Consider the following 55,841-nt stretch of genomic DNA (forward strand, 5'->3'; position numbering starts at 1 on the left):
GAAATGTCGGGACATGCATTCCCTGCGATGGGCGCCATAGCGTGAGCCACCCATATCGGCTGCGCTGCTCGCCCGGCAGCGCCCGGCAGAGAAGAGAAGGCCATGAACAGCATGGGTAACTCCACTCGTCATCACGCCGCACGCCTGGCCGTCCGGACGGTGGTCCCGGGTGTCCTCGCCGCCGCCGGACTCGTCCTGGCAGCGGTCTCGGCCAGTGCGGTGGCCCCCGCCACCTACTGTCACGTGCAATCCTGCTCGCACGCGCTCAACCCACAGCCGCTTCCCCCACGGGGAGACGACTAGTGATCAGTCGGCCTGACCGGGGTTGAGCGGCGCGAAGCGCCGTTCAACCCCTCGGCGCGTGGCCGAGATACCCCAGCAGCTCGTCGTGCAGCAGGCCGTTGGACGCGACGGCGTTTCCGCTGTGCGGGCCCGGGCGGCCGTCGAGGCCGGTGAAGGTGCCGCCGGCCTCCGTGACGATGATCGCGTTGGCGGCCATGTCCCAGAGCGACAGCTCCGGCTCCGCGCAGATGTCCACGGAGCCCTCGGCGACCATCATGTAGGGCCAGAAGTCGCCGTACGCGCGCGTGCGCCACACCTGGCGGGTGAGGTCGAGGAAGCCGTCGAGGCGGCCCTGCTCCTCCCAGCCGGAGAGGGAGGAGTACGCGAAGGACGCGTCCGCGAGCTCGCCGACTCGGGAGACGTGGATGCGGCTCGCCGAGGTCAGGCTGCGGCCGGTGAAGGCGCCGTGACCCTTCGCTGCCCACCAGCGGCGGCCGAGGGCGGGGGCGGAGACGAGGCCGACGACGGGCTCGTAGCCGCCCTGGCCCGCTTCCATCAGCGAGATGAGGGTCGCCCAGACGGGGACGCCGCGTACGTAGTTCTTGGTGCCGTCGATCGGGTCGATCACCCAGCGGCGGGGGCCGGTGCCTTCGATGCCGTACTCCTCGCCGAGGACCGCGTCCCTCGGGCGGGCGCGCTGGAGCTGGCCGCGGATGAGTTCTTCCGCCGCCTTGTCCGCTTCGCTCACCGGGGTCATGTCCGGCTTCGTCTCGACCTTCAGGTCGAGGGCCTTGAAGCGGTCCATGGTGGCGGCGTCGGCGGCGTCCGCGAGGACGTGGGCGAGGCGTAGGTCGTCGAGGTAGTCCGGCATGTAGGGAACGGTATCTGCCGGGGTCGGTGCGGGGCTACAAGGGCCGTGGGCGGGTCGTCGGGGGCTGTACCGCGGGTACGACGGTGCCGGGTGCCGGTGCTGCCCGAGTATTTGGTGTCGCTGCCGACGCGCGGTTGCGACCGCCGTTGCCGGGTGGGTGCCGTCCGAGTGGTTCGGGTGTCCGAAGCTGGGGTGGCCTGGCGGCTGTTGCCGGGTGGGCGCCGCCTGAGCGGTACGACTACCCGCTGCCGCTGGGGTGGGTGCCGTCCGAGTGGTTCGGGTGCCCGAAACTAGGTTGGCCTGGCGGCCGTTGCCGGGTGGGTGCCGGCCCAGTGGCAACGCTGCCCGCAGGCTGTGGCGGGCCGGCCGGCGGTACCGCGGCTTCCGCCCGACTCGACCGGCCTGAAGCGCCCCTCCAATCCCCGCGAACCCTTGACAGTGCATACAAGCGCGTCAAATCTGGGCGCAGAGTCGCTCCGCCCCCAGGGAGGCGATGATGCCTGCTGCCCGGGAGTCCCTACTGGACGCCGCCTATACGGCCCTCGCGCGCCGGCCGTGGTCCGCGGTGCGGATGGTCGACGTGGCCGTGACGGCCGGAGTGTCCCGGCAGACCCTGTACAACGAGTTCGGCAGCAAGGACGGGCTGGCCCGTGCCCTGGTGCGGCGCGAGGCCGACGGCTATCTGGCCGGAGTCGAGCGGGCGCTCGCCGGCCCGGGCGAGCCGGGGGAGCGGCTCACCGCCATGGCCGAGTGGACGAGTTCCGCCGCACGGGAGAACGCGCTGGTACGAGCCATGCTCACCGGCTGCTGGAGCGAACGGCTGCCCGCCCCGCCGCTTGCCGCCGTGTCGTCCTCCTCCTCGGTGCCGGCACAGCGCCGCGCGGACGGGCCGCTGCCGACGCCCCGTGACTTCGTACGGATCGTGCGGGACCGCGCGGTCACCGCCCTGACGGGCCCCGCCCCCAGCGAGAGCGCCGAGCTGGCCCGGCCCTGCGAACTCGCCGTACGGCTCGCCCTGTCCTGCGTGGCGGCACCGCCGGGGGAGGGCGGCATGGCGGAACTGATCCGAGCGGTCGTCCCACGCCAGGCGGTGTGATTCCCCCGTCCCGCAGCGGCGGCAGCGGCGGCAGCGGCGTCCAGGCCCTAGTGCGCCGACCCCGACAACTGCAACCCGACCACCCCGATGATCACCAGGCTGATGGAGACGATCTTCAGGGTGGACACCAGGTCGCCGAGGAAGACCATGCCGTAGATCGCGGTGCCCGCCGCGCCGATGCCGGTCCACACCGCGTAGGCGGGGCCGACGTCGAGCTTCTTCAGGGACAGGGTCAGCAGACCGAAGCTGCCGAGGGCGAACGACGCGAAGGCGATCGTCGGCCACAGGCGGGTGAACCCGTGCGAGAGCTTCAGGCACACGGCGAAACCGGTCTCCAGCATCCCGGCCACGATGACCAGTAGCCACGCCATGTGCGGTCCTCCCGTTGATCCGGATCTCCGGCTCGGTGCGATTATGCACTTACCGGCCCCGGGCCCCGGCAAACTACGCGACGGCGGCTCAGTCCCCTTCCCTGCGCTCGCGCGTGGCCAGCAGACGGCGCAGCGAGTACAGGCGGGCCGGGTCCGCGTGGCCGTCCTCGACCCACGCGTCCAGCGCGCAGTCCGGCTCGTCGTGGCTGCACGCGCGCGGGCAGCCCTCCGTGCCGGGTTCGAGATCGGGGAAGGCGTGGATCACGCGGGACGGATCGATGTGGGCCAGGCCGAAGGAGCGGACGCCGGGGGTGTCGATGACCCAGCCGTCCGCGACCGTCAGCGGGAGCGCCAGGGCGGATGTCGTGGTGTGGCGGCCGCGGCCCGTCACCGCGTTCACCAGTCCCGTCGTACGCCTGCGCTCCTGCGGGACCAGTGCGTTCACCAGCGTCGTCTTGCCGACGCCCGAGTGGCCCACGAACGCGGTGATCTTGCCGTCCAGTTGCTCGCGGACCCGGTCCGCCGCGTCGCCGTTCTCCAGTTCCTCCCGGCTGGTGACGACGTAGGGGATGTCGAGCGCGCCGTACAGCTCCAGCAGCTTGTCCGGCGGGGCCAGGTCCGACTTGGTCATCACCAGCAGCGGTTCCAGACCGCCGTCGAAGGCGGCGACCAGACAGCGGTCGATCAGGCGGGGGCGCGGTTCGGGGTCGGCCAGGGCCGTGACGATCGCCAGCTGGTCGGCGTTGGCGACGACCACGCGCTCGAAGGGGTCGTCGTCATCGGCCGTGCGTCGCAGCACCGACGTACGTTCCTCGATCCGCACGATCCGGGCGAGCGTGTCCTTCTTGCCGGACAGGTCGCCCACGAGGGCCACCCGGTCCCCGACCACCGCCGCCTTGCGGCCCAGCTCACGGGCCTTCATCGCGATCACGGGCCGGTCCTCGACCAGACAGGTCAGCCGGCCGCGGTCGACCGTGAGGACCATGCCCTCGGCCGCGTCCTCGTGCTTGGGCCGGATGTTCGTACGCGGCCGGTTGCCCTTGCGGTTGGGACGGGTGCGGATGTCGTCCTCGTCGGTGTGCTTGCCGTAGCGGCGCATGGCGTACGTCCCCTACTGCCCGAGCATCCCGGTCCACAGGTCCGGGAAGTCCGGCAGGGTCTTCGCCGTCGTCGCCACGTTCTCGATCCGCACGCCCTCGACCGCCAGGCCGATGATCGCGCCGGCGGTCGCCATGCGGTGGTCCTCGTAGGTGTGGAAGACGCCGCCGTGCAGCGGGCGCGGTCGGATGTGCAGGCCGTCGGCGGTCTCGGTGACGTCACCGCCGAGTTCGTTGATCTCCTTGGTGAGCGCGGCCAGCCGGTCGGTCTCGTGCAGCCGCAGATGGGCCACGCCCCGCAGGGTCGAGGGGGAGTCGGCGAGGGCGGCGACCGCCGCGATACCCGGGGTCAGCTCGCCTACGTCGCCCAGGTCTACGTCGATGCCGTGGATGGCGCCGGAACCGGTGAACGCCAGCCCGTACTCGGTGAGTTCGCAGGAGCCGCCCATCTCGGTGAAGATCTCCCGCAGCCGGTCGCCCGGCTGGGCGGTCCGCTGCGGCCAGTCCGGGATCAGCACCTTGCCGCCGGTGACCAGCGCGGCCGCCAGGAACGGCTGGGCGTTGGACAGGTCGGGCTCGATCGTCAGGTCCCGGCCGAGCAGGGCGCCCGGTGTCACCCGCCACACGTTCGGCTCGCCGCCCGACTCGGGGGTGTCCACCTGGGCGCCGACCGCGCGCAGCATCTCGACCGTCATCCGGATGTGCGGCATGGAGGGCAGGGTCGCGCCCGTGTGGCGGACCTCGACGCCCTGGTTGAAGCGCGGGCCGGAGAGCAGCAGCGCGCTCACGAACTGGGAGGACGAGGAGGCGTCGACCGACACCGGGCCGCCGTCCAGGGCTCCGCCGCCGTGCACGGTCAGCGGCAGCGCGCCCCGGCCGTCGTCGTCGATCCGGGCGCCGAGCACGCGCAGCGCGTCGATCACACCGTTCAGGGGGCGCTCGTACGACCGCGGGTCGCCGTCGAAGCGGATGGGGCCGTCGGCCAGCGCGGCCACCGGCGGCAGGAAGCGCATGACCGTGCCGGCGTTGCCCACGTCGACCGTGGCCGGGCCGCGCAGGCCCGTCGGCAGCACCCGCCAGGCCTCGCCGGTGCCGTCGGGCCCGACGCCTTCCTCGATCTCCACGCCCATCGCGCGCAGCGCGCCGGCCATCAGCAGGGTGTCCCGGGACCGCAGCGGGCGGCGCAGCCAGCCGGGCTCGGAGGCGAGGGCGGCCAGCACGAGCGCGCGGTTGGTGACCGACTTGGACCCGGGCACGTGGACCGTCGCGTCGACGGCTCCGCTCGCGTGCGGGGCGGGCCAGAGGGCGGTGTGTGCGGGGTTAGCGGTCATGCGCTCCACTTTAGTGGCTGGGGGCGGCCGGAGATCTCGATCAAAAGCGGTGAAACCCCAACGAAAACGAGGCAGGAGTCATCGCGTACGGATGCACCCCGCCCCGGTGGTCACACCTCCAGCAGCCAGCGGCCCCCGCCGATCAGTGAACACAGCGACACCGCGTGGAACAGGAACAGCCACAGCCCCGCCGGGACGTGCGTGAGCCGCGACAGCTGGTCCGCGTCCGAGTCCCCGGCGCCACCCCGGGTCCGCTTCCGCTGCAGCTCGAACGGCGGCCGTACCCCGCCGAACAGCAGGAACCACACCACCGCGTACGCGAACGCCGCCTGCACCTGGGGCCCCGTCAGCCAGGACACCAGCAGGAACGCGCCGCCGGTCAGCACCACGGTCAGCACGCCGTATGCGTTGCGGATCATCACCAGCATCACCACCAGCAGCGCCGTCGCCGCCCACAGCAGCAGCGTGATGCGGCCCGCGGCCAGCAGGGCGGCGCCGCCGAGACCCAGCAGCGAGGGGGCCGTGTACCCCGCGGCGGCCGTGAGGATCATGCCCAGCCCGTACGGCTTGCCCCGGCTGACCGTGAGGCCGCTGGTGTCGGAGTGCAGCCGGATGCCGGTGAGCTGCCGGCCGGTGAGCAGGGCGAGCAGGCCGTGGCCGCCCTCGTGCGCGATGGTGATCGCGTTGCGGGATATGCGCCACAGGGTGTGCGGGACGACGACGGCGAGCGCGGCCGCCGAGGTGGCGAGGACCACCCACAGGTCGGGGTCGGGCTGGGTGCCGGTGAGCCGGTCCCACAGGTCGGGCAGCGCGAGGGCGGCGAGGCTGTCCATGTGTCCGAGTGGCTCTCTCTCGTGGTGCGGAGTCTGGCAGTGTGGCACGCATGTGCGGACGGTATGCATCGAGTCGTAGGCCCGAGGATCTCGCAGGAATCTTTGAGATCGAGAAGTGGGCGCCTGAGGAGACCCTGGAGCCGGACTACAACGTGGCTCCGACCAAGGAGGTCTACGCCGTCCTCGACCGCCCCCTGAAAGACGCGGACTCCCCGCGCCCGGTTCGTCAGCTGCGCAAGCTGAAGTGGGGACTGGTGCCGTCCTGGGCCAAGACGCCCGAGGGCGGCGCCCGGATGATCAACGCGCGCGCCGAGACCGTGCACGAGAAGCCCTCCTACCGCCGTGCCTTCGCCGCCCGGCGCTGCATCATCCCCGCCGACGGCTACTACGAGTGGGTCACCGGCCAACAGGAGCGCGAGCTCGAGGTCGAGGGCAAGAAGAAACGGCCGCGCAAACAGCCGTACTTCGTGCTGCCGGCCGACGGCTCGGTGTTCGCGATGGCCGGGCTGTACGAGTTCTGGCGCGACCGCACCCTGCCCGACGACCATCCGCAGGCCTGGTGGGTCACCTGCTCGGTGATCACCACGGAGGCGGAGCGGACCCCGCTGGCCGTCGCCCCCGCCCAGGGCCCGCACGCCCTGGCCGACATCCACCCCCGGATGCCGCTGATGCTCACCCCGGACCGCTGGGACGCCTGGCTCGACCCGGGCCGCACCGACCCCGACGACCTGCGCGACCTGCTGGCCCCGCCTCCGCCCGGCCTGATGCGCGCCTACCCGGTCTCCACCGCCGTCAGCAACGTCCGCAACAACGGCCCGGAGCTGCTGAAGGAGCTGGCGGCGCCGGAAGAGGGGACACTCTTCTAACGTGATCGAGATTGTCGAGACCGACGCCGGGACCGCCCGCATCACCTGGCACAAGGCGAAGAAGGCCCGGCTGGTGCTGGCCGTGAGCCACGGCGCGGGCGGGGGCATCGAGGCACGGGACCTGCAGGCGCTGGCCGGGGTGCTCCCGGGGTGCGGCGTGACCGTGGCCCTCGTGGAGCAGCCCTGGCGCGTCGCCGGGAAGAAGGTCGCCCCCGCGCCGAAGACCCTGGACACCGGCTGGCGTGGCATCTGGCCCGCGCTGTCCGGGATGGAGCTGCCGGTGATCTCCGGCGGCCGCAGCGCCGGGGCCCGGGTCGCCTGCCGCACGGCCACCGAGCTGGGCGCGCACGCCGTGCTCGCGCTGGGCTTCCCGCTGCACCCGCCGGGCAAGCCGGAGAAGTCCCGCGCCGAGGAGTTGCTGGGCTCAGGGGTGCCCACGCTGGTCGTACAGGGCGGCAACGACCCCTTCGGGAAGCCGGAGGAGTTCCCGAAGGGCGACTTCGAGCTGATCGAGGTGCCGTACGGCGATCACGGGTTCGCCATTCCCAAACGCGCGGAGATCAGCCAGGAGCGGGCCCTGGAGATCATCACCGAGGGTGTCGTGCAGTGGGTCGCGTCACTCGGGTGACTTCCGGGAATGTTGCGCGCGGGCCCTCTGTTGAGGCGGACAGAAGTGCTGAGGCCTCGGCACCGACGTCGTAGGAGAGGAAGTCCGCCGCATGGGTTCGACCATCTGCCCGAGCCGTACGCGTAGCGCTGACCTGGACTGGACGGTGCTGCACGCGGCCAGGACCACTCCTATTCGAGGGGCGGCGGGCACGGGTCGTGTTCTATCCTCCGAAACGAGTGGGACCGGTTTCGGTCCTGCCCGGGATCTTGAGGAGGTGGGTCCGGTCACTGGGACCGACGCAGGGACCGACAACGGCCAGGCGGAGCAGCCCGAGGGCCAGGGCGTGAGCGCGGAGGCGATCTCCGAGTCGACCGCGGAGCGCAGTGCGCGCTTCGAGCGGGACGCGCTCGAATTCCTCGACCAGATGTACTCGGCCGCGCTGCGCATGACGCGCAACCCGGCCGACGCCGAGGACCTGGTGCAGGAGACCTACGCCAAGGCGTACGCGTCCTTCCACCAGTTCCGTGAGGGCACCAACCTCAAGGCATGGCTGTACCGGATCCTCACGAACACCTTCATCAACTCCTACCGCAAGAAGCAGCGCGAGCCGCAGCGCTCCACCGCGGAGGAGATCGAGGACTGGCAGCTCGCCCGCGCCGAGTCGCACATGTCGACGGGTCTGCGCTCCGCCGAGTCGCAGGCGCTCGACCACCTGCCCGACTCGGACGTGAAGGAAGCGCTGCAGGCGATCCCCGAGGAGTTCCGCATCGCCGTCTATCTCGCGGACGTCGAGGGCTTTGCGTACAAGGAGATCGCGGACATCATGGGGACACCCATCGGTACGGTGATGTCCCGGCTGCACCGGGGCCGCCGTCAACTGCGCGGCATGCTGGAGGACTACGCCCGTGAGCGCGGGCTGGTTCCGGCGGGCGCCGGAGAGTCGAACGAAGCGAAAGGCTCGGGCTCATGAGCTGCGGAGAGCCGCACGAGACGGACTGCAGTGAGGTCCTCGACCACCTGTACGAGTTCCTCGACAGCGAGATGCCGGACGTCGATCGCGACAAGTTCCGGCACCACTTCGAGGAATGCTCGCCGTGCCTGGAGAAGTACGGCCTGGAGCAGGCCGTGAAGAAGCTGGTCAAGCGGTGCTGCGGACATGACGACGTGCCCGCCGATCTGCGCGCCAAGGTCATGGGGCGGATCGACCTGATCCGCTCCGGCCAGGCCGTGCCCGAGCACGACGTGACGGCGACACCTCAGGAGAGCTGAACGCTCCAGGAGAGCCGAGCGCCCCGTCGTATCACCCGAACGTGCTAATCCTCAGGTCATAGGCCCCGCACCCCCCGAACCCCGCCCTAGGCTCCGAGCCTGGACAGGCATGGTCGGGGAGGGGCGATGGAGGCGGTACCGGCGAGAGCACGTGCCTATGTGGCCTGTGTCGCCCTGCTGGCGCTGTCCTGCCTGCTGCCGCTGCCGGCGATACGCACCCCGTGGTGGGCGCTCGGCCTGCTCGCCGCGCTCTACGCCGCCTGTGAGCACGTCGTACGCCGGCGTTTCGGCGGCACGTTCTACCCCGTGCTGCTCGCCGGGGCGTTCCTGCTGCCGCCGCCGGCCGCTGCGCTCGTCCCGCTGCCCGCGGCCCTGCTCTCCCCGGTCGAGCACGGGCCCGCGCCGCTCAGGCGCGTCTGGCGGGCCGCGCGGCCCGCGCTCGCCGTGTGGGGCGCCGCCCGGGTGCACTGGGCGCTCGGCGGCCGGGACGCGGTCGTCGCCTCCGACTTCCCGTACGCGCTGCTGCCCGCCGGTGCGGCCGTCCTCGCCTTCTGCCTGATCCTCACCGTCCTCGACGGCGGCATCCGCGCGGCCGCCCTCGCCATCCCGCTGCGCCGGGCCTGGCGCGGGCTGCTGTCCCGCTCCCTCGCGCCGGTCGCGGTGCACGGACTCGCCGGACTGATGATGGCCGTGCTGTGGCGCAGCCCGTACGGCCCGGTCGCCGCGCTGCTCGTCCTGCTGCCGATGTGCGTGTCCTGGTGGATCTTCGCCCAGTACCACCGCGAACGCGCCGCCCACCAGGCCACCATCCGCGCCCTCGTGCAGGCCGTCGACATCAAGGACGGCTACACCCGCGGCCACAGCGAACGCGTCGGACAGGCCTCCGTGATGATCGCCCGCGAACTCGGCATGGACGACGACCGCGTCGAGGTACTGCGCTTCGCGGGCATCCTGCACGACGTCGGCAAGCTCGGCGTCCCCACCCGGCTGCTGCGCAAGGACGGCCCGCTCACCCCCGAGGAGCGCCGGATCATCGAACTGCACCCCGAGTACGGCCATGAGATGGTCCGCGGGATCTCCTTCCTCGGCGAGGCCCGCGCCGCGATCCTGCACCACCACGAACGCCTGGACGGCACCGGCTATCCCTACGGTCTCGTCGGCACCCAGATCCCCGAGTGCGCCCGGGTCGTCGCCGTCGCCGACGCCTTCGACGCGATGACCTCCACCCGCTCCTACAGCCGGGCCCGGCCCGTCGAGGCGGCCGTCGCCGAGCTGGAGCGCTGCGCGGGCGCCCAGTTCGACCCGCGCATGGTCACCGCCCTCGCCCGGGCTCTGGGCCGCTACGGCTGGCACCCCAGGGTCACCGCCGACGAGATGCCGCTGCCCTCCCAGGGCCCGGAGCCGGTCACCGGGGCACCCCGGTGACCGCCCTGCGGATCGTCCACGGCGCCGCCGCCCTCGCCGCGGCCGCCGCCCTCGCCGACACCCTGTGGACCGGCCTCGCCGACCGGGGCGTGGCGCTCGCCTTCGGGGTGCTCATAGCCGTCGGCGAGCTGACCCGGTGGAGCGGCGCCCGGATACGGCAGGCCGCCCCGCTCGCCACCGCGGGCTCGCTGTCGTACGCCCTGCTCGGCGCGGACGCCGGACGGCCCACACAGCACGACTCGGCGCAGGTCGTCACCATCGTCCTCGCCGCCGCCCTGCTCGGTGCCGTCCCGCACATCTGGTCCGGGCGCACCCCCACCCTCGACCATCTGGCCCGCCGTGTGCTCACCGTCGGCTTCGCCGCCGTCTGCTTCCAACCCCTCTACAACAAGGGTGTGTTCACGTCCTGGAGCGGTCCCGCCTACGCCCTCCTCCTGGTCACCCTGCTCGGCCTCACCGCGCTGTGCGACGCCGTCCTGGGGTCCGCCCTCGCCCACTCCCGCACCGGCTGGCCGTTCGGCCCGCAACTGCGCGCGGAGCTGCGCGGGCTGCTCGGTATCGGCTCCGCCGTCTGTGCGACCGGCGCGGTGATGGCGCTCGGGGTCGCCGTCGCCGGGCTGTGGGCACTGCCCGTGTTCTGTCTGCCCCTGCTGCTCACGCAGTTGTCCCTGCGCCGGTACGCGGCAGTCCGCGCCACCTACCGGCAGACCATCGCCTCCCTCGCCCGCGCCACCGAGATCGCCGGATGCACCCCCACCGGACACGCCCGCCGCGTCGCCGCGCTCAGTCTCGCCGTCGGCCGGGACCTCGGCCTGAGCGGCGGCGAACTGACCGTGCTGGAGTACGCGGCGCTCATGCACGACATCGGCCAGCTCAGCCTGGTCGACCCGGTCCGGGCCGGTGCCACCGCCGGCCTGCCCGCCGCGGAACAGCGGCGCATCGCGCTGCTCGGCGGGGCCGTCGTACGGCAGACGGGCGTCTCCGCGGCCGTCGCCGTGGTGGTGGAACGGCAGGCGGACCCCTACCGCGAACAGCCGGTCGCCGCGCGGATCATCCGTGCCGTGAACGCCTACGAGGAGAAGACCCGGGACGCCGGCCCCGAGGGCCCCCTGCGGGCGCTGGAGGAACTGCGTCTGGGCACCGCCGGTGACTACGCTCCGGAGGTGGTGGAGTCCCTCGCCCGGGTACTCGCCCAGCCACGGGCATGGCGGGAGAGCGCGCCGGCGGAGGGCGGCGGGAGACGCACGGCACTGTCTGACCCCGCTCGCGGCTGGGTAACCCATGGGTAATGAGCGCCTTTCCCACCGTACGTGGTTGGATGCGAGGGAGAGGGTGTCCGGGGGCACAAGCCAGCCCACTGTGCGGAACTGGAACTGGCAGGCGGGAATCGTGAGGATCTTCGGCAAGGGACGGCACCGGCCCTCCGCCTCCTGGCGGCAGGCCACCGACCGTGCGTTCACACTGATCGGCGACGGCCGGTACGAGGACGCGGGCGAGCTGTTGACACGGGCCGCCGACCTGGAGCCCTGGCTGTCGGAGTCCTGGTTCAACCTCGCCCTGCTGCACAAGTTCCGGCACGACTGGGAGCAGGCCCGCGCGGCCGGGCTCCGGGCGGTCGCCCTGCTCGACCGGGAGACCGGCGCCCCCGACTGGTGGAACGTCGGCATCGCCGCCACCGCGCTGCAGGACTGGCCGCTGGCCCGCCGCGCCTGGCAGGCGTACGGACTGAAGGTCCCCGGCGGTGCGAGCGTGGCCGGGGAACCGCTCGGCATGGAGCTGGGCAGCGCGGCCGTACGGCTCTCCCCGGAGGGCGAGGCCGAGGTCGTGTGGGGCCGCAGGCTGGACCCGGCGCGGATCGAGGTGCTGTCCATCCCGCTTCCCTCGTCCGGGCGACGCTGGGGCGAGGTCGTGCTGCACGACGGGGTCCCGCACGGCGAGCGCACGACGTCCAGCGGCCACGCCTACCCGGTCTTCGACGAGATCGAGCTGTGGGCGCCCTCACCCGTGCCGACCTGGGTGGTCCTGCTGGAGGCGGCCACGGAGGCGGACCGGGACGCGCTGGAGCAGCTGGCGGCCGATGCCGGGTTCGCCGCCGAGGACTGGTCCTCTTCGGTGCGGCTGCTGTGCCGGATGTGCTCGGAGTCGCGGATGCCGTCGGACGAGGGCGAAGGGGATCACCTGGACCCGCACGACCACAGTGAGCCCGGTCATCCCGGTCCGCTGGGGCATCGGACGGACGGGCAGCTGTGGGTGCCCGAGCGGGAGTGCGGGGTGGCCGCGCCGGCCTCGCTGGTTCGCGGGCTGCTGGACGGATGGGTCGCGGACAGCCCGGACTCGCGGGACTGGCGGGATCTCGAAGAGGTTTGCTGAGCCGTCGATGACCGGCCGCCTTTAGGCTGTACCTGAGACTTTTCCCAGGTTTGCAGGAAGGCGTACGTCGGTCATGGCGCAGCAGGACACCGATCAGCAGCACGCGGGCGTGCTCCCCGTCGACGACGAGGGCTATGTCGTCGACACGGAGGACTGCGAGGAGCGCGAGAAGGCCTGGCGGGAGCGCGGGACCTCGCGGCCGATCACGGTCGTGGGCAACCCGGTGCTGCACAAGGAGTGCAAGGACGTCACCGAGTTCGGCGAGGACCTGCGGCAGCTGGTCGCCGACATGTTCGCCAGCCAGCGCACCGCCGAGGGCGTGGGCCTGGCCGCCAACCAGATCGGTGTCGATCTGAAGGTCTTCGTCTACGACTGCCTGGACGACGAGGGCGTCCGGCACGTCGGCGTGGTGTGCAACCCGAAGCCGGTCGACCTGCCGGCCGACCGGCGCCGACTGGACGACAGCAACGAGGGCTGCCTGTCCGTGCCGGGGGCGTACGCGCCGCTGGCCCGTCCCGACTACGCCGAGGTGACCGGCCAGGACGAGCAGGGCAACCCGATCAAGGTCCGCGGCACCGGCTACTTCGCACGGTGTTTGCAGCACGAGACCGACCACCTCTACGGCTACCTGTACATCGACCGGCTGTCCAAGCGGGACCGCAAGGACGCGCTGCGGCAGATGGCCGAGAATGAGCCACGTTACCCGGTGGTCGCCAACGCCTAGGCGGCACAGGGTCGTTGGGCGCCCGATCGGGATCACTCCCGGTCGGGCGCCCTTTGTATGTCCCGCTTCGCTCGTCCGTGCGATGTACAACCGATCCCTTCTGCCGTCCTAGTGATCCTTAATCGGTCACGCAAGGGCGGATTCTCGGCACCTTGGGGTAGTGAGTGAAGCAAATCCGTTCCCATGGCGGTCAGTTGTGGTGCTGAATGGAAGTGCGGGGATACGCAACGGCGCACGCCCGGTACGACGGGAGGGGCGTGCGCTCCCGGCGGCGGAGAGGGGTTTGTACGTGCATGCTTTCCCACACGGCACCACAGCGACGCCAACGGCGGTCGTAGTACCACCCTCACTGGTACTCCCGGTGATCGAGTCCGCCTTTCCCAGGCAACTGCACCCGTATTGGCCGCGACTACAGGAGAAGACGAGGGTCTGGCTACTGGAAAAACGGCTCATGCCCGCGGACAAGGTGCAGGAATATGCCGACGGACTGTGCTACACCGACCTCATGGCGGGCTACTACCTCGGCGCCCCCGACGAGGTCCTGCAGGCCATCGCCGACTACAGCGCGTGGTTCTTCGTCTGGGACGACTGCCACGACCGGCACGTCGTCCACGGGCGGGCCGGCGACTGGCGGCGGCTGAGGTACCGCCTGCACGCGGCCCTCGACGCGCCCCGGCACCACCTGCACCACCCGGATCCGCTGGTCGCGGGGTTCGCCGACAGCGTGCTGCGGCTGTACGGCTTCCTGCCGCGCACCTGGAACCAGCGGTTCGCCCGGCACTTCCACGCGGTGATCGAGGCCTACGACCGCGAGTTCCGCAACCGGACCCGGGGATACATACCCGGTGTCGAGGAATACCTCGCCCTGCGCCGGCACACCTTCGCCCACTGGATATGGACGGACCTGCTGGAGCCGAGCGCCGGGTTTGAACTCCCGGACGCGGTAAGGAAAAAACCGGCCTATCGCCGGGCCGCACTGCTCAGTCAGGAATTCGCCGCCTGGTACAACGACCTGTGCTCGCTGCCGAAGGAAATAGCGGGCGACGAGGTCCACAATCTCGGGATCAGTCTCATCACCCATGAGCGGCTGAGTCTCGAGGAATCGGTGGACGAAGTCAGGCGGCGCGTCGAGAAATGCATCAGCGAATTCCTGGAAGCCGAGCAGGACGCCCTGCGCTTCGCCGACGACCTCGCCGACGGCACGGTCCAGGGAAAGGAATTGAGTGCCGCAGTGCGCTCCTGCGTCGGCAATATGCGCAACTGGTTCAGCTCCGTCTACTGGTTCCACCACGAGTCCGGCCGGTACACGGTCGACACCTGGGACGACCGGTCCACGCCCCCGTACGTCACGAACGAAGCGGCAGGTGACAAATGACCGTCGAGTCTGCGCAACCCCTGACCTCCGAGACCGCCGAACTGCGCGAACCGCCCCTGGCCCCAGGCGCTGTCCCGGGCCTCGGGCACGGCCTGAAGCTGGTCCGCGACCCGCTCGCCTTCATGTCCCGGCTCCGCGACCACGGCGACGTCGTACGCCTCAAGCTCGGCCCCAAGACGGTGTACGCCGTCACCACGCCGGCGCTCACCGGCGCGCTCGCCCTCAGCCCCGACTTCAAGATCGACGGGCCCCTGTGGGAGTCCCTCGAAGGCCTGCTCGGCAAGGAGGGCGTGGCCACCGCCAACGGCCCCCGGCACCGGCGCCAGCGGCGCACCATCCAGCCCGCGTTCCGCCTGGACGCGATCCCGGACTACGGGCCGATCATGGAGGAGGAGGCGCACCAGCTCACCGAGCGCTGGCAACCCGGCGAGACCATCGACTGCACCTCCGAGTCCTTCCGGGTGGCCGTCCGCATCGCCGCCCGCTGCCTGCTGCGCGGCGAGTACATGGACGAGCGCGCCGAGCGGCTCAGCGTCGACCTCGCCAGCGTCTTCCGGGGCATGTACCGCCGGATGGTCGTCCCGCTCGGGCCGCTGTACCGGCTGCCGTTCCCGGCCAACCGCGAATTCAACCGGGCACTGGCCGATTTGCATCTGCTGGTCGACGAGATCGTCGCCGAGCGCAGGGCATCTGGTCAAAAGCCGGACGATTTGCTGACGGCATTGCTGGAGGCCAAGGACGACAATGGCGACCCCATCGGGGAACAGGAGATCCACGACCAGGTCGTCGCGATACTCACCCCCGGCAGCGAAACAGTGGCGTCCACGATCATGTGGTTGCTCCAGGTCCTCGCGGAACACCCGGAACACGCCGAGAAGGTACGGACCGAGGTCGAATCCGTGACCGGCGGTCGACCCGTCGGATTCGAACACGTCCGCTCACTCAGGCACACGAACAATGTCGTCGTCGAGGCCATGCGGCTCAGGCCGGCCGTATGGATATTGACGCGCCGCGCGGTGACCGACACGGCCCTCGGTGGCTATCGCATTCCGGCCGGGGCGGACATCGTCTACAGCCCGTACGCGATCCAGCGTGACGCCCGTTCCTACGACGGCCACCTCGACTTCGACCCCGACCGGTGGCTGCCGGAGCGGGCCAAGGAGGTACCGAAGTACGCCATGAGCCCCTTCAGCGTGGGTAACCGCAAGTGCCCCAGCGACCACTTCTCCATGACCCAGCTGAGCCTGATCACCGCGGCGATCTCGGCGAAGTACCGCTTCGAGCAGGTCGCTGGGTCGAACGACACCACCCGCGTGGGCATCACGCTGCGTCCGCACGACCTGCGGCTGAGGCCGATGCCTTGGTAGGACTCCTGGTACCGGCGCGCGCTCGGGTGGCCTCGGGGCCCCGGAACGCGCGCCGGTAGGCGTTCGGCGCGGTGCGTGAACGGCGAAGGAGGATCAGAAGTCCTCGTCCAGGTCGACCTTGCCCTCCACCGCGACCTGGTACGCCGACGGCCGGCGCTCGAAGAAGTTCGTCAGCTCCTGAACGCCCTGCAGCTCCATGAAGGAGAACGGGTTCTCCGAGCCGTACACGGGGGCGAAACCGAGGCGGGTGAGCCGCTGGTCGGCGACGCACTCCAGGTACTGCCGCATCGACTCGGTGTTCATGCCCGGCAGGCCCTCGCCGCACAGGTCGCGCGCGAACTGCAGCTCGGCCTCGACGGCTTCCTTCAGCATGTCGGTGACCTGCTGCCCGAGCTCGTCGTCGAACAGCTCCGGCTCCTCCTTGCGGACGGTGTCGACCACGTCGAAGGCGAAGGACATGTGCATCGTCTCGTCCCGGAACACCCAGTTGGTGCCGGTGGCGAGGCCGTGCAGCAGGCCCCGGCTGCGGAACCAGTAGACGTACGCGAAGGCGCCGTAGAAGAACAGACCCTCGATGCAGGCGGCGAAGCAGATCAGGTTGAGCAGGAAGCGCCGGCGGTCGGCCTTCGTCTCCAGCCGCTCCAGCTTGTCCACCGAGTCCATCCACGTGAAGCAGAACTGCGCCTTCTCGCGGATGGACGGGATGTTCTCCACGGCCGCGAACGCCGCCGCACGGTCGTCCGGGTCGGGGAGGTAGGTGTCCAGGAGCGTCAGGTAGAACTGGACGTGCACGGCCTCCTCGAAGAGCTGACGGCTCAGGTACAGCCGCGCCTCGGGGGAGTTGATGTGCTTGTACAGCGTCAGCACCAGGTTGTTCGCCACGATCGAGTCACCCGTCGCGAAGAAGGCGACCAGACGGCCGATGAGGTGCTGCTCCTCGGGCGTCAGCTTCGCGAGGTCCGCGACGTCCGAGTGGAGGTCGACCTCCTCCACGGTCCAGGTGTTCTTGATCGCGTCCCGGTAGCGATCGTAGAAGTCGGGGTAGCGCATGGGGCGCAGAGTCAGCTCGAAGCCGGGGTCGAGAAGGTTCTGGTTGCTGGGCATTTACTGGCAGGCCTCGCAGGACTCGGGGTTTTCCAGGGAGCAGGCGACGGCGTCGGGGTCGGTGGCCTGCTGGACGGGGATGGCGGCGGGGGTCTGCGCCTGGGCCGCGCGGGCGATGCGGGTCGCCGGGCGGGAGCGCAGGTAGTACGTCGTCTTCAGCCCGGACTTCCAGGCGTACGCGTACATCGAGGAGAGCTTGCCGATGGTCGGCGTCTCCATGAACAGGTTCAGCGACTGGGCCTGGTCCAGGAACGGGGTACGGGCGGCGGCCATGTCGATCAGCCCGCGCTGCGGGATCTCCCACGCCGTGCGGTACAGCGCGCGCACGTCCTCTGGGATCCACGCGAAGCCCTGCACCGAGCCGCCCGAGTCGCGCAGCGCCTCACGGGTGCGCGCGTCCCACACGCCGAGGCTCTTGAGGTCCTGCACCAGGTAGGAGTTGACCTGGAGGAACTCACCGGACAGCGTCTCGCGCTTGAACAGGTTCGACACCTGCGGCTCGATGCACTCGTACACGCCCGCGATGGAGGCGATGGTGGCGGTGGGCGCGATGGCCAGCAGCAGGGAGTTGCGCATGCCGACCTCGGCGATACGGCTGCGCAGGGCCGCCCAGCGCTCCGGCCAGGTCAGCTCGACGCCGTAGTGGTCGGGGTGCAGCACACCCTGGGCCGTACGGGTCTTCTCCCAGGCCGGCAGCGGGCCGCTCCGCTCGGCGAGGTCGGTGGAGGCCTCGTACGCGGCGAGCATGATCCGCTCGGCGATCCGCGTGGACAGGGCCTTGGCCTCGGGGGAGTCGAAGGGCAGGCGCAGCTTGAAGAAGACGTCCTGCAGACCCATCGCGCCGAGGCCCACCGGACGCCACTTGGCGTTCGACCGGCCCGCCTGCTCGGTCGGGTAGAAGTTGATGTCCACGACACGGTCGAGGAAGGTGACGGCGGTGCGGACGGTCTCGTCCAGCCGCGCCCAGTCGATGTCCCCGGTCGCTGTGTCGACAAAAGCACCGAGGTTCACGGACCCCAGGTTGCAGACCGCCGTCTCCCCGTCGTCCGTGACCTCCAGGATCTCCGTGCAGAGGTTGGAGGAGTGGACCACGTGGCCCGGCAGGGCCGTCTGGTTGGCGGTGCGGTTGGCCGCGTCCTTGAAGGTCATCCAGCCGTTGCCGGTCTGCGCGAGGGTGCGCATCATCCGGCCGTACAGCTCACGGGCCGGGATCGTCTTCTTCGCCAGGCCCGCCTGCTCGGCCTTGCGGTAGGCGGCGTCGAACTCCTCGCCCCACAGGTCCACCAGCTCCGGCACGTCCGCCGGGGAGAACAGCGACCACTGCGCGTCGGCGTTGACCCGGCGCATGAACTCGTCCGGGATCCAGTGCGCGAGGTTCAGGTTGTGCGTACGGCGGGCGTCCTCACCGGTGTTGTCCCGCAGCTCCAGGAACTCCTCGATGTCGGAGTGCCAGGTCTCCAGGTAGACGGCCGCGGCGCCCTTGCGCCGGCCGCCCTGGTTCACGGCGGCCACCGAGGCGTCCAGCGTCTTCAGGAACGGCACGATGCCGTTGGAGTGCCCGTTGGTGCCGCGGATCAGCGAACCGCGGCTGCGGATCCGGGAGTACGACAGACCGATGCCGCCGGCGTGCTTGGAGAGGCGGGCGACCTGGTGGTAGCGGTCGTAGATGGAGTCCAGCTCGTCCAGCGGGGAGTCGAGGAGGTAGCAGGACGACATCTGCGGGTGCCGCGTGCCGGAGTTGAAGAGCGTGGGGGAGGACGGGAGGTAGTCGAGGCGGCTCATGAGCCCGTAGAGCGCGGCGACTTCGTCCACGGAACGAGTGGTGTCGTCCTCGGCGAGGCCGCTCGCGACCCGCAGCATGAAGTGCTGGGGCGTCTCGATGACCTTGCGGGTGATCGGGTGCCGCAGCAGGTAGCGGCTGTGCAGGGTGCGCAGGCCGAAGTAGCCGAAGCGGTCGTCGGCCCGGCGGTCGACCAGCGCGTCGAGCCGTTCGGCGTGCAGCCGTACGAAGTCGGCGGTGCGGTCCGCGATGAGCCCTTCGCGGTGCCCCACGGCCACGGACCCGGTGAAGGACGTCACGCCCTGCGAGGCGGCCTCGGCGCGGATGGAGAGGGTCAGCAGCCGGGCGGCCAGCCGGGAGTAGGCGGGGTCCTCGGAGATGAGCCCGGCGGCGGCCTCCGTGGCCAGCTCGCGCAACTCCGCCTCGTCAGCGTGCGCCGACCGGCCGCGCAGCGCGGCGGCGGCGACCCGGCCGGGGTCGGCGTCGGGGAGGTCGGCGGTCAGCTCGGTCAGGGTCCGCAGCAGCACGGTACCGGGACCGTCGGTCTCCAGGCCGCTGGCTGAAGCCGGATCTGCTGGCGCGATGGTCACGTGGGGCTCTCCCTCGCTCGGCACGGGGGCCTTGCGGAGGGCAGGGGGCAGTCACGAGCGCGCACGGCGTCGCGTCCACCGGCCCACTCCACGAGGCCCGGACGTCTGAAGGCCACCCGGACCGGACGGCCGGGTGCGCTGACGGCAGGTCCTCGGACTGAACAGGCGTGCGGATGCGGATGCACGCAAGTACACCGTTGCGGGACAGTTCCGGATTCGCACCGGATTCCCCTGCGGCGACAGCGAGGACGAGCATACATCTTGTGCCGGGCTGTCGTGTCACCCCCAGATGTTGTGTCGGATCGGCTTCAGAGGGTCAACTCCCGAGTTGCAGGGCCCGGCTGGAGTGTTTCCATGGAAGTAGGTGCCCGCGGGTCCTCCGTACCGAGAGTCGGTCTCGGAAGGAGAACGCACCATGACGAGGATCGTCCGTCACCCGCCGGGCAAGGTGCGGCCGCGCAGTGCGCCGATGGCGACGCTGGAGGCGAGACATGCGTGGCGCCGGATCAGGCGGTTCTTCCTGGGCTACTGGCACCATCTGTCCATCACGCTGGAGGCCCGCCGCGATACCACCCGCCCCAAGAAGTGGCGCAGGTGGTTCTCGTACACCAACGTGATCCGGGTCATCTGGCTGATCCTCCTGATCGCACTCCTCGCCTGGGCCGTGGAAGGCCTCTGGATCCTGTTCACCCATCACACGACCCTCTTCGAGCAGTGGCGGAAGAGGTCGAGCACCGGGTTCGACTCAGTCCTGCGCTTCGTCGGTCCGCTCCTCGCCGCTTCGGTGGCCGCCGCCGTCTTCCTGTTCTTCTGGTACAGCTGGAGCAAGCGGCGCTACGTCGCCAAGGCGCGCAAGCATCCCCGCAAGCTGGTGCTCACCGCCGGGCCCGACATGGCCGAGGTCGTGGGCCGCGAGGAGGTCGCCCGGGTCATCGCCCAGCGGCTGCGGCAGCGCGAGACCCGCAGGCCTTATCTACTCGTCGGCGGTGTCGGCACGGGCAAGACGGCCGTCCTGGTGCGGCTCACCGAACTGCTGGCCCGGCAGCACGCCGTTCCCGTGCCGATCCGGCTGCGGGACGCCACCGGTGCGGATCTGAACTTCGAGCGCATGGCCAGGCAACGGTTCGCCGAGGAAGCGCCCCACGGCATTCTGGCGCGCACCAAGAACGACCGGGTCTGGCAGCAACTGCTCGCCGACGACAAGGTGATCGTCATCGCCGACGGCCTGGAAGAAGCGATCCTCGACGAGCGCCTCCAGGAGGACCGGGACAACATCATCCGCAGGGCCATCGAGCGCGCCCACGAGGAGAAGCTGCCCCTCGTCATCGCCTCCCGTCCGCACAGTCCGCTGGAGAGCACCCCCGCCGCGATCGTGGAGCTGGAGCCGCTGAGCGAGGAGGCGGCGCTGCACTTCGTCGAGGCGCGGGTACCGGATACGGACGAGCGCCGCGTGGACTGGATCGTGGAGACCGCGGAGGTCACCGAATCGCCCATCTACCTGCAGATCGCCCGCGAACTGCACCACCACGGCGACCTCGAACGCATTCGTCCGCGCAACGACAAGGACCGGCTGGACACCCGCAGCTGGGACCGCAGCACGCTGCGGCTGTGGCTCCTGGAGACCTGGGACCTCGCGTTGAGGGATGGTCGACTGCGCGAGGACGTCGAACTGAGCCCCCAGGAACGGAAGGACACCGTCGAGGTGGTCTCCGCGCTCGCGTGCATCGGACTGCTCCAGGACAAGCTTGAGGTCGGCTTTGCCGAACTGCTGGACAGTGACGTCCACCCCGGCCCGGCGCGGCGGACCCTGGCCCGGGCGGACCACCTGTGGTCCAGCGCACGCCGATTCGACCGGTACGGCAAGCGCGGGAACACCTTCTCGGAGTGGCACCGGGAGCGGATCTGGAACACGCTCTGCGGCCACCTGAGCCAGGACCAGAAAGAGCGTCTGACCAGGGGCAACATGGGCCAGTGCCAGACCACGCTCGCTCACTTCGCGGCCAATGCGAGCAAGCTGCAGCTGGTGGAGAGCTTCGAGAAGAGGGTCCGCTTCCCGCACAGCATCATCCAGGCCTATCTCGGCTTCCGCATGTTGCAGCACCTCGACGAGCGCGCCGCCGGCGAGCTCATCCAGCAGGCGCTGCAGCCGCCGGGCCCCAGCCGTGAGCTGCTCATCGCCCTGGTGCTGCTCTCCCGTTACCGAACGGCGAAGCTGTCGGTCAAGGGAGGCAGCGTCGGGGCCGAGGTGCACAAGTACTGGCAGGAGAGGGTGCGGCAGGCTCCCGTGTACGGCCGCCCCATGGCCGACCGGCTCTTCACGGCCGCGAACAGCCGCACGGACGACCCCAAGGCCCTCGATCTGTACGCGGCGGCCCTGGAGGTCGACAGCGTGGAACCCCGGCCGCGACTGCTCAGCGACATCGTCGCGAAGGTGCACGAACACTGGTGCGCCATCAAGGGCGACCGGCGCACCCTCGAGGACGCGAAGCTCGGACTGCTGAAGCAACTCGGTACGGCACTGCGCGCGGTCTCGGAGAAGACCGACACGATGCCGCTCTACGCCCAACTCTTCCAGATCGGCAAAGCTGAGCCCTCGTACGCCGTGCGGCTGGCCGCCGCCCAGGAGTTCGGCAGTGGCGGAACCGACGCGTTCGCCGTGATCCGGGAGAAGTTCGGACTGAACAACGACCCCGTCAGGGAGTACGACAAGCGGGTCGGCCTGCTGAGGGCCCGCAAGAGGAACGCATACCACCAGTGGACCGAGAGGATGCGGAAGGCGATGGCCGACCGTGCGTCCTCGCGGGGCGAGTCGTCCGCCGAGATCGATCGGCTGCAGGAGAAGCGGAAGGAGATCAAGCAGCACTACCGCGAGGCCCGCATCGAGCTGTCCAGGGAGTTCGTGATGCGGGCCTGGATGATCCCCATGCTCCTGGGCTCCGTCGACGACGCCCACCGGGACGAGGCCCGGGACCGCCTCACCAAGTGGCTGCGCCACCTCGATCCGAAGTACACCCATGGCCCTCCCGACCTGCCGCTCGCCCTGGAGGCCGCGCTGGCCCAGGGCTTCAAGTTCGCGGCCAACCGGCGTAAGCGCCACCCTTACTCGTACCCGGGCAGCCGAGCCGATCTGATCCGGCAGGCGGAGACCGTGCTGCAGCAGTCACGGTGCTGGTACACCCAGTTGACACTGCTTCAGGCGCTGTGTCTGTGGGAGCTCCCGGACAGCGCGCTGTGGCGGGAGTGCGACGGCGACCGGTCGCGTGCGGAGTCCCGGTCGATCGGCGGGACCAGCGCGGTGCAGACGGTGCAGCGCTGGCTGTCGATGGCGGGCACGGTGACCGGCGCTCCCGGCCGGCCCGGCGTGAACGGTGACTCACCCCAGCAGGTCCTGCATCCATTCGTCGCCGAGGCGGGCGACCTCGTGGCCATGGCGCTGGAGACCGGGCAGCCCGAGCGCTTCCTCTGGATCGACGAGAAGACCGTCACCGACAACATAGGCTCGCGCACCGGCGTCAACCGGGGCTACCGCAAGCACAACCTGTGGATCCCGCCCTCCGTCGGGTGGAGCACCCTCGACGGGCGCGCCCAGCGCCTCGTCGCGGACGTGCTGATCATGCTGAATCTGATCGAGCGGGACGGGTATCCCGACGAGGTCGAGGAACGGATGGCCCGCGCCGAGCGCCCCGGCATGTCGCTCCCGCCGTGCATCTGCACGAGCCGTGAGCCGCTGCGGCCCCACCTGCGGCCCGGCACCTCCGCCCCGCCCGATCCAGGCACCGCGTGCCTGCCCGACTGCAAGTTCCAGCTGTGCCCCTACCCGCCCCGGGGCGGGGTGCCCCGAGGGGAGGTCCGTGAGCCCTTCTGCCGTCAGCAGCAGGTCCTGCTGCCCGGAACCATACGCCGCTGTCTCCCCAGGCTGGTGCACCGAAAGACACCGCCCTGGGTCAGCATGCGCGTCCGCGAACTGGACCGCTTCTGGGACGCTATGGCCGGACGCACACGAGACGAGGGCGCCCGGCCGAGGCGCGTGGGCTAGCGGCCTTAGTGTGCGCTGCCCGCCGTTGCCGGCGGGAGCTCCACCTGGACGCCCGGGTCGCCCGCGTCCGCCGTGTAGTCCTCCGGCCTGGTCTCGTCCACGCCCTCGGGGGCCTTCACGGCCTTGAGGACGAAGGTGAGGACCACGGTGACCACGACGTTCAGGACGAACGCCGTGAGGCCGATGTAGCCGATCTCGCCGATGCCGGGGATCTCCTTCGCCGAGCCGCCGAAGTGCTTCTGGGTCGGGGAGGCGACGCCGTACGCGGCGAACGTGCCGTAGATCATGCCGGCCGCCCAGCCGGCGAGCAGGGCCCAGCGGTGGAACCAGCGGGTGAACAGGCCGCCGACCAGGGCCGGGAAGGTCTGCAGGATCCAGATGCCGCCCAGCAGCTGGAAGTTGATCGCGACCGTCTTGTCCATGGTGAGGACGAAGACCAGGGCGCCGACCTTCACCAGCAGGGACACGAACTTGGAGACCTGCGCCTCCTGCTTCGGCGTGGCGTCCGGCTTGATGAAGTCCTTGTAGATGTTGCGGGTGAAGAGGTTCGCCGCCGCGATGGACATGATCGCCGCCGGTACGAGGGCGCCGATGCCGATCGCCGCGAAGGCCACGCCCGCGAACCAGTCCGGGAACATGTCCTCGAACAGCTGGGGGATGGCCAGCTGGCCGTTGGTGACCTTGACGCCGGCCGCGATCGCCATGAAGCCCAGCAGGGCCAGCAGGCCGAGCATCAGGGAGTACAGCGGCAGGATCGTGGTGTTGCGGCGGATCACCTCACGGCTCTTGGACGAGAGGGTCGCGGTGATCGAGTGCGGGTACATGAACAGGGCCAGGGCCGAGCCGAGCGCCAGGGTGGCGTACGTCCACTGGCCCGCCTCCGGGGGCGCGAGCGCGCCGCGCGGCTTGCCGGTCGCCGGGTTGACCTGGCTGAACGCGTGGCCGGCCTTGGCGAAGATGTCGTCGAAGCCGCCCAGCTTGATCGGGATGTAGATGATCGCCACCGCGATGACGATGTAGATCAGCGCGTCCTTGACGAAGGCGATCAGGGCCGGGGCGCGCAGGCCGGAGGAGTAGGTGTAGGCCGCCAGCACACCGAAGGCGATCAGCAGCGGCAGGTCCCGTACGAACCAGTTGGTGCTGCTGTCCCCGCCGACACCCATCACGTCCAGCACCGCCTGGATGCCGACGAGTTGGAGCGCGATGTACGGCATCGTCGCCAGCATGCCGGTCAGCGCCACGGCCAGCGACAGGCCCTTGGAGCCGAAGCGGCCCCGGACGAAGTCGGAGGTGGTGACATAGCCGTGGCGGTGGCTGACCGACCACAGGCGCGGCAGGAAGGTGAAGATCAGCGGGTAGACCAGGATCGTGTACGGCACCGCGAAGAAGCCGGCCGCGCCCGCCGCGTAGATCGCCGCCGGTACGGCGACGAAGGTGTACGCCGTGTACAGGTCGCCGCCGAGCAGGAACCAGGTGATCCAGGTGCCGAACGACCGTCCGCCCAGGCCCCATTCGTCCAGGGAGTGCTCGTTCTCGGCCCTGCGCCAGCGGGCGGCGAGGAAGCCGATGACCGTGACGGCCAGGAAGAAGAAGATGAAGACGCCGAGCGCGACGCCGTTGACGCCGTTCTTCACTCCGCCTCACCGCCCTGCTGCGTGGCGCGGACGCGCTGGTCGCGCTGGTCGCGCTGCCACAGCTTGTACGCCGCCATCGTGAGCGCCGTGGAGATCAGCACCCAGAGCATCTGGTACCAGTAGAAGAACGGGATCCCGATGAAGGCGGGGCCGGTCTTGGCGTAGGAGCCGACCCAGAGCATCGCCACGAACGGCGCGACGAGACACAGGGCGATGATCACGCGGACCGGTGTGACCACCGGTGGTCTCACTTCAGGCGTATCGGACATGCCACGGCTCTCCGTCCCCTTGCTGATCACCTGGGTAATGCGCAGGCAATCTAGGTGACGGTGTCGTGGCAGTGGAAGACCTCGTCCGTATATCGGTATATCGATTCAGCGAACGTCCACAAGCCTTACTCGGTAGGCCGCTTGAGCCGCGCGACGAACTTGTACCGATCGCCCCGGTATACCGACCGGACCCACTCCACCGGCTTGCCCTCGCGGTCCACGGAGTGGCGGGAGAGCATCAGCATCGGCAGGCCCACGTCGGTGCCGAGCAGGCCCGCCTCGCGCGGGGTGGCCAGGGAGGTCTCGATGGTCTCCTCGGCCTCGGCGAGGTGGACGTCGTAGACCTCGGCGAGGGCGGTGTAGAGCGACGTGTACTTCACCAGGGAGCGGCGCAGGGCCGGGAAGCGCTTGGCGCTCAGATGCGTGGTCTCGATCGCCATCGGCTCGCCGTTGGCCATGCGCAGCCGCTCGATCCGCAGCACGCGTCCGCCGGGGGAGATGTCGAGCAGCCCGGCGAGTCGGTCGTCGGCGGTGATGTAGCCGACGTCCAGCAGCTGTGAGGTGGGCTCCAGGCCCTGGGCGCGCATGTCCTCGGTGTAGGAGGTGAGCTGCAGCGCCTGGGAGACCTTGGGCTTGGCGACGAAGGTGCCCTTGCCCTGGATGCGCTCCAGCCGGCCCTCGACGACCAGCTCTTGCAGGGCCTGGCGGACGGTGGTGCGGGAGGTGTCGAACTCGGCCGCCAGCGTGCGCTCGGGCGGGACCGGCGTGCCCGGTGCCTGCGTCTCCGTCATGTCGAGCAGGTGCTTCTTCAGGCGGTAGTACTTGGGCACGCGCGCCGTACGGACGGTCGTCCCGGCCTCGTTCTCCGCACTGCTGACGTCGGTGCTCATGCTCTGCCTTCCCGGCTCCGGCTGCCGAAAGCGACCGACCTGACATCGGTCACGGCTCACATCGTGGCACGGCTTCGGCCATCAGGACTCCACCCGCACGCTCCGTGATCTCCTCTATATACCGTCGCACCCGGTGTTGGTCTAGTCCATCGGGTAGGGCGGGTTGATCTCGACCCGCTACCGAGCGGCTGGAGGGCCGCCGGCACCCTGCCGGACACCGGCCGGGAAGACGGGACGCGGCCCACACGCACCCCCTCCCGCCACGAGCGCCCTTCCGGGTCGGCACCCCTGAGCCTCGCACCGATCTCGGCGTGCACCCTTTCCGATCCGCGGCCTGAGCTTCCTGCCGGTCCGGTCCGGGGCCCTGAGCTTCCTGCCGGTCGTGGCGTGCCCCTTCCGGTCGGGGATGCTGAGCCTCGTGTTGGTCTCGGGGTGGGGCCTTTCGGGCCTGGGGTCCTGAGCCGCTGCCGGTCTCGGGGTGGGGCCTTTCCGGTCTGGGGTCCTGGGCCCCTGCCAGTCTCAGGGCGCGGCCTTTCCGGTCTGGAGGCCTGAGGGCCCTGCTGGTCTCGGGGGGCCTTTCCGGTCCGTGGTCCTGAACTGCCTGCCGGTCCCGGCTCGCGTCCGGCCCTTCCTCGATCTCGGCGTTCCTGCCGGTCCCGGCGTGCGCCCCCTCCTGCACGTGGTCCTGGTACCCACTGCCGGTCCGGGGCGCGACCTCTTCCCCGTCCCCGTTAGATCCCCTGCCACTCAGGCTTGTTGGCGTAGGTGTGGCGGAAGTAGTCGGACAGCTTCAGCTTGGAGGCGGCCGCCTCGTCGACGACCACCGTGGCGTGCGGGTGCAGTTGGAGTGCGGAGGCGGGGCAGACGGCCGCGACCGGGCCCTCGACCGTCGCGGCGACCGCGTCCGCCTTGCCCTCGCCGGTCGCCAGCAGCACCAGGTGCCGGGCCTCCAGGATGGTGCCGATGCCCTGGGTGATGACGTGGTGCGGCACCTGCTCGATGTCGCCGTCGAAGAAGCGGGCGTTGTCGACGCGGGTCTGCTCGGTCAGCGTCTTGATCCGGGTGCGCGAGGCGAGGGACGAGCAGGGTTCGTTGAAGCCGATGTGCCCGTCCGTGCCGATGCCCAGCAGCTGCAGGTCCACCCCGCCGGCCTCGGCGAGCGCGCGGTCGTACGCCTGGCACGCCGCCCGGATGTCCTCGGCCGTGCCGTCGGGGCCGAGGAACGCGTCCATGCCGATGCCGAGCGGCTCCAGCACCTCCCGGCGCAGTACCGAGCGGTAGGACTCGGGGTGCTCGGCGGGCAGCCCCACGTACTCGTCGAGCTGGGCTATGCGCGCTCGCGAGGTGTCCACGGAGCCGGAGCGGACCTTCGCGGTGAGCGCCTGGTAGATGGGCAGCGGGGTGGAGCCGGTGGCCACGCCGAGCAGGGCGTCGGGCTTGCGTCGCAGCAGCTGGGCCATGGCCTCGGCGATCAGCTCGCCGCCCGCCGCGGCGTCCGGAACGATGACAACTTCCACGCTGGGCCTGCCGTTCTGAAGTGGGCTCTGTGCGTCAATGTGGTTTAGACCAATCTAACAGAATCGACGTCTGGCGGCGTAGGGGACGGCGGGCATCGGCACTCCGAGTCTGTACCCGGCCTTCGACGACAAGCGGACATGCCGCCGCGATGATCCATGGCATGTTCCAGCGGGCGCGCGACGGAGCGAGCCGAGCGGAACTGGAGGCACTCGCGGAAAATTGCCATGGCCATCTGGCCCCGCGGCTGACCGAGGCGGGCTAGGCTGCGTGGCATCGGGTGCCATCCGTCTTCGTCATACAGTCTTTGTGCATGCCGACAAGACCATGGACACACCATTGTGGTCTAGTCCACAATCAAAAGTGAACAAGCCTCCGTCTTCCCCGCACAGGAAGGCGGATCGAGGAACCGGAGCTCTCTGCCCTGACTGCCCCGGCTCCTCGACCTTCGGCCGACTGGGACCGCACACCCCACGGCCGATGATGCTCCGGGCTGCGGTGCCGGGAGGGTTGAGGGTCCCTTCCAGGCGCCGCGGCCCGCGGGTGTTTTTCGGCCATTCACACGTGCGGGTACGCTCGCAGACGTGCCCTCCATGAACGAACTGGTCCGCCAGCACACCGCCCTCGACGACTCCGATCTCGAGTGGCTCCATCTGCTGGTCTCGGAGTGGCAGCTCCTCTCCGACCTCTCCTTCGCCGACCTGGTCCTGTGGGTCCCCACCCGGGACGGCACCCGGTACGTCTCGGTCGCCCAGATGCGCCCCAACACCGGCCCCACCTCCTACCAGGACGACATGGTCGGCCACCTGGTCCCGCGCGGCCGCCGGCCCATGCTGGACGCGGCGCTGGACGAGGGCCGGATCGTGCGCGAGGGCGACCCGGAGTGGCGCGAGGAGGTCCCCGTACGGGTCGAGTCCATCCCGGTGCGGCGTGAGGGCCGTGTTCTCGGGGTGATCGCCCGCAACACCAACCTGCTCACCGTCCGCACCCCGAGCCGGCTGGAGCTGACCTATCTGCAGAGCGCCTCGGACCTCGCGCAGATGATCGCCGCAGGATCGTTCCCCTTCCCCGACCAGCAGGTCGACATGGACGCCTCGCCGCGGGTCGGCGACGGCCTGATCCGGCTGGACGCCGACGGTGTCGTCCAGTACGCCTCCCCGAACGCCCTGTCCGCCTACCACCGCCTCGGCCTCGCCGCCGATCTGGTCGGCCACCACCTCGGGCAGACCACCGCCGAACTCGCCCCGACCCGGGGTCCGGTGGACGAGGCGCTGGTCAAGCTCGCGAGCGGCTGGGCGCCGCGCGAGTTCGAGATCGAGGCCAACGACGGCGTCATCCAGTTCCGGGCGATCCCGCTCAAGCCCAAGGGCACCCGGATCGGTTCGCTGGTGCTGTGCCGTGACGTCACTGAACTGCGGCGCCGCGAACGCGAGTTGATCACCAAGGACGCGACCATCCGGGAGATCCACCACCGGGTGAAGAACAACCTCCAGACGGTCGCCGCGCTGCTGCGCCTGCAGGCCCGGCGCATCGGCTCCGACCGTGGCCGGGAGGCGCTGGAGGAGGCCGTCCGCCGGGTCGGCTCGATCGCGATCGTGCATGAGACGCTGTCCCAGAACCTGGATGAGCGGGTGGAGTTCGACGACATCGCGGACCGTGTGCTGGCGATGGTCGCCGAGATCTCGCCGGGCAAGGTGACCGGCCGGCGCAGCGGGCGCTTCGGGATACTCGACGCCGAGGTCGCCACCCCGCTGTCGATGGTCCTCACCGAGATCCTGCAGAACGCCCTGGAGCACGGCTTCCGCCAGGGCGACACCGGCACGGTCGAGGTCTCCGCGGTCCGTGGCGGTACGACCAAGGAGGCCCGCCTGCTCGTCACCGTCCAGGATGACGGGGTCGGTCTGCCCGAGGACTTCGACCCGCACCGCTCGGGCAACCTGGGCCTGCAGATCGTACGCACCCTGGTGGAGGGCGAGTTGGGCGGCTCCTTCGACATGGTCCCGGCGCCGGGGCGGGGTACCCGGGTGATCCTCGACATTCCGGTGCAGGCGCAGAAGTAGCACGTCGGGCAAGTCCCTTTACCCAAAGGCGCTTGTTACCCCAAAGGTGCTTGAGCGCAGCAAAAAGCCCCGGACCGTCGTTGGTCCGAGGCTCGTGCTCGTTGCTGCTCTGCTTATATCGCTAAGCGCATCGGGGGATACTGCGCGCTGCGGCTCGGGGGCGGGAGATGCGTGCGTGCCGCACGCGCCGCCAAGCTCAGGCTGTCAGCAGGGGTGGGTATGTCAGGCGGAGGCCTGACGGGCCCGGTTGCGGGCGGCGCGGCGCTTCATGGCGCGGCGCTCGTCCTCGCTGAGACCACCCCAGACGCCGGAGTCCTGGCCGGACTCGAGCGCCCACTGCAGACACTGCTCGATCACCGGGCAGCGACGGCAGACGGCCTTGGCTTCCTCGATCTGCAGCAGCGCAGGACCGGTGTTGCCGATGGGGAAGAAGAGCTCGGGGTCTTCCTCGCGGCAAACGGCGTTGTGACGCCAGTCCATGGCTGCTACCTCTCCTTGGTTCTTCTGAACGTATTACGTACAGGTTGCTTGTGAATGTGAACGCTTTCACGAATCCCTCAACAAGTGAAGGGCCGACCGCCGAGTCTTCCCCGGCGTGGTCCTTGGTTTGAAGAGGGGTTCCGGTGATCAGTGGAGGCCGGTGTTGCGGGCCGTCCCGATCGCCACGTAGAGACTCGCAAACCTCAGCGACGGATACAACCCCTTCCGGAAAGTTTTTTTTGATTCCTCGGTGTCGACTAGGTCACAGCCGTACTTCCATGGGGTGGATCCTGGCCTAAACGTTCGAGTGAAAGGACTTTTGCCTGTTCCGCTCACACAATCACACGCAGTGCACGGCGTACGCCTGTGAACGTCACGCTGGTACGCAGTCCGAGGTGGTCGCCGTCCATCTGAAGCGGCAGGGGCGCCTTCGAATGCAAGGTGAACTGGTCCAAGTCGTGCAGCGAGACGACATGTCGACCATGCGGTCCGCGCTCGGGGGACGAAGTGAGCAACTGGGTGCCATACCGGGCAACCGCGGCCGTCGACAGGCGGCTGAGACCGAGCACGTCGACGCCGGTATCGAACGAGGCCTTAGGCGATGTGTACATGGGGCGATTGCCGAGATAGGTCCAAGGGGACGTGTTCGAGACTATGGCGACCACAAGATCACTGATCGGGTCCTCGCCGGGCCGCTCCAGCGTGATCGAGCCGTGCCGGCGGTTCTGCTCGCCGAGGAACTGCCGGATCACCTGACGGACGTAGAGCGCGTGCGTCGACTTCTTCCCGCGCTCGCGCTGCTGTTCGACCCGGCCGACGACGCCCGCGTCGAAGCCGAGTCCCGCGTTGAAGGTGAACCATCGGTCCGGGACCGCCTCGTCCTCGGTGCCGGGTACGCCGGAGGCCAGGCCGAGGCCGACGACCCGTTCCCGGCCCTCGCGCAGTGCGTCCAGCAGGGCGCCGGTGGCCTCCACCGGGTCGTTGGGCAGGCCGAGGGCGCGGGCGAAGACGTTCGTGGAGCCGCCGGGTACGACGGCGAGGCCGGGCAGGCGGTCCGGGTCTGGGCCGGCGTGCAGGAGGCCGTTGACGACCTCGTTGACGGTGCCGTCGCCGCCGAGGGCGACCACGAGGTCGATGTCGTCGCTGTCGGCCGCCTGCCGGCCGAGGTCGCGCGCGTGGCCGCGGTACTCGGTGGTGACCGCCTCCAGCTTCATCTCGCTCGCCAGCGCGTGGATCAGGACGTCACGCCTGCGTGCGCTTGTGGTGGTTGCCGCCGGGTTGACCACGAGAAGTGCACGCATGGGAGGCAGCGTACCTACTGGGGGGTATCGGGCCCATACCGAGGTAGGGATCGGGTAAGAGGGGGTGGCGTGAGCCTGGACACGCCTTGGCCTGCGGGCCGGATTTCGAGTGCGGGCGAGTGGGGGCGCTTCCACCGCCCCCCGCTACCCTGCTGGGGTGAGCAGTGAGCAGAACCCCGCCCAGGACACCAACGGATCCCGTCCCCGTCGGCTGACGTACGCCGCCGTGCTGGCCGCGCTGGAGGGCGTCGCGCTGGTGGCCGGCGGGCTGTGGGTGCTCGTACTCGGGTTCACCGGCTCCCCGGACGACCGGCAGCAGGCCGTGACCCTCGGTGTCACCCTCGTCGTGCTCGCGCTGCTGCCGCTGCTCGCCGCGCGCGGACTGCTGCTGCGGCGCGGCTGGAGCCGCGGCCCGGCGGTGATCACCCAGCTCATGGCGTTGCCGATCGCCTACAACCTGCTCAAGGCCGACAGCATGGCCATCCCGGCCGGGATCGCCCTGGCCGTCGTGGCCGTGGCGGCGCTGGTACTGCTCGTCAACGGCGAGACGACCCGAGCCCTCGGCATCAAGGGACCGGGCCGCGCCGAATAACCGGCCTCACTCCTCGACGAGGAGCTTCTCCCGCAGCTGGGCCAGCGTGCGGGCCAGCAGCCGGGAGACGTGCATCTGGGAGATGCCCACCTCCTGCGCGATCTGCGACTGGGTCATGTTCCCGAAGAAGCGCAGCAGCAGGATGCGCTTCTCGCGCGGCGGGAGGTCCTCCAGCAGCGGCTTGAGCGATTCCCGGTACTCCACGCCCTCCAGCGCCTCGTCCTCCGCGCCGAGGGTGTCGGCGACCGCCGGGGACTCGTCGTCGGTGTCGGGGACGTCCAGGGACAGCGTGGAGTACGCGTTGGCGGACTCCAGGCCCTCCAGGACCTCCTCCTCGGAGATCGCGAGCTTCTCGGCCAGTTCGTGGACCGTGGGGGAGCGGCCGTGCAGCTGGGACAGCTCGGCCGTCGCCGTGGTCAGCGCGAGCCGCAGCTCCTGCAGCCGGCGCGGCACCCGCACCGCCCAGCCCTTGTCGCGGAAGTGCCGCTTGATCTCGCCGACGACGGTCGGCGTGGCGTACGTGGAGAACTCCACGCCGCGCTCCGGGTCGAACCGGTCGACGGACTTGATCAGACCGATCGTGGCGACCTGGGTGAGGTCGTCCAGCGGCTCGCCGCGGTTGCGGAACCGGCGGGCCAGGTGCTCCACGAGCGGCAGGTGCATGCGGACGAGCTGATTGCGCAGCTCCGCGTACTCCGGGCTGCCCTCCTTGAGCGTGCGCAGCTCCAGGAACATCGCCCGCGCCCCGCTGCGGTCGTGGGGGTCGTGCTGTGCGGCCTGCACGCGCTCCGCGCCCGGCGTGTCGTCCTCGGCGTACCGCTCGTGCTCGCTCATCGTCCCGCCCGTAGCCCTTCCCCGAGCTCTGGCTCCCGCGCGGCCATCGGAACCGGCGCCGCCGGATCCCTCCGGCGGTACGCCCTCCGCCGCACCGTCACCTGCGGCACGCGCGGAGTCGTCCTCCGGGTGCGGCCTGGCCTGCTCGGGGATGCCGTCGATGCCGTCCGCCATGCGGCGGGAACCATCCGGGGGAGCCTCCCCGGAGATGTCGCCCCCACTCGGCCAGGGGGCACCCCCGTCCCCGGCCGGCAGCTCTCGCGTGCCGCGCTCTTCGTCCCGCACCGGACCGTCCCCGTTCCTCACGCCGGGCCGGGGCCCGCGCCGCGCTGCTTGTAGAGGCTGATCGACACGGTCTTGTCCTCGTCGACGGCGGACGAGACCTTGCCCGCGAGGGCCGAGAGCACGGTCCAGGCGAAGGTGTCCCGCGAGGGGGCGTGGCCGTCCGTGGTCGGCGCCGAGACCGTGACCTCCAGCGAGTCGTCGACGAGCCGGAAGACACAGCTGAGCACGGAGCCGGGCACGGCCTGTTGGAGGAGGATCGCGCAGGCCTCGTCCACGGCGATGCGCAGGTCCTCGATCTCGTCCAGGGTGAAGTCCAAGCGCGCCGCGAGACCGGCCGTGGCCGTCCGCAGCACCGACAGGTAGGCACCCGCGGCCGGCAGCCGGACTTCCACGAAGTCCTGATTCGCCGCGGGCTCGCCTGCGATCTGGGACACCCTCACCTCCATGGTGGTACAAGCTTTACGGGGCCGAGGGTTGCCCCTCGGGGTAACGCGTACGTGGTTCGGCGGTGACGCTATCGCGCTCCGAACGTTCCTGTCCCCGGGACCCCAACCCCCCTGGCGTCACTCACAGTAAAGCTGTGCATACGCTCCGTGTCTAGAGGGTTTGCGGGCCCAAATGGGAAGAGCGCGCGCCGGGTTGACGTACCCAGACGTCAGACGCTCGAACCGTCGTGCGGCCACCGCCGCATGCAGTGTCACACGAGAACGCGGTCGGGCGGGAATGCGACCACGCGAGAACCCGCTGGGAAGAGGGCTCAGACGAGCACGTGGTCCACGAAGCACCACCGCCAGTCCTCGCCGGGTTCGAAGGTCCGCATGACCGGGTGACCGGACGTCTCGTGGTGCTGCGTCGCATGCCTCCCGGGCGAGGAGTCGCAGCAGCCGACATGGCCGCAGGTGAGGCACAGCCGCAGCTGCACCGGGTGCGTGCCGTCCCGCAGGCACTCCGGGCAGGTCGGGCCCAGCGGTTCCGGCTCCGGGTGCGGCAGCGCGTCGGCGTGCGTGCACTGTTTCATGATTGCCAGATTACGACGGGTGTGCGGGTGGCCGCGCGGAAAACGAGGGTGGGCGAGGATCATGGACGTGATGCCGCTGCTGTTGCTGGTGGCGGGCAGTGCGGCGATCGCGGGGGCCGCCCGGCGCACTCCGGTGCCGGCACCGCTGCTGCTGGTCGCCGTCGGCCTCGCGGTCTCCTACCTCCCCGGGGTCCCGCACTACACCCTGGACCCGCAGGTCGTCCTTCCGCTGGTGCTGCCCCCGCTGCTGTACAAGGAGGGCACCGAGAGCTCGTACCTCGATCTGCGGGCCCAGATGCGGCCCGTGGGGCTGCTGTCGATCGGGTACGTGCTCTTCGCGACCTTCGCCGTCGGCTGGGTCGCCTATCTCGTCGTCCCCGGGCTGCCGCTGACCGCCGCGCTGGTGCTGGGCGCGGTGGTGGCGCCGACGGACGCGGTCGCGGCCGCGGCGATCGCGCGCCGGGTCGGCCTGCCGTCCCGGATCACCACCATCCTCCAGGGCGAGTCCCTGCTCAACGACGCCACGGCGATCACCGCCTACAAGGTGGCCCTCGCCGCGGCCGTCGGCGAGGGCGCCACCTGGGCGGGCGGCATCGAGGAGTTTCTGCGGGTCGCGGTCGGCGGTGTGCTCGTCGGACTGGTGCTCATGGTGCCGATCCACTGGCTGCGCACCCATCTGAAGGAGGCCCTGCTCCAGAACACCCTCTCCCTGCTGATCCCGTTCGTCGCCTACGGCGTCGCCGAGCAGTTCCACGGCTCCGGCGTGCTCGCGGTCGTCGTGGTCGCGGTGTATCTCGGGCACCGCGCCTGGGAGGTCGACTTCGCCACCCGGCTCCAGGAGGACGCGGTGTGGCGGATGGTGGCCTTCCTGCTGGAATCGGCGGTGTTCGCGCTGATCGGCCTCCAGCTGCCCACCGTCCTCAAGGGGCTGGGCGCGTACAAGGGGGCCGACGCGGCCTGGTACGCGATCGCGGTCTTCCTGGCGGTCGTGGTGGCCCGTTTCGTCTGGGTCTACCCGGCCGCCTTCCTGCCCCGCGTGCTCTTCGCCCGGATCCGCGAGCGCGAGGAGAACCCCACCTGGCGGGCGGGCATCGTGACGTCCTGGGCCGCCATGCGGGGCGTGGTGTCCCTGGCCATCGCGTTCTCGATCCCGCTCACGGTCCACGGCGGCGCCCCCTTCCCGCAGCGGAACCTGATCCTCTTCCTCACCTTCACCACGGTCATCGGCACCCTCGTGGTGCAGGGCCTCACGCTCGCGCCGCTGATCCGCCTGATGCGGTTCCCCGGCCGCGACCCGCAGGCCGAGACACTCGCCGAGGCCAACGCCCAGGCGCAGGCCTCCCGGGCCGCCGAGAGCCGCCTCGACGACCTCCTCTCCGACGAGCGCAACGCCCTGCCCCCGCCGCTCGCCGACCGGCTGCGCACGGTCCTGGAGCGCCGCCGCAACGCCGTCTGGGAGCGCCTCGGCCAGACCAACCCCATCACCGGCGAGTCCGTCGACGACACCTACCGCCGCCTGTCCCGCGAGATGATCAGCGCCGAACGCGAGGTCTTCGTCAAGCTCCGCGACCACCGCTACATCGACGACGAGATGCTGCGCGCGCTGCTCAGGCGCCTGGACCTGGAGGAGGCGGCGGCCTACCGGGAGGCGGGTTAGGGCCTGTCCGGCGGATCAGGTCGCAGGAAAGTGACGGCGCCTCATCAGCCCCCGCGTCTGCGACAGGATCCGCCGGACAGGCCCTAGCCCTGCGGGAACGGCCGGCCGGTGACGACGGCCGCGATCGCCGTCCCGCGCGCGTAGGCGCCTTCTTCCGCGAGGGCGACAAGCCCGTAGAGCAACTTGGCGACATAGAGACGCTCGACGGGCAGTCCGTGGCGGTCCTCGAAGTCCTGGGCGAAGGCGTGCAGTTCGGGTGTCGTACGGGCGTAACCGCCGAAGTGGAAGCGGTCGTCGAGGGACCAGGAGCCGGTACGGACGCCGAAGGCACGTTCCTGCAGTGCCTGTACGTCGCCGTCCAGGAAGCCGCCCTTGAGCACCGGCACGCCGAGCGCCCGCTGCCCTGCCGCCAGCCCGGCGGCCAGCCCCGCGAGCGTCCCGCCGGTGCCGCAGGCGACGGCCACGACGTCGGCGTGCCCGCGCAGTACCTCGCCGAGCGCGCGGCAGCCGCGGACGGCCGCGCCGTTGCTGCCGCCTTCCGGTACGACGTACGCCTCCTCGGCGCCGGCCGCGCGCAGGATCGCCGCCAGGGTCTCCGGTTCGTTCTTGCGTCGGTACGTCGACCTGTCGACGAAGTGCAGCCGCATGCCGTCCGCCGCGCAGCGCGCCAGGGAGGGGTTGAGCGGACGGTCGGCCAGCTCCTGGCCGCGGACCACGCCGGTGGTCGGCAGCCCGAGCAGGCGCCCCGCGGCGGCGGTGGCACGCAGGTGGTTGGAGTAGGCCCCGCCGAAGGTGACCAGCGGGCGGCCTTCCGCCGCCTCGATGTTCGGCATCAGCTTGCGCCACTTGTTGCCGATGAGGTCCGGGTGGATGAGGTCGTCGCGTTTCAGGAGCAGCCGGAGTCCGCGCCGCTCGAACCGGTCGTCCCTGACTTCCTGGAGAGGCGAGGGGAGGCGGGGGGAGAGCGGGGTCCGGCTGGTCACCGCTTCATTGTCGCCCGGGGTAGGGGCTGGGCGGGGGTGGGGGCTCGGCGGGGATGGGGTCGCCTGCTACCCCTTCAGCCGCTCCGCCACCCGATCCCGTAGCCATTCCATGCCGAACCCCCGCGGATCCACCTTCCCCGGCTGCCACTCCAAGTGGCCGATGACCGATCGCTCGGTCCAGCCGTGCCGGCGGCACACCGCGGCGGCGACCCGTTCGATCGCGTCCAGCTGGGCCTGCGGCCAGGGATCCGCACCGTCGCCCAGGTTCTCGCACTCGAAGCCGTAGAAGTGCCGGTTGCCGTCGGTGTTCGCCTCGTTGTCCGGCGGCAGCCCCTTCTCGGCGATGAGCGCGCGCAGTACGTCGTCGTCGCCGAGGCCGGCGTGGTTGGCGCGGCCGTAGCCGACCAGGTGGACGGTGCCGTCCTTGGTGATCACCCCGTGGCACAGCGGGCCCGGCAGCGCGGGATGGCCGTCCCGGCAGACCTGCACCGTGTGCGCGCTGCCCCGGGTCACCGTGTGGTGGATCATCACGCCGTGGACGGGCCCCCACGGGCCCTTGTGGTTGCGGTTGTGGTTCCGCCAGTCGCCGACCTCGACGACCGTGACGTCCTCTGCTCGCAAGGTGTCCAGGAACCCGCTCGCGGACATGGGTGGGGCCATGCCGCCTCCTTCGTGCCGTGCCGGTCTTCTCCGGTCTTCAACGACACCTCTACCGAAACCGGACGGCCCGGACCACATCGTTCGCACGCCGTGCGAGCCGATCCGGACAGCCGGTGCCAGTCCGTCGGGCGCGTCGGGCGCGGTGGGCGCGGTGGGCCCAGCGGGCGCGGCGGGCCAGGGGTCCCTCGATGTGCCCAGTAATGCGATGATCCATTCCCGCTCTTTCGGGTAATGGCGTGACTACGGTCCGTGCTGGAAGGCTCGGTGCCGAGACCGGTGCCCCCGGCGATTCGGCACCGGGCATACCTGGGAGGCAATGCTTCATGTCGGTAGGCGAAGAGGTCCGCACGGATCAGGGCAAGCCGCAGCAGTCCCTCGGGACGGCGGCCGCGCGGAACCTGGCCACCACCACCAAGTCCGTTCCGCAGATGCAGGAGATCAGCTCCCGCTGGCTGCTGCGCACGCTCCCGTGGGTCGACGTACAGGGTGGCACGTACCGGGTCAACAGGCGGCTCACGTACGCCGTCGGTGATGGCCGTATCACCTTTGTGAAGACCGGGGACCAGGTCGAGGTCATCCCGGCCGAACTCGGCGAACTGCCCGCTCTGCGCGGTTACGAGGACGAGGAGGTGCTGACGGAGCTGGCCCGCCGCTGCCGTCAGCGTGACTTCGCGTCCGGCGAGGTGATCGCCGACTTCGGCAACCAGACGGGCGAGGTGTACCTGCTGGCGCACGGCAGGGTCGAGAAGATCGGCACCGGCCCCTACGGCGACGACGCCGTCCTCGGAGTCCTCGCCGACGGCGCCTACTTCGGCGACCAGGCGCTGCTGGACCCGGACGCCATCTGGGAGTACACCGTCCGCGCCGACACCCCGACCACCGTGCTGATCCTCAGCCGCCAGGACTTCCAGCAGGTCGCCGAGCGCTCGGACAGCCTGCGCGCACACCTCGAGCAGTTGCGCTCGCTCCCGGAGCAGCGGACCAACAAGTACGGCGAGAAGGAGGTCGAGCTGGCGGCCGGTCACTCCGGCGAGCCCGACATCCCGCACACCTTCGTGGACTACGAGTCCCGGCCCCGCGAGTACGAGCTGAGCATCGCCCAGACCGTGCTGCGCATCCACACGCGCGTGGCCGATCTGTACAACCAGCCGATGAACCAGACCGAGCAGCAGCTCAGGCTCACGGTCGAGGCGCTCAAGGAGCGCCAGGAGCACGAGCTGGTCAACAACCGCGACTTCGGTCTGCTCCACAACTGTGAGTACGACCAGCGGATCCAGCCGCACGACGGCGTACCCAGCCCCGACGACATGGACGAGCTGCTCAGCCGCCGGCGCAGCACCAAGCTGTTCCTGGCCCACCCGCGCGCGATCGCCGCGTTCGGGCGCGAGCTGAACAAGCGGGGACTGGTCCCGGAGACCGTCGAGATCGGCGGCAACCGCATCCCGACCTGGCGCGGAGTGCCGATCTACCCGTGCAACAAGATCCCGGTCACCCCGGAGCGTACGACCTCGATCATCGCGATGCGTACCGGTGAGCAGGACCAGGGCGTCGTCGGCCTCAGGCAGTCGGGCATCCCGGACGAGATCGAGCCGAGCCTGTCGGTCCGGTTCATGGGCATCAACGAACAGGCCATCATCAAGTACCTCGTGACGGCCTACTACTCGGCCGCCGTACTGGTGCCCGACGCGCTCGGCGTGCTGGAGAACGTCGAGATCGGCCGGTGGAGGTGACGTTTCCGCACTTCGCGGCCGTGTCCCCGCCCGCCGGGGAGGGTAGACCCTCGGAACATGTGTCCGGCCGGGCCGGCGACGCCGGTGTCCGCGGACCTGGCGAGGGGGAGACATGGCCGAGTTCATGACGGAGACCGAACAGCGTTCCCCCGCCGCGCCGCACCCCGGCACGGCGGGGGACCGGCCGCGGGGGACCGGCGCCGCGGGTGCCGGTCCGATGGAGGAACAACCCGAGGAACAACCTGAGGGTCAAGCCGGGGGGCAACCCAAGGGACAACCCAAGGGACAACTCGAACGGCATCCCGAGGCGCCTCTCGAAGGACACGAGGCGGTGGCGCTGCTGGAGCGCACCCGGGCCCTGGTCGACCCGGAGCTGCGCGCGGCCCTGGAGTCGCTGCCCGGCTCCATGCGCCGCATCGCGCTCTACCACTTCGGCTGGCAGCACGCGGACGGCAGCCCGGCGACGGGCAACGCCGGCAAGGCCATACGGCCCGCGCTCGTCCTCGCGGCGGCCTCCGCCCTCGGCGGAGCGGCGGCCCGTACGGCGGCGGTCCGGGCGGCGGTGGCGGTGGAACTGGTCCACAACTTCACGCTGTTGCACGACGACGTGATGGACCGGGACACCTCCCGCCGGCACCGGCCCACGGCCTGGACCGTGTTCGGCGACGCGGACGCGATCCTCGCCGGTGACGCCCTCCAGGCGCTGGCCCTGCGGCTGCTCGCCGAGGACCCGCACCCCGCCGCCGGGCCGGCCGCGGCCCGGCTCGCGGACTGTGTCGTGGAGCTGTGCGCCGGCCAGCACGCCGACACGGACATGGAGCGCCTCGCCCCGGGCGAGGTCACCCTCGACGAGGTGCTCGCCATGTCCGAGGCGAAGACCGGCGCGTTGCTGGGCTGCGCCTGCGCCCTGGGCGCGCTGTACGCGGACGCCGGCGCCGAGGACGTGGCGGCGCTGGACGGCTTCGGTCGCCAGGCCGGGCTCGCCTTCCAGCTGATCGACGACGTCATCGGCATATGGGGTGACCCCCGGCACACCGGGAAGCCGGCCGGCGCCGATCTCACGGCGCGCAAGAAGTCGCTGCCCGTGGTGGCGGCCCTGTCCTCGGGCACGCAGGCGGCGGCCGAACTCGCCGAGCTGTACGGCAAGCCGTACGTCTCCGGCGACATCGAGGGCATCGCGCGTACGGCACTGGCCGTGGAGCGGGCCGGCGGCCGGGACTGGGCGCAGGCCGAAGCGGCCGACCGGATGGCCCGCGCCGTGCAGGAGCTGTCCCGCGCGGTCCCCGCCCCCGAGGCGGCGGGCGGTCTGCTGGCACTCGCCGAGTTCGTGACCCGGCGCAGCAGCTGAGCGCTGCCGGCACCGGCAGCCGAGAAGAACCCGGAGTCCCGGGCCCGTGCGGCTCCTGACCCCGCACGATCACCGGGCTCCGGCCAGACGGGCCTCGCACATCCCCACATGTGCGGGGCCCGTTGCTGCGACTTCCACGGAAAGAGACCGGCTTGCGCGAGCTCACCTACTCCGTCGCGTCCAAGCGCTGAGCCCGCCGCCGACGCCGTACCGGACGCCGTACCGTGAGCGCATGCCGAAACTGCCCCGTATCTTCCACATCACCGAACGCTCCCTGTGGGAGGCGGCGCGTGAGCGCGGCACCTATGAGGTGTCGACCCGTGGCCGTACCCTCCAGGAGGAGGGTTTCATCCACTTCTCCACCCGCGAACAGCTCCCGCGCATCGCCGAGTTCCTCTACGGCGGCTACGACGGCCCGGACGAGCTGGTCGTGCTGGTCGTGGACCCGGCCCTGGTGGGCGTGCCGGTGAAGTACGAGGCCGTGGAGCCCGGCGGGGAGGAGTTCCCGCATGTGTACGGGCCGGTGCCGGCCGACGCCGTGGTGGACGTGGAGTCCTGGGGGTGACCGGACAGGGGGGAACGGCTCGCCGCCGGTGGTGGCGGTGGGCGGTGGCGGCCTGGACGGTCGCCGTGGCCGTGGGCGGCGGACTCACGCTCGTACTCCAGGAGGACGCCCGGCCGCAGCGGCCGCACGTCTGGGAGGACGGGCACGGAGTCGGCGGCCCGTCGCCGGGCGCGCGGCGCCTGCCGCGGCAGCCGCTGGGCGACGACCCCTCCTGCCCGCCGAGTCCGCCGGCGCGAACGGCCCCGGCAGCCGGCCACCCCGCGGTCATCTGCCTCTACGCCACGGCGACTCCCTGACCGCCGCCCGGCAGGCCGCCCGTCTCCGGGTCCCGGCCGGTCAGGCAGTAGATGCCGCCCGCCGGATCGCGCATCACCGTCCAGTGCGGGCCGTGGTGCACCGGGACGGCGCCGTGTTCCTCGTGCCGGGCGCGGACGGCGTCGATGTCCGCGCAGGCGAGGTCGGGATGGGCGGAGGCGGGCCGGTCGGCGTCGAGCCGCTGGAGCAGGATCCGGACGGGCAGCCCCGCAGGCGGCTTCAGCACCTCGAACTCCGGCCGCGAACCCCGCAACCGCTCCCAGCCGGTGAGCCCGGCCCAGAAGGCGGACTCGGCGGCGTACCCGGACGGCGGGATGTCCAGGCACACCTGGTCCAGCCGGCTGCCCGCCACCACCGGCGGCCGTAGCGTCTCCCCCTGCCAGGGCACGGCACAGCACAACTGCCCCGCCGGAGAGCGCAGTACGGCCCAGTCGCCGTGGTCCGCCACCAGCTCCGCGCCGAGTGCGCGGGCCCTCCCGGTCAGCTCCGCCACGTCCTCGGCGCACAGGTCGAGGTGGGCGCCGCCGGCACCCTCGGTGACGCCCTGGAGCTTCACGCACGCGTCCGTCCCGGCGGCTGTCTCGGGCAGCAGGGTCGTGAACTCGCTCCGCTCACCGCGGGGTTCGGACGCATGGGTGCCGGTGACGGCCGTCCAGAAGGCGCGGGCCTCGGGCAGCAGCTCGGCGGGCCGGTCGATGAAGGCGTACGTCCAGCGAATGATCACGGGGTGAGTTTAGGCGCGGACTCCTCGACAGATCCGGGTAATTCACGCGAGCCCGTCACCTGAGCCGTCACGCGGGTCCTTCACTCCGCGGGGCGCTGGAGGAAGCGCAGCTGGTTGCCCGCGGGGTCCCGGAAGGCGCAGTCGCGCACGCCGTACGGCATGTCCATCGGTTCCTGGATCACATCGGCGCCGGATTCCAGGACGCGGGCGAAGAGGGCGTCGCAGTCCTCGGTGGTGAAGTTGACCCCGCGCAGCACGCCCTTGGCCAGCAGCTGCTCCATCGCCTCACGGTCGGCGGGGGAGAGGTCGGGGTTGGCGGCGGGCGGCTCCAGGACGATCGACACGTCCGGCTGCAGCGGCGACCCGACGGTCACCCACCGCATTCCCTCGTACTTGACGTCGTTGCGGATCTCCAGGCCCAGGACGTCGCAGTAGAACGCGATCGCCTTGTCATGGTCGTCGACGGCGATGAAACAGGTCTGAAGTTTCAGGTCCATGGTGCCAACCTAAGGTCGATAAGGGCGCTACGTCCGTCGCGGGCGCATGTACGCGCGCGCCACGCAGGGCGGGATCGCCCCGCTCTCCTCGTGCGAGCGGGCCCGGTAGGAGCTCGGCGTCTCCCCGACCAGCTCGGTGAAGCGGGAGCTGAAGGAGCCGAGTGACGTACAGCCCACGGCGAGGCACACCTCGGTCACCGTGAGGTTGCCGCGGCGCAGCAGCGCCTTGGCCCGCTCGATCCTGCGGGTCATCAGATAGCTGTACGGCGTCTCGCCGAAGGCCTTGCGGAAGCTGCGCTGGAAGTGGCCCGGCGACATATGGGCGCCGCGGGCCAGCTCGGCCATGTCGAGCGGCTCGGCGTACTCGCGGTCCATGCGGTCGCGCGCGCGGCGCAGCCGTCTGAGGTCCTCCAGGGTCACGCTCACCAGCTTGGCACAGGGCACTGACACCGCGGCGGGACGGAACGGTTTCGCACAGGAGTGCACAACACACTCACTCGATATTCGACATGCCGTTCGCCTCCGGTTCGCCGCGCATTGGCCTGCCCTTGCTTGCCTTGGGGAATGGACCACATCACGTTCCTCGTGGCGGTCGTCATCGTCACGGCACTGGCGTTCGACTTCACGAACGGGTTCCACGACACCGCGAACGCGATGGCCACCTCCATCGCCACCGGCGCGCTCAAACCACGCGTCGCGGTTCTGGTCAGCGGGATCCTCAACATCGTCGGCGCCTTTCTGTCCACCGAGGTGGCCAGGACGATCTCCGGCGGGATCGTGGACGACACACTGGTCAGCCCGGCGATGATCTTCGCGGGGCTGGTCGGGGCGATCCTGTGGAACCTGGTGACCTGGCTCGCCGGACTTCCCTCCAGTTCCTCCCACGCCCTCTTCGGCGGTCTGATCGGCGCGGTCTGGGTCGGCGCGGGCTCCCACGGCGTGCACTTCGACAAGGTCGTCGACAAGGTGCTGATCCCGGCCGTGGCCTCTCCGGTGGTGGCCGGCGTGGCCGCCCTGATCGCCACCTACCTCGCCTACAAGCTCTCCGGCCGCGGCCGCCAGGATGCGGTGACCAAGGGCTTCCGCCTCGGTCAGATCGCCTCCGCGTCCCTGGTGTCCCTCGCGCACGGCACCAACGACGCGCAGAAGACCATGGGCGTCATCACGCTCACCCTGATCTCGGCGGGCGCGCTCGGCCATGACGCCGGCCCGCCGGTGTGGGTGATCGGCGCGGCGGGCCTCGCCATCGGCCTGGGCACGTACCTGGGCGGCTGGCGGATCATCCGCACCATGGGCAAGGGGCTGGCGGAGATCCAGTCGCCGCAGGGCTTCGCCGCCGAGACGGCTTCCACGACCGTGATCCTCACCTCGGCACACCTGGGCTTCGCGTTGTCCACCACGCAGGTCGCCTCGGGAAGCATCCTCGGCGCCGGTCTCGGCCGTCGCCTGGCGGAGGTCCGCTGGGGTGTGGCCGGCCGTATGGTGCTGGCCTGGCTGGTCACCCTGCCCGCCGCGGCGCTCGTCGGCGGTCTCGCGGCCGGCGTGGTCAAGCACGGCGGCAACCTCGGTACGGCGGTCATCGCCCTGGTCGCCCTGGCCCTCGCCGCCGCCATCGTCGCCGTGTCCCGTCGCAACCCGGTGCGTGCCGACAACGTCAACGATCACCACGAGGTCACCGTCCGCACCCCGGCCCCGCCGCACGTCGGCACGGCCGCCTGAACCTTCGGGAGCCCCTGATGCATGTCGACTGGTCCGCCCTCGGCAAGGTCGCCGCGGTCAGCCTCGGTGTCACGGTCGCCGTGGTCGTCGTCTTCACCTTCGGCGTCCTCGGCCTGTCCCGGGCGCAGGCCGGCCGCGCCGGAGCCGCCACCACGGGCCGTGCCGTGGCCGGCCTGTGCTTTCTCGCGTGCCCGGCGGTGGTGGCGTACGGGGTCTATCTGATCGTGCCGCGGTTCCACTGACGACGGGAATGTACGTAGGCACGTAGGCACGTAGGCACGCAGGCACGCAGGCACGGAGGCGCGGAGGCACGTATGGCGGGGCCCGGTCGGGAAATCGGCTGGGCCCCTTTCGGATGGCACCGCTCAGGGGCAGGTGACCACCTGGCCGGCCCAGGACAGGCCGCCGCCGAAGGCGAGCAGCAGGACCGGGGCGCCGGACGGGAGATCGCCGCGTTCGGTGAGCTTGGACAGGGCGAGCGGGACCGACGCGGCGGACGTGTTGCCGGACTCGGTGACGTCGTCGGCGATCACCACGCCCTCGGGCAGGCCGAGTTGCCGTACGACGGCGTCGATGATGCGCAGATTCGCCTGGTGGGTGACCACACCGGCCAGGTCGGCCAGGGTCAGGCCGGCCTGCGCGCAGGCTTCCCGGGCGATGGCGGGGAGTTCGCCGGTCGCCCAGCGGAAGACGGTCTGGCCCTCCTGGGCGAAGTGCGGGTGCCAGTCGTCGACCAGCCGGACGGCGTCGCCGCGCGTGGGGTCGGAACCCCAGGCGACCGGGCCGATCCCGGCGTCGTCGGCGGCACTGAGCACGGCGGCGCCCGCGCCGTCGCCGAGCAGCACGCAGGTGCGGCGGTCGGTCCAGTCGGCGACGTCGGACATCTTCTCGGCGCCGATGACCAGGGCGTGCCGGGCGGCGCCCGCGCGGATCGCGTGATCGGCGCAGGCGAGCGCGGTGCAGAAGCCCGCGCAGCCGTTGTTGAGGTCGAAGGCCACGGGGGCGGGCAGGCCGAGCCGGCCGGCGACCTGGGCGGCGATGGAGGGACAGCGGTCGATGGCTGTGCACGTCGCCACCGTGATCAGCCCGATGTCGGCGGGGTCGAGCCCCGACGCGGCCAGTGCCTTGCCCGCGGCGGCCGCGGCCAGATCGGTCACCGACTCCCCCGCAGCGGCGATACGGCGGGTGGCGATGCCGGTACGGCGCCGGATCCACTCGTCGCTGGTGTCGACCATGGCGGCCAGGTCGTCGTTGGTCAGGACTCGGGCCGGCTGGTAGTGGCCCAGGGCGGTGATGCGGCTGCCCGGTACGGCGGAACGCACAGGTGATCTCCTCGGTTCGGCGGCGGTGCGGCACAATGGGCCGGAATATAGCAACCGATCGGTCGGAAGTTAAATATCCCGAGCTGGCTACCATGGGCGGCATGAGCCCCCGCAACTCCGCAGCCGAAGCCCGCAGAACGCGCCAGCGCATCGTCGAGCGCGGCATCGCGCTCGCCTCGGTCGACGGCCTCGAAGGGCTCACCCTCGGGCGCCTGGCGGCCGACCTCGAGATGAGCAAGGCCGGCGTGCTCGGGCACTTCGGCACCAAGGAGGCGCTGCAGCTCGCGACCCTGGAGGGGGCCGCGGCGGCGTTCAACCGTCTGGTGTGGGAGCCCGCGGCGGGCGAGGAGCCCGGCCTGCCCCGGCTGCGGGCGGTCTGCGACGCGTGGATCGCCTACCTGGAGAACGCGCGTGACGTCTTCCCCGGCGGCTGCCTGTTCACCATGGCCTCCGTGGAGTTCGACGCCCGCGGCGGACCCGTCCGCGACGCCGTGGCCCGCCTCGCCCGGGTCTGGCGGCGCCGGCTCGCCGCCGAGGTAGGGGCGGCCGTGGCGGCGGGTGACCTGCCGGCGGACACCGACCCGGAACAGGTGGTGTACGAACTGATCGGCCTCTACATGGCCCTGAACCAGGAGATCCAGCTCTTCGCGACCCCGACGGCCGCGGACCGCACCCGGAGGGCACTCGCCCGACTCCTCCGGTGACGGTGCTTCAGACCATACTTCCTGGGGTGACCAGGCCCGTCTCGTAAGCGAGGACGACGGCCTGGGCGCGGTCGCGGAGGGTGAGCTTGGCGAAGATCCGGGCGACATGGGTCTTCACGGTGGCCTCGCTGAGGGTAAGGGCGTCGGCGAGTTCGATGTTCGACAGGCCCCGGCCCATCAGGGCCAGCACCTCGCGTTCACGGGGGGTCAGCGCAGCCAGGTCGCGGTGGATCGAGGCCGTGCGGGCCGCGGCCGGCGCAGTGACGGGGTGGCGCGCTGGGCCGACCTGGTCGGCCTCGTGGGTGGTCGCGTAGCGCTCGACCAGACGGCGGGTGATCGAGGGGGCGAGCAGCGCGTCGCCCGTGTTCACGAGCCGCACGGCCGCGGCGAGGTGGGCGGCGGTGACGTCCTTGAGCAGGAAGCCGCTCGCCCCGGCGGCGAGCGCCGCGTAGACGTAGCGGTCGAGGTCGAACGTGGTGAGCATGAGGACCCGGCAGTGCGGGAGCAGCCGCAGGACGCGCTTGGCGGCTTCCAGGCCGTCCAGGCGGGGCATCCGGATGTCCATCAGGAGGACGTCCGGGCGCAGCCGTTCGGCCTCCGCGACGGCCTCTACGCCATCTGCGGCCTCGCCGATGACCTCGATGCCGCGCGAGGTGAGGATGAGGCGGAAGCCGGTTCGGATGAGCTCCTCGTCGTCGACGATGAGGACTCGCGGGACGACGCTTTCCCTGCCCGGGTTCGCTCCCGGCTCCTGGGTGTTCGGGATCCGGTTCCGGGCGTGGGGGATGCGGGGGTCGGCGGCGGGCCGGGTCACGGGCGCTCCAGAGGGATGCGGGCGCGGACACGGTACCCACCACCGACGCGGCGCCGGGCGTCGAAGTGGCCTCCGTAGACGGCGACGCGCTCGCGCAGGCCCACCAGTCCGTGCCCCGCTCCGTCGTCCCGGCGCGCGCGCCCACCGGAGTCGGCTCCCGTACGCGCGGGGACGCCTGACAGCACGCTCGGTCCGCTGTTGAGCACTTCGACCCGCAGACCGTGGTCGGCGTAGTGCACCGTCACGGTCGCCGTGCCGCCGTCGCCGTACTTGAGCGCGTTGGTCAGCGCCTCCTGGACGATCCGGTAGGCGGTGACGTCGATGCCGGGTGGCAGCGGGCGCGGTTCCCCGGAGATGCGCACCTCGACCGGGAGGCCGGCGAAGGCGATCCGGTCGACGAGGGTGCCCAGTTGACGCAGGCTCGGCTGCGGGGCGAGCCCGGAGAGGTCCCCTTCGCCGTCGCGCTCGGTCCGGTCGTCGTCGCCGTCCGGTGAGGGCGCCAACAGGCCCAGCAGGTGCCGCAGTTCGGTCATCGCGTCGCGTCCGGCACCCTCGACGGCCTGCAGCGCGGTCTCCGCCGCGTCCGGCAGGGTGTCGAGTACCTCGCGGGCGGCGGTCGCCTGTACGACCATCAGGCCGACCTTGTGGCTGACGATGTCGTGCAACTCCCGGGCGATGCGCGCACGTTCGGCCGCCACCGCCGTGCGGGCGGCAGCCTCCCGCTCGCGCTCCAGCAGCCAGCGCCGGTCCTCCAGGACCTTGCGGTAGTCGCGGCGAGCGCGCGCCAGCAGCAGGGCGGTGCCCCCGGTCACCGTCAGGCTCACGGTCGCGAGGGCGATGAGCAGCCGGCCCGTCTCCGATCTCCACACATCGTCCATCGTGCCAGCCAGCCGACGAGCGGGCGTCCCTCTCCGGGTCCACCTCGTACATCGCCAGGATGACCACCGCCGCGGGATACCTCCGGGGGCTGACGCCCGGGCCGCCCACGCCGCCTACCGTCCCTGCCATGACCACCGAAGACATCAGCGGCACGAGTGCGGGGGCCGGCCCGGCCGCCGTGCGCGAGCAGGACGTCGTCCGGGTGACCGGCTTACGCAAGGAGTACGGCGACACCGTCGCCCTGAATGGAGTGTCGCTGGAGATCGGCGCCGGGGAGGCGGTGGCGGTGATGGGGCCGTCCGGCTGCGGCAAGTCCACCCTGCTCAACATGATCGCCGGCCTCGACCGGCCGAGCGCCGGCCGGGTGCACGTGCACGGCGAGGACCTGGGCGCGATGAACGAGACCGGCCTGGCGCTCTTCCGGCGCCGCCGGATCGGCATGATCTTCCAGTTCTTCAACCTCGTCGACGACCTGCCCACGATCGACAACGTCGCCCTGGCCGCCCAGCTCACCGGAACGCCCACCCGCCAGGCCCGGCGCCGGGCACTGGAACTGCTGGACGAACTCGGCATCGCCGACCGCAGGAACGTCTACCCCGCCGCGCTCAGCGGCGGCGAACGCCAGCGGGTGGCGGTGGCCCGTGCGCTGATGAACCGCCCCGCGCTGCTGCTCGCGGACGAACCCACGGGCGCGCTGGACAGCCACGCGGGCGAGCAGGTGATGGACCTGCTCATCGACCTCAACGAACTGGGCCAGACCCTGCTGCTGGTGACGCACGACCAGACCCTGGCCACGCGCTGCGCCGGCCGTCTGGTGACGATGGCGGACGGCCGGATCACCGGCGAGCGGACCCTGGAGCGGTCGGCATGAGCGCGGTGTGGCGGGCCTCCCGCGCGGCCGTGCGCCGCCGACGGCTGCAGACTGCCGTGATCGGGGCGGTGGTCCTTGTCTCCTCCATGGCCCTGGTGGTCGCCCTCGGGCTGCTCGACGTCGTGTCCGGACCCTTCGACCGGCTCTTCGATCAGGCGCACGGCGCGCATGTCGTCGCCACGTTCGACGCGGCGAAGGTCTCCGGCGCGCAGCTGGGGCGGACCGCGGAACGTCCGGGCGTACGGGCTTCGGCCGGGCCGTTCCGGCAAGCCGTGATCGACATGCCGGAAAGCGCGGCGGCCGAGATGCCCGGGATGGCGCCCGGCCCCCTGACGGTGGTGGGGCGGGCGGACCCCGGTGGCGACGTCGACCGACTGGACCTGTTCGCCGGGCACTGGGCCGCTGGCCCGGGCCAGATCGTGCTGGCGTTGCCGGACGCGCCGGGGATGGGCCATGGGTCGCACTCGCCGATCGGCAAGAGGATCCGGCTGCCCGGGCAGCGGCCCCTGACCGTGGTGGGCCTCGCCTCCAGCGTGAGCGGAACCGCGCAGGCCTGGGTCTCCCCGCAGCAGATCACGGCCCTGCACCCCACGACGTACCAGATGCTCTACCGGTTCGACCGAGCCGCGACAGCCCGTCAGATCAGTGCGGACACCGCGGCGGTGAGCGTCGGCCTGCCGTCCGGATCGGTGCTCGCGCACCAGTCGTACCTGACCTTGAAGGCGCAGATCGCGGCCAACCCCAACGTCTACGTGCCGTTCCTCATGGCGTTCGGGATCCTCGGCCTGCTGGTGGCCGTCCTGATCGTGGGCAGCGTGGTGAGCGGCGCCGTCGTCTCAGGTTTCCGGCACATCGGTGTGCTCAAGTCCCTGGGCTTCACACCCCGTCAGGTCGTCGCGGTCTACCTGGTGATGGTCTGCGTCCCCGCCACGGTGGGCGCGCTGGTCGGCACGGCCCTGGGCGGGGTGGTCGCGCCGCCGCTGCTGCGCCAGGTCTTCCAGGGCGCGAAGCTCGGCACCGCGACCGTGGACCCGACGATCGGCTCCTGGGCGTACGCGACCACCGCGCTCGGCATGCCCATGATGGTGCTGCTGGCCGCGCTGATCCCGGCCCTGCGCGCCCACCGGCTCTCCGCGGCACGCGCCATCAGCGCGGGCGGCGCACCGCACGGCGGACGGGGGCCGGCCGTACAGCGGTGGCTGACCGGGGTCCGGCTACCGCGCTCGGTTACCCTCGGCCTGGGCCTGCCCTTCGCCCGGCCCGGACGGGCCCTGCTCACCGTCGCCTCGGTCCTGCTCGGAGTGGCGAGCGTGACCTTCGCGACCGGACTGTCGGCCACCATGGTCTCCTACGGCGACGCGGTCCAGGGCGTCGGCAAGGCACAGTCGACCGTCTGGCGAGGACAGACCAGGTTTGAACAGACTGCCCCGCACCACGACGACGCCGCGACCCAGAGGCTCCTGCGCGGTCTGCCACATGTCGCGGACGTGGCCGCGGTGGGCTTCGCCGACGTACGGATCCTCGGGCGCAGTGAGGGCGTGGCGATCGAGGGCGTGCGCGGGGGGCGGTCTGTTCTCCCCGACGACCTGGCGCGGGGCCGGTGGATGCGGAGGCCCGGCGAGGTGGTGGCCTCCGGCAGATTCCTCGCCAAGCAGGCACTGCGGCTCGGCGACTCCTTCACCCTGACCGCGGCGGACGGCCGGCAGGAGCGCGTGACCCTGGTCGGGGAGATCCTGGCCGGACCGGAGGACTGGATGCGAGCGGACTGGTCGACGGTGACCGCCCTGACACCGGACGCGCAGGCCAACCAGTACTGGGTGCGGCTGGCCCACGGCGCCGACTTCAACGCCTTCACGAAGGCCGTACAAGCCGCCGACCCGGGGCTCTACCCGGCGAAGAACACCATGGTGAACGCGGACGCCGTGACCGTCATCAGCGCCGCGTCCGCGCTGACCCTGATGCTGACGCTGGTCGCCGCGATGGGCGTGTTCGACACCGTCGTGCTCAGCGCCCGGGAGCGCCGGCGCGACCTCGGGATGCTGAAGTCGATCGGCATGACGCCACGGCAGGTCACGGTGATGATGGTGGTGTCCATGGCCGGGCTCGGGCTCATCGGCGGGATCCTGGGGCTGCCACTCGGGGTCTCGGCCTACCGCGTGGTGATCCCGATAACCGAACACGCCGCCCAACTCACCTTCCCCGCATGGATGCTGGACGTGTGGCACCCCGGAACCCTGGTGTTGCCGGCGCTGGCCGGGGTGGCGATCGCCGCACTGGGCGCGCTGATACCGGCGCGCACGGCGGCCCGCCAGACCATCGCCCGCGTCCTGCACACGGAGTGACGGCCGAGCTGCGTGGGAGGCCGCGTGGAGACGATCGAACTGCCCGCCATCCTCGTCCGCCGTCGCCGAGGGCAACCGGAGTTCCGCCGAGGCCGTCCGGGTACGGGCAAGGGGCCCGACCGGAGTTGCCGGCCGGGCCCCTTGCAAGGGAGAGAAAGCCTCAGGCCTTCTTCGTCTCCCAGAAGATCTTGTCGATCTGGGCGATGTAGTCCAGCGCCTTCTGGCCCGTCGCCGGGTCGGTGGACGCCTTGGCGGCCGAGAGGGCCTTCAGGGTGTCGTTGACCAGCTGGTGCAGCTCCGGGTACTTCTCGAAGTGCGGGGGCTTGAAGTAGTCGCTCCAGAGCACGGAGACGTGGTGCTTGGCGAGCTCCGCGCGCTGCTCCTTGATGACGGTGGCGCGTGCCTGGAAGTGGGGGTCGTCGTTGCCGGCCATCTTCTCCTGGACGGCCTTCACCGACTCCGCCTCGATGCGGGCCTGGGCCGGGTCGTAGACGCCGCAGGGCAGGTCGCAGTGGGCGCTGACCTTGACCTTGGGGGCAAACAGGCGGGAAAGCATGGAGCATTCCTTCCTCGTGATCGTCTTCTCAGGTGCGACATTACTCCCTGAGGAAGGCGATTTCTCGGGTGCCCCCCAGGGCTTAGGACAAAAGTCCAGGGTCAGACTGAGACTGGTGGAGGAACGGACCGGGGAGGTGCCGGGATGCCGGAGCTGTCGCAGGAGACCGAGCGGGGGAGGGCCGTGGCGCCGTTCGGGCTGGCCGAGGTGACCGGCCCGTCCATGGTGCCCACGCTCCGTCACGGGGACCGGCTGCTCGTGCGGTACGGGGGTGTGGTCCGGCCCGGTGACGTCGTCGTTCTGCGTCATCCGTTCCAGCAGGACCTGCTCGTCGTCAAGCGTGCCGTGGAGCGGCGCGACGGCGGCTGGTGGGTGCTCGGGGACAACCCGTACGCGGGCGGGGACAGCACGGACTACGGCGTCGTACCCGATGAACTCATCCTCGGGCGCGCCCGCTTCCGGTACCGGCCGCTTCCCGCCGGTCAGCGCTCACTGCCGGCGCTGGTGCGCTGGGCGCTGTCGGCCGCGAGGCCGCTACTGCCCGACCGGTCGGCCTCCAGGCGCTTGCGGGCCCGGTAGGCGGCCACGTTGGCGCGGGTCGCGCAGCGGTCCGAGCAGTAGCGCCGGGAGCGGTTGGTGGAGGTGTCGAGGTAGGCGTTGCGGCAGGGGGCCGCCTGACACAGGCCCAGGCGGTCCACGCCGTACTCCGTCAGGTGGAAGGCCAGGCCCATCGCCGCGATCGCCGCGTAGCCCGCCGTGGCGTTCGACGGGTGGTCGGCCAGGTGCATGTGCCACAGGGGGCGGCCGTCCTCGTCGCGGTAGTCGTGACCGGAGATCTGCGGCGACACCGGGAACTCGAGCAGCAGCGAGTTCAGCAGGTCCACGGCCGGCGTCTCGTCGCCCTTGTCGGCCGCCTCGAAGACCGCGCGCAGCCGCGCCCGTACCGAGCGGAAGCGCGTGACATCGGCGTCGGTGGCGCGGCGGGCCGCGGACGAGTTGGCGCCGAAGAGGTCGCGGACGGCCTCGACCGAGGTCAGGGAGTCCTTGCCCCGGGCCGGTTCCTCGCTGTTGACGAGACGTACGGCGTAATCCGAGTAATAGGCCAGTTCCACTTGTAGTCCTTACGAGGGCGCTTTATGGTCGTGTCTGCGGTCGGGTAACAGCCGGTCGTGCTTCCAGGGTATTACGCAGACAAGGGGGACGGGCTTCATGACTACGAGCACGGGTACCGACTGGGCCGCGTGGCAGGAGAGCTGGGACCGGCAGCAGGAGTGGTACATGCCGGACCGGGAGGAGCGCTTTCGGATCATGCTCGACATGGTCGAGGCGCTCGTGGGGACGGCCCCGCGCGTTCTCGACCTCGCCTGCGGCACCGGCAGCATCACCGGCCGGCTGCTCAAGCGCTTCCCCGAGGCGACCAGCACCGGTGTCGATCTCGACCCGGCCCTGCTCGCCATCGCGCACGGCACCTTCGAGGGCGATGAGCGGGTCACGTTCGTCGCGGCCGACCTCAAGGATCCCGACTGGCCGACGAGGCTGCCGTACGACTCCTACGACGCCGTCCTGACCGCCACGGCCCTGCACTGGCTGCACAGCGAACCCCTCGCCGCCCTCTACGGTCAGGTCGCGGAGCTGGTCCGCGACGGCGGTGTCTTCATGAACGCGGACCACATGATCGACGACAGCACGCCCCGGATCAACGCCGCGGAGCGCGCCCAGCGACACGCCCGCATGGATCAGGCCAAGCGCGAGGGCGCCCTCGACTGGGTCGAATGGTGGCAGATGGCGGCCGAGGATCCCGTCCTCGCCGAGCCCACCGCCCGCCGCTTCGAGATCTACGGCGAGCATGCCGACGGGGACACGCCGAGCGCGGCCTGGCATGCCCGCACCCTGCTGGCGCGGGGCTTCGGCGAGGCCCGGCCGGTGTGGTGCTCGCCGTCCGACACGCTGCTGCTCGCCGTGAAGTAGGCGGTGAGGCGCTCGGCCGGGGTTTCCCGGCCGAGCGTTTCGCGTGGGACGTCACCTTGTGCGGTGCCAGAACTATCTTCGGGAATCCAGCCGTCCGGCCGGAAAATCTTCGGCGTGTCTCACGATGTGGTCGGCGTGTGCCCCTGTCCGGCCGCGTCTTCGCGCGCTTGGCGCGGTTGTCAGCCGCGTGTCACCTCTGCGTGGCTTTCGTGTTCCGCGATGTGACCTTCCACCTAATGGACTCGTCGTGGGAGCCGTCCGTCCGGTATGAAGGTTCTTTACACCCCTCATCCGGGGCTCAGGGCGCGTGTGCGGCGCGCCCGTCGCGTATGTGCTCGTCCGTATCAGCAATCGGGCCGTACGCGGTGCCCGCCCACCCCTCACCAGGAGTGGTCGACCCTCAAACCATGCATACCTAAGGGGTACAACAAAGTGGCAGCGGAGATCGTCAATCCTCGCAGCGACAGCAATACGGATCAGGACGGCGGGGCCGAGCCCCTGGATTCCTTCGATCCGGCGTTCGCGCTGCACCGCGGCGGCAAGATGGCCGTGCAGGCCACCGTGCCGGTCCGCGACAAGGACGACCTTTCCCTCGCGTACACGCCCGGCGTCGCGCGCGTGTGCACCGCGATCGCGGAACAGCCGGAGCTGGTCAACGACTACACGTGGAAGTCGTCGGTGGTCGCCGTCGTGACCGACGGTACGGCCGTGCTCGGACTCGGGGACATCGGTCCCCAGGCCTCCCTCCCCGTGATGGAGGGCAAGGCGATCCTGTTCAAGCAGTTCGGCGGCGTCGACGCGGTGCCGATCGCGCTCGACTGCACGGGCGTGGACGAGATCGTGGAGACCGTGGTCCGGCTCGCTCCCTCCTTCGGCGGAGTGAACCTGGAGGACATCTCGGCACCCCGGTGCTTCGAGATCGAGAAGCAGCTCCAGGAGCGCCTCGACATCCCCGTCTTCCACGACGACCAGCACGGTACGGCCGTCGTGACGCTCGCGGCGCTGCGGAACGCGGCGCGGCTCAGCGGGCGGGAGATCGGGCAGCTGCGCGCCGTCATCTCGGGCGCCGGCGCGGCCGGTGTCGCCATCGCCAAGATGCTGGTCGAGGCCGGCATCGGGGACGTGGCGGTGACGGACCGCAAGGGCGTCGTCTCGGCCGACCGGGAGGACCTCACCTCGGTCAAGCGGGAGCTGGCCGGCTTCACCAACAAGGCGGGCATCACCGGCTCGCTGGAGGACGCCCTCGCGGGCGCCGACGTCTTCATCGGCGTCTCCGGCGGTACGGTCCCGGAGGAGGCCGTGGCCTCCATGGCGGAGGGCGCCTTCGTGTTCGCGATGGCCAACCCGAACCCCGAGGTGCACCCGGAGGTCGCCCACAAGTACGCGGCCGTGGTCGCGACCGGGCGGTCCGACTTCCCGAACCAGATCAACAACGTGCTGGCGTTCCCGGGCATTTTCGCGGGTGCGCTGCAGGTGCGGGCCTCCCGGATCACCGAGGGGATGAAGATCGCTGCGGCGGAGGCGCTGGCCGCTGTCGTGGGCGACGACCTCGCCGCCGACTATGTCATCCCGTCGCCGTTCGATGAGCGGGTCGCTCCCGCGGTCACGGCGGCTGTTGCGGCTGCGGCTCGCGCCGAAGGCGTCGCACGCCGGTAGGGCGTCGCGCGCCGGTAAGTCGAATGGCCCCGTTCGTCCGAACGGGGCCATTTCTTGTGTGGGTGCCGGCCTGCGCCGCATGGGTGTCCCTGCGCAAGAGGGCATGTGTCACAGGTCTGTGTGGTTCCCTCGGTTGATCAGCGCACCTATCGTCGGCTGCATGTTCGCTGTCTACGCCACCCGAATCGACCGCGACCAGCCGCTCACCGGCCTGGAGTTGGGGGAGCGTCCGGCTCCCGAGGCCCGGCCCGGCTGG

At 70.8% G+C, this 55,841-nt stretch carries 54 protein-coding genes, 1 pseudogene and 1 riboswitch (1 of these 56 running past the window's edge); of the genes and pseudogenes, 29 read left to right on the forward strand and 26 right to left on the reverse strand.

Annotation, left to right across the window (positions count from 1 at the left end):
• Positions 1–346: 346 nt before the first annotated feature.
• Positions 347–1,153: a histidinol-phosphatase gene (gene hisN / locus ACWC0C_RS11845; protein ID WP_450863472.1), complete on the reverse strand. Its 807-nt coding sequence runs from the start codon at positions 1,151–1,153 to the stop codon at positions 347–349.
• A 496-nt stretch (positions 1,154–1,649) separates the two neighbouring features.
• On the opposite strand from hisN, the gene ACWC0C_RS11850 reads away from it, so the two are divergent.
• Positions 1,650–2,249, forward strand: coding sequence for a TetR/AcrR family transcriptional regulator (locus ACWC0C_RS11850; RefSeq protein WP_450863646.1), 600 nt, complete (start codon positions 1,650–1,652; stop codon positions 2,247–2,249).
• Between the two features lie 47 nt (positions 2,250–2,296).
• Here the strand turns inward: ACWC0C_RS11850 and ACWC0C_RS11855 are convergent, their stop codons facing one another.
• The 4 genes from ACWC0C_RS11855 to ACWC0C_RS11870 form a co-directional block, all read right to left on the reverse strand.
• Positions 2,297–2,620: a DMT family transporter gene (locus tag ACWC0C_RS11855; protein ID WP_449200683.1), complete on the reverse strand. Its 324-nt coding sequence runs from the start codon at positions 2,618–2,620 to the stop codon at positions 2,297–2,299.
• Positions 2,621–2,708: 88 nt separating this feature from the next.
• Positions 2,709–3,719 carry a ribosome small subunit-dependent GTPase A gene (gene rsgA / locus ACWC0C_RS11860; protein ID WP_449200684.1) on the reverse strand — a complete coding sequence of 337 codons (1,011 nt, stop codon included), beginning with the start codon at positions 3,717–3,719 and terminating at the stop codon, positions 2,709–2,711.
• 12 nt (positions 3,720–3,731) lie between these two features.
• Positions 3,732–5,048, reverse strand: a complete 1,317-nt coding sequence (gene aroA, locus ACWC0C_RS11865; protein WP_450863475.1) for a 3-phosphoshikimate 1-carboxyvinyltransferase — start codon at positions 5,046–5,048, stop codon at positions 3,732–3,734.
• Between the two features lie 110 nt (positions 5,049–5,158).
• On the reverse strand, positions 5,159–5,881 hold the full coding sequence (locus ACWC0C_RS11870) for a M50 family metallopeptidase (RefSeq protein WP_450863477.1): 723 nt from the start codon (positions 5,879–5,881) through the stop codon (positions 5,159–5,161).
• Positions 5,882–5,931: 50 nt separating this feature from the next.
• On the opposite strand from ACWC0C_RS11870, the gene ACWC0C_RS11875 reads away from it, so the two are divergent.
• The 10 genes from ACWC0C_RS11875 (at position 5,932) to ACWC0C_RS11920 (ending at position 15,887) form a co-directional block, all read left to right on the forward strand.
• Complete coding sequence (locus tag ACWC0C_RS11875) at positions 5,932–6,747, forward strand: SOS response-associated peptidase (RefSeq protein WP_450863478.1); 816 nt, start codon at positions 5,932–5,934, stop codon at positions 6,745–6,747.
• A gap of 1 nt (position 6,748) precedes the next feature.
• Positions 6,749–7,375 carry an alpha/beta hydrolase family protein gene (locus ACWC0C_RS11880; RefSeq protein ID WP_450863480.1) on the forward strand — a complete coding sequence of 209 codons (627 nt, stop codon included), beginning with the start codon at positions 6,749–6,751 and terminating at the stop codon, positions 7,373–7,375.
• Between the two features lie 256 nt (positions 7,376–7,631).
• Positions 7,632–8,327: an RNA polymerase sigma factor SigR gene (gene sigR / locus ACWC0C_RS11885; protein ID WP_449200689.1), complete on the forward strand. Its 696-nt coding sequence runs from the start codon at positions 7,632–7,634 to the stop codon at positions 8,325–8,327.
• Complete coding sequence (rsrA, locus tag ACWC0C_RS11890) at positions 8,324–8,626, forward strand: mycothiol system anti-sigma-R factor (RefSeq protein ID WP_449200690.1); 303 nt, start codon at positions 8,324–8,326, stop codon at positions 8,624–8,626. The genes sigR and rsrA overlap by 4 nt, the downstream gene beginning before the upstream one ends.
• Before the next feature lie 126 nt (positions 8,627–8,752).
• Entirely contained in the window at positions 8,753–10,051 is a 1,299-nt protein-coding gene (locus tag ACWC0C_RS11895) for an HD-GYP domain-containing protein (protein ID WP_450863483.1), read from the forward strand.
• Positions 10,048–11,340, forward strand: coding sequence for an HD-GYP domain-containing protein (locus ACWC0C_RS11900; RefSeq protein ID WP_450863485.1), 1,293 nt, complete (start codon positions 10,048–10,050; stop codon positions 11,338–11,340). Before ACWC0C_RS11895 ends, ACWC0C_RS11900 begins: the two co-directional genes overlap by 4 nt.
• 100 nt (positions 11,341–11,440) lie before the next feature.
• Positions 11,441–12,421 carry a tetratricopeptide repeat protein gene (locus tag ACWC0C_RS11905; protein WP_450863486.1) on the forward strand — a complete coding sequence of 327 codons (981 nt, stop codon included), beginning with the start codon at positions 11,441–11,443 and terminating at the stop codon, positions 12,419–12,421.
• A gap of 73 nt (positions 12,422–12,494) precedes the next feature.
• Positions 12,495–13,145 (forward strand): peptide deformylase, encoded by a 651-nt coding sequence (def, locus tag ACWC0C_RS11910; protein ID WP_449200694.1) that lies wholly within the window; start codon positions 12,495–12,497, stop codon positions 13,143–13,145.
• Positions 13,146–13,434: 289 nt separating this feature from the next.
• Positions 13,435–14,520, forward strand: coding sequence for an epi-isozizaene synthase (cyc1, locus tag ACWC0C_RS11915; RefSeq protein WP_450863489.1), 1,086 nt, complete (start codon positions 13,435–13,437; stop codon positions 14,518–14,520).
• Positions 14,517–15,887, forward strand: a complete 1,371-nt coding sequence (locus tag ACWC0C_RS11920) for a bifunctional albaflavenone monooxygenase/terpene synthase (protein ID WP_449200696.1) — start codon at positions 14,517–14,519, stop codon at positions 15,885–15,887. The genes cyc1 and ACWC0C_RS11920 overlap by 4 nt, the downstream gene beginning before the upstream one ends.
• Positions 15,888–15,980: 93 nt before the next feature.
• On the opposite strand, the gene ACWC0C_RS11925 is transcribed toward ACWC0C_RS11920, so the two are convergent.
• Both ACWC0C_RS11925 and ACWC0C_RS11930 read right to left on the reverse strand, forming a co-directional pair.
• Complete coding sequence (locus ACWC0C_RS11925; RefSeq protein ID WP_449200697.1) at positions 15,981–16,991, reverse strand: ribonucleotide-diphosphate reductase subunit beta; 1,011 nt, start codon at positions 16,989–16,991, stop codon at positions 15,981–15,983.
• Entirely contained in the window at positions 16,992–19,361 is a 2,370-nt protein-coding gene (locus ACWC0C_RS11930; RefSeq protein WP_450863491.1) for a ribonucleoside-diphosphate reductase subunit alpha, read from the reverse strand. It lies immediately after the preceding gene.
• Between the two features lie 126 nt (positions 19,362–19,487).
• Positions 19,488–19,621: riboswitch (cobalamin riboswitch) on the reverse strand.
• A 155-nt stretch (positions 19,622–19,776) separates the two neighbouring features.
• On the opposite strand from ACWC0C_RS11930, the gene ACWC0C_RS11935 reads away from it, so the two are divergent.
• Entirely contained in the window at positions 19,777–23,397 is a 3,621-nt protein-coding gene (locus tag ACWC0C_RS11935) for an ATP-binding protein (protein ID WP_450863493.1), read from the forward strand.
• Between the two features lie 5 nt (positions 23,398–23,402).
• Here the strand turns inward: ACWC0C_RS11935 and mctP are convergent, their stop codons facing one another.
• The 4 genes from mctP to nagB form a co-directional block, all read right to left on the reverse strand.
• The gene (gene mctP / locus ACWC0C_RS11940; RefSeq protein WP_450863495.1) at positions 23,403–25,031 is read right to left on the reverse strand and encodes a monocarboxylate uptake permease MctP; all 1,629 of its coding nucleotides are present in this window, start codon (positions 25,029–25,031) and stop codon (positions 23,403–23,405) included.
• Entirely contained in the window at positions 25,028–25,300 is a 273-nt protein-coding gene (locus ACWC0C_RS11945) for a DUF3311 domain-containing protein (protein WP_450863497.1), read from the reverse strand. The genes mctP and ACWC0C_RS11945 overlap by 4 nt, the downstream gene beginning before the upstream one ends.
• Before the next feature lie 125 nt (positions 25,301–25,425).
• Positions 25,426–26,190 (reverse strand): GntR family transcriptional regulator, encoded by a 765-nt coding sequence (locus tag ACWC0C_RS11950; RefSeq protein WP_449197327.1) that lies wholly within the window; start codon positions 26,188–26,190, stop codon positions 25,426–25,428.
• Positions 26,191–26,921: 731 nt separating this feature from the next.
• Positions 26,922–27,707 carry a glucosamine-6-phosphate deaminase gene (nagB, locus tag ACWC0C_RS11955; RefSeq protein ID WP_450863499.1) on the reverse strand — a complete coding sequence of 262 codons (786 nt, stop codon included), beginning with the start codon at positions 27,705–27,707 and terminating at the stop codon, positions 26,922–26,924.
• Between the two features lie 143 nt (positions 27,708–27,850).
• On the opposite strand from nagB, the pseudogene ACWC0C_RS11960 reads away from it, so the two are divergent.
• Positions 27,851–27,956: pseudogene (locus tag ACWC0C_RS11960) on the forward strand (TetR/AcrR family transcriptional regulator); the annotation flags it as partial.
• A 342-nt stretch (positions 27,957–28,298) separates the two neighbouring features.
• Positions 28,299–29,765 (forward strand): sensor histidine kinase, encoded by a 1,467-nt coding sequence (locus tag ACWC0C_RS11965; protein ID WP_450863648.1) that lies wholly within the window; start codon positions 28,299–28,301, stop codon positions 29,763–29,765.
• 222 nt (positions 29,766–29,987) lie between these two features.
• On the opposite strand, the gene ACWC0C_RS11970 is transcribed toward ACWC0C_RS11965, so the two are convergent.
• The gene (locus ACWC0C_RS11970; protein WP_003992873.1) at positions 29,988–30,245 is read right to left on the reverse strand and encodes a WhiB family transcriptional regulator; all 258 of its coding nucleotides are present in this window, start codon (positions 30,243–30,245) and stop codon (positions 29,988–29,990) included.
• Between the two features lie 332 nt (positions 30,246–30,577).
• Positions 30,578–31,546 (reverse strand): diacylglycerol/lipid kinase family protein, encoded by a 969-nt coding sequence (locus tag ACWC0C_RS11975; RefSeq protein ID WP_450863501.1) that lies wholly within the window; start codon positions 31,544–31,546, stop codon positions 30,578–30,580.
• A 157-nt stretch (positions 31,547–31,703) separates the two neighbouring features.
• On the opposite strand from ACWC0C_RS11975, the gene ACWC0C_RS11980 reads away from it, so the two are divergent.
• Complete coding sequence (locus tag ACWC0C_RS11980; RefSeq protein ID WP_449197324.1) at positions 31,704–32,138, forward strand: hypothetical protein; 435 nt, start codon at positions 31,704–31,706, stop codon at positions 32,136–32,138.
• Between the two features lie 6 nt (positions 32,139–32,144).
• Here ACWC0C_RS11980 and ACWC0C_RS11985 read toward each other — a convergent pair whose 3' ends face one another.
• From ACWC0C_RS11985 to ACWC0C_RS11995, 3 genes are all read right to left on the reverse strand, one after another.
• Complete coding sequence (locus tag ACWC0C_RS11985) at positions 32,145–33,257, reverse strand: RNA polymerase sigma factor SigF (RefSeq protein ID WP_449197323.1); 1,113 nt, start codon at positions 33,255–33,257, stop codon at positions 32,145–32,147.
• Positions 33,258–33,274: 17 nt separating this feature from the next.
• On the reverse strand, positions 33,275–33,691 hold the full coding sequence (locus ACWC0C_RS11990; protein WP_009190566.1) for an ATP-binding protein: 417 nt from the start codon (positions 33,689–33,691) through the stop codon (positions 33,275–33,277).
• A gap of 323 nt (positions 33,692–34,014) precedes the next feature.
• Entirely contained in the window at positions 34,015–34,275 is a 261-nt protein-coding gene (locus ACWC0C_RS11995) for a UBP-type zinc finger domain-containing protein (protein WP_449197322.1), read from the reverse strand.
• 61 nt (positions 34,276–34,336) lie between these two features.
• On the opposite strand from ACWC0C_RS11995, the gene ACWC0C_RS12000 reads away from it, so the two are divergent.
• Positions 34,337–35,932: a Na+/H+ antiporter gene (locus tag ACWC0C_RS12000; protein WP_450863504.1), complete on the forward strand. Its 1,596-nt coding sequence runs from the start codon at positions 34,337–34,339 to the stop codon at positions 35,930–35,932.
• 83 nt (positions 35,933–36,015) lie between these two features.
• Here ACWC0C_RS12000 and ACWC0C_RS12005 read toward each other — a convergent pair whose 3' ends face one another.
• Positions 36,016–36,915 carry a 1-aminocyclopropane-1-carboxylate deaminase/D-cysteine desulfhydrase gene (locus tag ACWC0C_RS12005; RefSeq protein ID WP_450863506.1) on the reverse strand — a complete coding sequence of 300 codons (900 nt, stop codon included), beginning with the start codon at positions 36,913–36,915 and terminating at the stop codon, positions 36,016–36,018.
• 66 nt (positions 36,916–36,981) lie between these two features.
• On the reverse strand, positions 36,982–37,575 hold the full coding sequence (locus ACWC0C_RS12010) for an N-acetylmuramoyl-L-alanine amidase (RefSeq protein WP_450863508.1): 594 nt from the start codon (positions 37,573–37,575) through the stop codon (positions 36,982–36,984).
• A gap of 323 nt (positions 37,576–37,898) precedes the next feature.
• Here ACWC0C_RS12010 and ACWC0C_RS12015 point away from each other — a divergent pair, with 323 nt between their 5' ends.
• From ACWC0C_RS12015 to ACWC0C_RS12030, 4 genes are all read left to right on the forward strand, one after another.
• The gene (locus tag ACWC0C_RS12015; protein ID WP_449197318.1) at positions 37,899–39,305 is read left to right on the forward strand and encodes a family 2B encapsulin nanocompartment shell protein; all 1,407 of its coding nucleotides are present in this window, start codon (positions 37,899–37,901) and stop codon (positions 39,303–39,305) included.
• A 112-nt stretch (positions 39,306–39,417) separates the two neighbouring features.
• Positions 39,418–40,653, forward strand: a complete 1,236-nt coding sequence (locus ACWC0C_RS12020; protein ID WP_450863510.1) for a family 2 encapsulin nanocompartment cargo protein polyprenyl transferase — start codon at positions 39,418–39,420, stop codon at positions 40,651–40,653.
• A 232-nt stretch (positions 40,654–40,885) separates the two neighbouring features.
• Complete coding sequence (locus tag ACWC0C_RS12025; RefSeq protein WP_450863512.1) at positions 40,886–41,218, forward strand: DUF952 domain-containing protein; 333 nt, start codon at positions 40,886–40,888, stop codon at positions 41,216–41,218.
• Positions 41,215–41,514, forward strand: a complete 300-nt coding sequence (locus ACWC0C_RS12030; protein ID WP_450863513.1) for a hypothetical protein — start codon at positions 41,215–41,217, stop codon at positions 41,512–41,514. The genes ACWC0C_RS12025 and ACWC0C_RS12030 overlap by 4 nt, the downstream gene beginning before the upstream one ends.
• Here the strand turns inward: ACWC0C_RS12030 and ACWC0C_RS12035 are convergent.
• The 3 genes from ACWC0C_RS12035 to ACWC0C_RS12045 form a co-directional block, all read right to left on the reverse strand.
• Positions 41,493–42,257: a VOC family protein gene (locus ACWC0C_RS12035; protein WP_450863514.1), complete on the reverse strand. Its 765-nt coding sequence runs from the start codon at positions 42,255–42,257 to the stop codon at positions 41,493–41,495. The two genes, ACWC0C_RS12030 and ACWC0C_RS12035, sit on opposite strands and share 22 nt — an antisense overlap.
• Positions 42,258–42,337: 80 nt before the next feature.
• On the reverse strand, positions 42,338–42,754 hold the full coding sequence (locus ACWC0C_RS12040; RefSeq protein WP_449197313.1) for a VOC family protein: 417 nt from the start codon (positions 42,752–42,754) through the stop codon (positions 42,338–42,340).
• A 27-nt stretch (positions 42,755–42,781) separates the two neighbouring features.
• Positions 42,782–43,174, reverse strand: a complete 393-nt coding sequence (locus tag ACWC0C_RS12045; RefSeq protein ID WP_450863516.1) for a helix-turn-helix transcriptional regulator — start codon at positions 43,172–43,174, stop codon at positions 42,782–42,784.
• Between the two features lie 144 nt (positions 43,175–43,318).
• On the opposite strand from ACWC0C_RS12045, the gene ACWC0C_RS12050 reads away from it, so the two are divergent.
• Both ACWC0C_RS12050 and ACWC0C_RS12055 read left to right on the forward strand, forming a co-directional pair.
• The gene (locus tag ACWC0C_RS12050) at positions 43,319–44,473 is read left to right on the forward strand and encodes an anion permease (RefSeq protein ID WP_450863518.1); all 1,155 of its coding nucleotides are present in this window, start codon (positions 43,319–43,321) and stop codon (positions 44,471–44,473) included.
• Between the two features lie 17 nt (positions 44,474–44,490).
• A complete protein-coding gene (locus tag ACWC0C_RS12055; RefSeq protein WP_450863519.1) occupies positions 44,491–44,715 on the forward strand; it encodes a hypothetical protein in 225 nt (74 codons plus the stop codon).
• A gap of 123 nt (positions 44,716–44,838) precedes the next feature.
• Here ACWC0C_RS12055 and ACWC0C_RS12060 read toward each other — a convergent pair whose 3' ends face one another.
• Positions 44,839–45,795 carry a beta-ketoacyl-ACP synthase III gene (locus ACWC0C_RS12060; protein WP_450863521.1) on the reverse strand — a complete coding sequence of 319 codons (957 nt, stop codon included), beginning with the start codon at positions 45,793–45,795 and terminating at the stop codon, positions 44,839–44,841.
• 101 nt (positions 45,796–45,896) lie between these two features.
• Between ACWC0C_RS12060 and ACWC0C_RS12065 the strand changes: the two genes are divergently transcribed.
• A complete protein-coding gene (locus ACWC0C_RS12065; RefSeq protein ID WP_449197308.1) occupies positions 45,897–46,499 on the forward strand; it encodes a TetR/AcrR family transcriptional regulator in 603 nt (200 codons plus the stop codon).
• Between the two features lie 7 nt (positions 46,500–46,506).
• On the opposite strand, the gene ACWC0C_RS12070 is transcribed toward ACWC0C_RS12065, so the two are convergent.
• A complete protein-coding gene (locus tag ACWC0C_RS12070; protein ID WP_450863650.1) occupies positions 46,507–47,265 on the reverse strand; it encodes a response regulator in 759 nt (252 codons plus the stop codon).
• 44 nt (positions 47,266–47,309) lie between these two features.
• Complete coding sequence (locus ACWC0C_RS12075) at positions 47,310–48,191, reverse strand: sensor histidine kinase (protein WP_450863522.1); 882 nt, start codon at positions 48,189–48,191, stop codon at positions 47,310–47,312.
• Positions 48,192–48,319: 128 nt separating this feature from the next.
• Between ACWC0C_RS12075 and ACWC0C_RS12080 the strand changes: the two genes are divergently transcribed.
• Together ACWC0C_RS12080 and ACWC0C_RS12085 are read left to right on the forward strand one after the other, a co-directional pair.
• On the forward strand, positions 48,320–49,063 hold the full coding sequence (locus tag ACWC0C_RS12080; protein WP_450863524.1) for an ABC transporter ATP-binding protein: 744 nt from the start codon (positions 48,320–48,322) through the stop codon (positions 49,061–49,063).
• A complete protein-coding gene (locus ACWC0C_RS12085; protein WP_450863526.1) occupies positions 49,060–51,405 on the forward strand; it encodes an ABC transporter permease in 2,346 nt (781 codons plus the stop codon). The genes ACWC0C_RS12080 and ACWC0C_RS12085 overlap by 4 nt, the downstream gene beginning before the upstream one ends.
• A gap of 160 nt (positions 51,406–51,565) precedes the next feature.
• Here ACWC0C_RS12085 and sodN read toward each other — a convergent pair whose 3' ends face one another.
• Positions 51,566–51,961 (reverse strand): superoxide dismutase, Ni, encoded by a 396-nt coding sequence (gene sodN / locus ACWC0C_RS12090; protein WP_004983535.1) that lies wholly within the window; start codon positions 51,959–51,961, stop codon positions 51,566–51,568.
• Positions 51,962–52,105: 144 nt separating this feature from the next.
• Between sodN and sodX the strand changes: the two genes are divergently transcribed.
• Positions 52,106–52,540, forward strand: coding sequence for a nickel-type superoxide dismutase maturation protease (gene sodX, locus ACWC0C_RS12095; RefSeq protein ID WP_449197304.1), 435 nt, complete (start codon positions 52,106–52,108; stop codon positions 52,538–52,540).
• Here sodX and ACWC0C_RS12100 read toward each other — a convergent pair.
• Positions 52,444–53,073, reverse strand: a complete 630-nt coding sequence (locus ACWC0C_RS12100) for a CGNR zinc finger domain-containing protein (protein WP_449197303.1) — start codon at positions 53,071–53,073, stop codon at positions 52,444–52,446. The genes sodX and ACWC0C_RS12100 overlap by 97 nt on opposite strands.
• A gap of 97 nt (positions 53,074–53,170) precedes the next feature.
• Between ACWC0C_RS12100 and ACWC0C_RS12105 the strand changes: the two genes are divergently transcribed.
• From ACWC0C_RS12105 to ACWC0C_RS12115, 3 genes are all read left to right on the forward strand, one after another.
• Positions 53,171–53,929 (forward strand): methyltransferase domain-containing protein, encoded by a 759-nt coding sequence (locus tag ACWC0C_RS12105; RefSeq protein ID WP_450863528.1) that lies wholly within the window; start codon positions 53,171–53,173, stop codon positions 53,927–53,929.
• Between the two features lie 432 nt (positions 53,930–54,361).
• Positions 54,362–55,585 carry an NAD(P)-dependent malic enzyme gene (locus ACWC0C_RS12110; RefSeq protein WP_449197301.1) on the forward strand — a complete coding sequence of 408 codons (1,224 nt, stop codon included), beginning with the start codon at positions 54,362–54,364 and terminating at the stop codon, positions 55,583–55,585.
• Positions 55,586–55,745: 160 nt separating this feature from the next.
• Positions 55,746–55,841, forward strand: the beginning of a protein-coding gene (locus ACWC0C_RS12115; RefSeq protein WP_449197300.1) for a zinc-binding dehydrogenase. 870 nt of this gene lie beyond the right edge of the window; only the first 96 of its 966 coding nucleotides appear in the window; the start codon lies at positions 55,746–55,748; its stop codon lies off the right edge, out of view.

This window comes from Streptomyces sp. NPDC001709 (assembly GCF_053596375.1).

Bases quoted from the DNA above. Each gene is read 5' to 3' on its own strand.
- ACWC0C_RS12015 (WP_449197318.1), top strand. From the start codon at position 37,899: ATGTCGGTAGGCGAAGAGGTCCGCACGGATCAGGGCAAGCCGCAGCAG.
- ACWC0C_RS11975 (WP_450863501.1), bottom strand. From the start codon at position 31,546: ATGCGTGCACTTCTCGTGGTCAACCCGGCGGCAACCACCACAAGCGCA.
- ACWC0C_RS11850 (WP_450863646.1), top strand. From the start codon at position 1,650: ATGCCTGCTGCCCGGGAGTCCCTACTGGACGCCGCCTATACGGCCCTC.
- ACWC0C_RS11995 (WP_449197322.1), bottom strand. From the start codon at position 34,275: ATGAAACAGTGCACGCACGCCGACGCGCTGCCGCACCCGGAGCCGGAA.
- ACWC0C_RS11870 (WP_450863477.1), bottom strand. From the start codon at position 5,881: ATGGACAGCCTCGCCGCCCTCGCGCTGCCCGACCTGTGGGACCGGCTC.
- ACWC0C_RS12050 (WP_450863518.1), top strand. From the start codon at position 43,319: ATGGACCACATCACGTTCCTCGTGGCGGTCGTCATCGTCACGGCACTG.
- hisN (WP_450863472.1), bottom strand. From the start codon at position 1,153: ATGCCGGACTACCTCGACGACCTACGCCTCGCCCACGTCCTCGCGGAC.
- ACWC0C_RS12040 (WP_449197313.1), bottom strand. From the start codon at position 42,754: ATGGACCTGAAACTTCAGACCTGTTTCATCGCCGTCGACGACCATGAC.
- ACWC0C_RS11950 (WP_449197327.1), bottom strand. From the start codon at position 26,190: ATGAGCACCGACGTCAGCAGTGCGGAGAACGAGGCCGGGACGACCGTC.
- ACWC0C_RS12075 (WP_450863522.1), bottom strand. From the start codon at position 48,191: ATGGACGATGTGTGGAGATCGGAGACGGGCCGGCTGCTCATCGCCCTC.
- ACWC0C_RS12080 (WP_450863524.1), top strand. From the start codon at position 48,320: ATGACCACCGAAGACATCAGCGGCACGAGTGCGGGGGCCGGCCCGGCC.
- def (WP_449200694.1), top strand. From the start codon at position 12,495: ATGGCGCAGCAGGACACCGATCAGCAGCACGCGGGCGTGCTCCCCGTC.
- sodX (WP_449197304.1), top strand. From the start codon at position 52,106: ATGCCGGAGCTGTCGCAGGAGACCGAGCGGGGGAGGGCCGTGGCGCCG.
- rsgA (WP_449200684.1), bottom strand. From the start codon at position 3,719: ATGCGCCGCTACGGCAAGCACACCGACGAGGACGACATCCGCACCCGT.
- ACWC0C_RS12000 (WP_450863504.1), top strand. From the start codon at position 34,337: ATGGACGTGATGCCGCTGCTGTTGCTGGTGGCGGGCAGTGCGGCGATC.
- ACWC0C_RS12085 (WP_450863526.1), top strand. From the start codon at position 49,060: ATGAGCGCGGTGTGGCGGGCCTCCCGCGCGGCCGTGCGCCGCCGACGG.
- ACWC0C_RS12055 (WP_450863519.1), top strand. From the start codon at position 44,491: ATGCATGTCGACTGGTCCGCCCTCGGCAAGGTCGCCGCGGTCAGCCTC.
- ACWC0C_RS12025 (WP_450863512.1), top strand. From the start codon at position 40,886: ATGCCGAAACTGCCCCGTATCTTCCACATCACCGAACGCTCCCTGTGG.
- ACWC0C_RS11925 (WP_449200697.1), bottom strand. From the start codon at position 16,991: ATGCCCAGCAACCAGAACCTTCTCGACCCCGGCTTCGAGCTGACTCTG.
- ACWC0C_RS11970 (WP_003992873.1), bottom strand. From the start codon at position 30,245: ATGGACTGGCGTCACAACGCCGTTTGCCGCGAGGAAGACCCCGAGCTC.
- ACWC0C_RS11945 (WP_450863497.1), bottom strand. From the start codon at position 25,300: ATGTCCGATACGCCTGAAGTGAGACCACCGGTGGTCACACCGGTCCGC.
- ACWC0C_RS12065 (WP_449197308.1), top strand. From the start codon at position 45,897: ATGAGCCCCCGCAACTCCGCAGCCGAAGCCCGCAGAACGCGCCAGCGC.
- aroA (WP_450863475.1), bottom strand. From the start codon at position 5,048: ATGACCGCTAACCCCGCACACACCGCCCTCTGGCCCGCCCCGCACGCG.
- ACWC0C_RS11935 (WP_450863493.1), top strand. From the start codon at position 19,777: ATGACGAGGATCGTCCGTCACCCGCCGGGCAAGGTGCGGCCGCGCAGT.
- ACWC0C_RS12010 (WP_450863508.1), bottom strand. From the start codon at position 37,575: ATGGCCCCACCCATGTCCGCGAGCGGGTTCCTGGACACCTTGCGAGCA.
- ACWC0C_RS12105 (WP_450863528.1), top strand. From the start codon at position 53,171: ATGACTACGAGCACGGGTACCGACTGGGCCGCGTGGCAGGAGAGCTGG.
- ACWC0C_RS11855 (WP_449200683.1), bottom strand. From the start codon at position 2,620: ATGGCGTGGCTACTGGTCATCGTGGCCGGGATGCTGGAGACCGGTTTC.
- ACWC0C_RS11875 (WP_450863478.1), top strand. From the start codon at position 5,932: ATGTGCGGACGGTATGCATCGAGTCGTAGGCCCGAGGATCTCGCAGGA.
- sodN (WP_004983535.1), bottom strand. From the start codon at position 51,961: ATGCTTTCCCGCCTGTTTGCCCCCAAGGTCAAGGTCAGCGCCCACTGC.
- ACWC0C_RS11895 (WP_450863483.1), top strand. From the start codon at position 8,753: ATGGAGGCGGTACCGGCGAGAGCACGTGCCTATGTGGCCTGTGTCGCC.
- ACWC0C_RS12020 (WP_450863510.1), top strand. From the start codon at position 39,418: ATGGCCGAGTTCATGACGGAGACCGAACAGCGTTCCCCCGCCGCGCCG.
- rsrA (WP_449200690.1), top strand. From the start codon at position 8,324: ATGAGCTGCGGAGAGCCGCACGAGACGGACTGCAGTGAGGTCCTCGAC.
- ACWC0C_RS11920 (WP_449200696.1), top strand. From the start codon at position 14,517: ATGACCGTCGAGTCTGCGCAACCCCTGACCTCCGAGACCGCCGAACTG.
- ACWC0C_RS11965 (WP_450863648.1), top strand. From the start codon at position 28,299: ATGAACGAACTGGTCCGCCAGCACACCGCCCTCGACGACTCCGATCTC.